The sequence below is a fragment of the Martinezella calliandrae genome (assembly GCF_030272695.1).
GTDB lineage: Bacteria > Pseudomonadota > Alphaproteobacteria > Rhizobiales > Rhizobiaceae > Rhizobium > Rhizobium calliandrae.
The window spans coordinates 1-55,203 of record NZ_JARFYN010000014.1 but is presented as its reverse complement, the minus strand read 5'-3'; the positions used below and the strand labels follow the sequence as shown (position 1 = coordinate 55,203).

Here is a 55,203-nt window from a genome sequence, read left to right as displayed (position 1 = left end):
CACCGCCGCCATGCTGGCCATCGGCGATGAACTGCTCTCCGGCCGCACGAAGGACAAGAATATCGGCCACCTCGCCGATGTACTGTTGCTGGCCGGCATCGACCTCAAGGAAGTTCGCATCGTTGCCGACGATGAGGATGCCATCGTATCGGCGTTGAACGCTTTGCGCGGCCAATATGATTATGTCTTCACATCAGGCGGCATCGGCCCGACCCATGACGACATTACCGCCGATGCCGTCGCCAAGGCTTTCCGCGTACCCTGCGAGCACGATGCCGAAGCGATGCGGCTTATGGGCGAGATGTATGCACGGCGTGAAATGGAGTTCACGGAGGCCCGCCAGCGCATGGCCCGCATGCCCGTCGGCTCCAAGCATATCGCAAATCCGGTCTCGACGGCCCCTGGTTTCAACATCGGCAACGTCTATGTCATGGCCGGCGTGCCGCAGGTTTTCCAGGCGATGCTCGACAATGTCATACCGACGCTCAGAACGGGCACGCCCGTTTTGTCGACCGCTATTTCCTGCCCCTACGGAGAGGGCGAGATCGGCACGCCGCTCGGCCTCATCCAGAAGGCGCATCCGGAAACCAGCATCGGCTCCTACCCGCGCTATGTCGGTCAATTCTTCTCGACAGAGATCGTCGTGAGGGGCCGTTCCGCGGAGCTGGTTGAAAATGTCGCGGCCGAAGTGCGCGCTATGATCGAAACCATTAGGCATGCGAAAGACAAGGGAAATCAGTCCGCTGAAGCATGATGTTCAACGAGTGCATTTAACTCGTCAGGGAACCGCTGTCGTCTCGGCGCATTATTATCAGGCGAAACACTGATATAATGAGGCAATGTGGACCTTTCCGCACGGGAGATCATGTCATGCCCTATAAAACCATACTGGTCATTCTCGATACCCCCGACAATACGCGCGTGGCGGTCGATTTCGCCGCCGCGTTCGCTAAGGAGCACGACGCTCGTATCGTAGGTCTGCATGCTGAAATCGTCTCAGCCGTGCCGCTGGTGGCGCCGATGGAAATCCCCGACCCTGTCGCCGTGCAGGCATTGCAGGACATGGCGCGCAAACGGGCCATCGATATCGAACGGCTGTTCCGCGCTAAAATGGAGCGCGAGGGCATCGCTTACGAATGGCGCGGGATCGCCAGCACCGTCGGCTATGGCTCGCAGCCGTTGATGGAAAGCGCCCGCAGCGCCGACCTGCTGGTCGCCGTGCAGCCCGATCCGGCCAAGTCTTCCGACTCGCAAGTCGATGTCGAAAGCTTCCTGTTCGAGAGCGGCCGTCCGGTCCTGCTCATTCCCTATATCTTCAAGGAGCCGAAGCCAATCCGTCGAGTATTGATCGCCTGGAACGGCTCGAAAGAAGCTGCCCGCGCCACCTTCGATGCCCTGCCCTTCCTGAAGACTGCCGATTCCGTGGAGGTTTTTTCAGTCGACACATCCGATAGTTCGACGCATTCGCCAACGGAGACTGGCGCGGAGATTACCGCGACGCTTGTGCGCCATGGTATTCGCGCCAGACAGGAAACGGCGATGTGCGGCGGCAGGACGCCATCGCAGGTCATCGAAAATCGACTCGCCGACGACAGCATCGATCTGCTCGTCATGGGTGCTTATACACATTCCTGGCTGTGGCAGTTAATCTTCGGCGGCACGACGCGGACGTTGTTGCAGTCGATGACGGCCATGACGCTGCTAGCACGCTGAACTGCTTAGCCCTGCAAGATAAGCGCAGCGGCGGCGGCTCTTGCCTTTTGACCGCAAATCCAGCAGAAAGCAGCGACCGATGAGAGAATTCCCGCCGGGGAACCATTCGCGTGGTCCATGGAGCGTGATCCCAAAGAGCCAAACCGTTTTTTGGATGAGATCATGTTCGATCGGAACGCCAGCGAATTGCGTTTCAGGATTTGGTCCATGGTCCGCGCTCGTCGCGGGGTCTGCTCAGGGTCGCCGGCAGCGCCGGCGCGTCGTTATCCACTGCTTCCCGGAGCTAATGAGCCATGTCCCTCCCCGAAAAAGCCTTTCCCGTATCCTGGGATCAGTTCCATCGCGATGCCCGCGCACTTGCCTGGCGGCTCGCCGGCCTCGATCGCGAGTTCAAGGCGATCGTCTGCATTACCCGCGGCGGCCTGGTCCCGGCCGCCATCATCTCGCGCGAATTGAATATCCGTCTGATCGAGACCGTCTGCATCGCCTCCTACCACGATTATTCGAGCCAAGGCGAAATGAACCTGCTCAAGGGAATAGCGCCGGAACTCTCCATCGACGGCGGCGAAGGCGTGCTAGTGATCGACGACCTGACGGACACCGGCAAAACGGCGGTCGAAGTGCGCACAATGCTGCCGAAGGCGCATTTCGCCTGCGTCTACGCCAAGCCGAAGGGCGTGCCGACCATCGACACCTTCATTACTGAGGTCAGCCAGGACACCTGGATCTATTTCCCCTGGGACATGGGCTTTACCTATCAGGAGCCGATCGCCAAGGGTCATCGCGGCTGAGGCTTATGGGGACTCCCGCGAATCAGTGGTGATTCGATGTCATGTGCCAAAACCGGACGCAGACACAGCAATAGAGATGGGCGCTTCGGCGCCCACTATATTTAGTAGTCACCGAGATACCAGGATTACGTGGGATTCAATGCCTTCCCCGCGAATCATGAGGGGTTGCTGCATGCTTTTGCCCCTCTGCCAATGGCTTCAGGGTCACGGTCACAATATTGTCGTTTTTATTTCCTTCTTCGGTGGCATTCAACGCGCAGGCCGTCGCGCAAAGAGCGAACAATTTCCGCCAAGCGTTTGAATCTTTGGGACTCCTGGCGTTTCCCCAATTTCCACAGGCAAGCCCACAAGATATTGTGGTTAAAAATCCGCCCCAAACCACCCCTTGACGGAATCGTGTCTTTCAAAGTTAATGGCTGACGTTGCGGCGGCGACTGGACCGGGCGAATTATTGGGGGCTGGTTCCTAACTCGAAATCGGATTTGTATTCAGGGCGATGCACCCATGACTGGTGGCGCCGTGAGGATTTTTTTGCCGATATCGATTCTGCCAAAAAAAGACATGCGGGGACTGGCGGCAATAAGCTGTTAATACTATATTTAGTGTTTACAGCCACCATCACCACAAGATACAGGAAAGACATCTCCGGATGGCACCTCCTGTCAGAGGACAGAGTGAACACTGGCTGCGCGCTTGAAATCGTGATGCCGGACAAAGATTTTTGCGCCCTGTTACGAGGCAGGCGCGCGTCAACGAATGAGGTTATGAGATCATGCGTATCGAACGTCGTTTTACGAAGGCAGGCCAGTCACCCTATGCGGAGATCGAATTCCGCAAGGCGACGAGCGAGATCAAGAACCCTGACGGTTCGATCGTCTTCCGCCTCGAAAACATCGACGTGCCCGCGCAGTTCTCGCAGGTTGCTGCCGACATTCTGGCGCAGAAGTATTTCCGCAAGGCCGGGGTGCCCGCCAAGCTGAAGAAGGTCGAGGAAAACGATGTTCCGTCCTTCCTGTGGCGCTCCGTGCCCGATGATGCGGCCCTGAAGATTCTGCCGAAGGAAAACCAGACTGGTTCCGAGACCGATGCGCGCCAGGTTTTCGACCGTCTTGCGGGCACCTGGACCTATTGGGGCTGGAAGGGCGGCTATTTCTCCTCTGAAGAAGATGCTTCCGCTTTCTGCGACGAGCTTGCCTATATGCTCGCAACCCAGCGCGTCGCGCCGAACTCGCCGCAGTGGTTCAACACCGGCATGCATTGGGCCTATGGCATCGACGGCCCCGGCCAGGGCCATTTCTATGTCGACCCCTTCACCGGCAAGCTCACCAAGTCCAAGTCGGCCTATGAACATCCGCAGCCGCACGCCTGCTTCATCCAGTCGGTCGAGGACGATCTCGTCAACGAAGGCGGCATCATGGACCTCTGGGTTCGTGAAGCGCGTCTCTTCAAATATGGTTCCGGCACCGGCTCCAATTTCTCGCTGCTGCGCGGCGAAGGCGAAAAGCTCTCTGGCGGCGGTCGTTCCTCCGGACTGATGAGCTTCCTTAAGATCGGCGACCGCGCTGCCGGCGCCATCAAGTCGGGCGGCACGACGCGCCGCGCCGCGAAGATGGTCGTCGTCGACATCGACCATCCGGATATCGAGGAATATATCAACTGGAAGGTGAAGGAAGAGCAGAAGGTCGCTGCCCTCGTCACCGGCTCCAAGATCGTCGCCAAGCACCTGAAGGCGATCATGAAGGCTGCCGTCAATTGCGAAGGCGACAATGACGATTGCTTCGACCCGGCCAAGAACCCTGCCTTGAAGCGCGAGATCCGTGCCGCCAAGAAGGACCAGGTTCCAGAAAACTATGTCCAGCGCGTCATCCAGTTTGCGCGTCAGGGCTACAAGGACCTCGAGTTCAAGACCTATGACACCGACTGGGACTCGGAAGCCTATCTCACTGTTTCCGGCCAGAATTCCAACAATTCCGTCTCGATCAAGGACGACTTCCTGCGTGCCGTCGAGAATGATGCCGACTGGCACCTGACCGCCCGCAAGGACGGCAAGGTCGTCAAGACGCTAAAGGCACGCGACCTCTGGGAATCGATCTCCTACGCCGCCTGGGCGTCGGCCGATCCCGGTCTGCACTTCAATACGACGATGAACGACTGGCACACAAGCCCGGCCGCCGGCCCGATCCGCGCGTCCAATCCGTGCTCGGAATATATGTTCCTCGACGATACGGCCTGCAATCTTGCATCGCTGAACCTGATGACCTTCAAAGACGCCGCCACCAAGCGCATCAACATCGGCGACTACGAGCACGCCGTCCGCCTCTGGACTGTCGTCCTCGAAATCTCGGTCATGATGGCGCAGTTCCCGTCGCGCCGCATTGCCGAACTCTCTTACGAATACCGCACGCTCGGCCTCGGCTATGCCAATATCGGTGGCCTGCTAATGTCGTCGGGCATTCCGTATGACTCAGACGAAGCCCGTGCCATCGCCGGCTCGCTGACTGCTATCATGACCGGCATCGCCTATGCGACCTCGGCCGAAATGGCCTCTGAGCTCGGGACGTTCCCGATGTTCAAGCCGAACCGCGAGCATATGCTGCGGGTCATTCGCAACCACCGCCGCGCCGCCTATGGCGAGACCTCGGGCTATGAGAGCCTGTCGGTCAATCCGGTGGCGCTGATCCACAGCCACAATCCTGATCAGGACCTCGTTGCCCATGCCAAGGCTGCCTGGGACAAGGCCCTAAGCCTTGGCGAACAACACGGCTACCGCAACGCCCAGGCGACCGTCATCGCGCCGACCGGCACGATCGGCCTCGTCATGGATTGCGACACCACCGGCATCGAGCCCGACTTCGCGCTCGTGAAGTTCAAGAAGCTGGCCGGCGGCGGTTACTTCAAGATCATCAACCGCGCCGTTCCGGACGCGCTGCGCGCGCTCGGCTATAGCGAAAGCCAGATCGCCGAGATCGAGGCCTATGCCGTCGGCCACGGCAACCTGAACCAGGCGCCTTCCATCAACCCTTCGACGCTGAGGGCCAAGGGCTTCACCGACGAGAAGGTGGAAGCCGTGAATGCCGCGCTGAAGAGCGCCTTCGACATCAAGTTCGTCTTCAACCAGTGGACGCTCGGCGCCGACTTTCTGAAGGGCACGCTGAAGGTTTCCGACGAGCAGCTGACCGACATCAGCTTCAACCTGCTCGACCATCTCGGCTTCTCCAAGAAGGAGATCGAGGCCGCCAACATCCATGTCTGCGGTGCGATGACGCTGGAAGGCGCGCCGTTTCTCAAGAACGAGCATCTTGCCGTCTTCGATTGCGCCAATCCCTGCGGCAAGATCGGCAAGCGCTATCTCTCCGTCGAAAGCCATATCCGCATGATGGCTGCCGCCCAGCCCTTCATTTCGGGTGCCATTTCCAAGACGATCAATATGGCCAACGAAGCGACTGTCGAGGATTGCAAGAACGCCTACATGCTCTCCTGGAAGCTCGGCCTGAAGGCAAACGCGCTTTATCGAGACGGCTCCAAGCTTAGCCAGCCGCTGAACGCCTCGCTGATCGACGACGAGAGTGACGAGGATGCGGTGGAAGAACTGCTGCAGGCTCCGGCTGCCGCACAGGCCGTGACCGTCACCGAAAAGATCATCGAACGCGTCATCGAAAAGGTTGTCCGCAGCCAGGAAAAACTCCCCGGTCGCCGCAAGGGCTACACCCAGAAGGCCAAGATCGGCGGACACACCATCTTCCTGCGCACCGGCGAATATGACGACGGCCGTCTCGGCGAAATCTTCCTCGACATGAACAAGGAAGGTTCGGCGCTGCGCGCCTTCATCAACAACTTCGCCATCTCCGTCTCGCTCGGCCTGCAATACGGCGTGCCGCTCGAGGAGTATGTCGACGCGTTCACCTTCACCAAGTTCGAGCCGGCCGGCATCGTCACCGGCAACGACGCGATCAAGAACGCCACGTCGATCCTCGACTATGTATTCCGTGAGCTCGCCATCTCCTATCTCGGCCGCCACGACCTCGCTCATGTCGATACGTCGGACTTCAACAATACAGCGCTTGGACGCGGCGTGTCGGAAGGCAAGGCGGATGTCGTCTCCAAGGGCCTGACCCGCGGCTACAAGCCGACGCTGGTGCCGACCTCGGGTGAACGCCAGGCAGCCGATGTCAAAGGTTCGGCCACGTCCGCCCCTGCTCGTGCCTCTTCGGGTGCGACGATTACCGCTTTCGCCGGCAATGCCGTGCGCAAGCTCGAACCGGCCAGCGCCATCTCGACCTCGGAAGTCGTCGCCTTCAAGCGTGACTATGAGGAACGCGCCAAGGAACTGGCCGAAGAGATCGCCGAGGAACTGGCAGCCGAAACCGCCGACGCCCCCACCGCCCTCTTCACCGATAAGGCAGCAGATGACGCAGCAACGGCCAAGACGGAAGCCAAGAAACTGGAATCCGAACGCCGCGCCCGCTCAATCATGCAGGGCTACACCGGCAACATGTGCACAGAGTGCCAGAATTTCACGATGGTCCGAAACGGCACCTGCGAGAAGTGCGACACCTGCGGTGCCACGAGCGGCTGCTCTTGATCGATGCGGGAGGTGCGGCGTCTAGTCAGCCATTGATTTTGACGCACAGCCACTGAAATGACGCAGCATCCGATATGGCCGCCTCCCCGAGGCGGCCATATCGCAGTCTTGGGGTATAAATATTTTGGGCTCGCAGCCCGAGATCGTGTTCGATACACCGCCTATTGCAACTGCAACCAACGCAGGCGACTGATCAGCCGAACCGTGACCAGGAATGCCGCAGCGTAGACCAACGCGCCGGCACAGATCTGGAGGACGACCACCGCTTGCCAGGGTAATTCTCCGGCAAGATGTTGCCGGGTAAAAAACACCGTCACAACCATCAGCAGATTCGCAGGCACGATCAGCAGTATCACGCCTTTCCCGATCTTGAACCAATCCACGCCGGCAAACTTCGACTGCAATCTGATGGAGGTCGCCAGCGCGAAGGCTGCCGTGAAACACTGAGCGACGGCCAGCTGCCAAAGCCCAAACCGGGCAACCGCGATGGTAACAGCGAGCGAGACGCCGACGTTCAACAGTGTAATAGGAAGCCGACGTCCGATGTGTCCAACGATGGATAGTGACGCCTCGTTGATATAGCCCGGCGAGAGCAATAGCTGCCGCAGGCACAGGAAAGGTATTATCGAAGCCGCGGGCATCCATACGTCGCCGAGGACCAGCCGTACAGCAACGTCGGATATCTGTGCAAGCCCCAGGTACATTGGCGCGGCTACTGCAAGAAGGACGAGCAGGAAACGGACACCGGCACGGCCAGCCGATGGCCCCGATGCGCCAGGTTGCCGGTGAGCTTTCCGAAAGGCTACCCAGCTTAAAGATCGTGCGGGCTCTCCCAGAAGTTCAGAAACCGCGGCAACGATACGCTCAGCTGCACGGTAGAAACCGGCATCCGCAATTCCAAGGAAGCTTCCGACTACCAGCGTGCCCGAATACGAACCGACAAAAACGACCAACCGATTGCCGACGATCTGCCAGGAAAACGCGATGACGTCGGCCAGCATGGACCTTGTCAAACGCAAGCGCGGCAACCGCATCGCAACAAGGATCGAGCCACTGAGCAGCACGATCTGGCAAACGATCTTGCTCGTCGCCAGTGCCGATGCATCTCCATGAAGTTTGAGCAGCGCTACCGCTGCACCCAGTCCCACTAACTCAGCGAGGATTCTAACGATCGCCCGCTGGCGCAAGCGGCCGCGAACGACCAGCACGCCATCGAAAGTCACTGTCAGAGCGGCGGGCAGCATCCAGCAACTGAACAATGCAAGCAGAGCGCTTTGCGCTAAATTGCCCGTAAGGGCGTAGAACGCGACGGCTGCGATCACGCCGGCCGCCGTGAAGAGACAGCCGCTAAGAAGGGATATAGTGGCGACCTGATTGAAGCTTTCCTCGTCGTCGCCATTTTTCATTATGAATTCCGCCCACCCCCCTTCCGCGACCACCACCATTAGGACGGCAATGGCGGAAACGAAGGCAAAGAGCCCGAACTCTCCCGGGCTCAGCACGCGCGCCGCGAGGAAGAATGTCGCGATTTGGGAAATCTGCGAAACAACCTTCGCGATAACGATCCAGATCCCATCGGTCATCATCGCCGGTATGAAACGGACCCTCCCCGCCACGATAGATTGCGGCCGGTTTCGACCATCTTCGGCATTCATGTCTTCGACAGGTGACAGCATCGTCCACGATCCATATTGGTGGGTCGTCGGCTGCGATCTAGCGGCCGGACCCGGTCACTGGTGGCTATTGATCTCCGCAGCGGAAGATGACGGAATATCGCCAAGTCCAATCGGGCTCGCTGCGATCCAGAGGCTCCCGCGCCCAACGTAGCCACGGCCAACCCTTCTTCGCCGCCTCAGTCGCCCATATCTCGTCCTGGCCCGCCAGCACGGGCCGGAAGCCCGATGCCTTCAAAATCTTTGTCTTGATGTCCAGATCGATCCCGTCGACGATCAGATACCCACCGGGAGCAACGAGCTTCGTCATGTTGCGGAGACACCGTTCCGCCAACGGATCCTCCATCGGCCCCATGAAATTGTTCGCGAGCAGGAAATCCTGCCGCCCGATCAGCTCCAACAGCCTGCCGTCCGTGGCGTCAGCCGTGAGCCAAGTGACGCCTTGCCTGAGCTGGTCCCTTACGCGCAGCGATCCGTCCGGGAGAGGCTCTAGGATTTCGATGAGCGAGGGCACATCGGAACTTTCGACTTCTGGCCTTCCCGCCGCGTAAAAACTGCCCTCGGCCGACGGAATATCCGGGCGGTAAACACCTCTCTTTGCTACCTCGACAACCGCGCTCGATATGTCCGCTCCACACGCTATGAGGTTCAGATCGCCTCTTTCTTTTTTGATGGCATGGAGCGCCGAATACAGTTCTGCTCCGGTGCTACATCCGATCGATGCGATCTTGATACCGCCTTCGCCAGGATATTTCGACGCGAGTGCTCCAATGACCGCCAAGAGGGGCGGATTCCGCATGAATTGCGTGTAGTGCGTTTGAACACGCTCGCTATTCCGGCTGAACCTGCGATAGATGTATCTTCCGGCGCGGAACATCAGTGGGGTTCTCCGTATGCGGCTCGGGATAGTCTCCCAGAATGCGCGGAAAACGCGACGTGGCGCCTGGCGAAGCGTGTTGAAACCATTGATGGCGGTCGGCATCTAAAACTCCTTCAAACGTGCCGCCGATTCCCATGGAGATCAGGCCGGCAACCAACTTGAGTGGATTGGGGACGAGAATTCGCAATCAGCCAGTCTGGTTTGCCCTGCAGTCGACGGTATGCTGGAAACTTGTGCAAACCAGCCTCGCTGAGCCAGGTTAAATCCCGCTGCGGAGGTGGTGCACGTGAGCACCGGTTTCGGGTTTCATGTGCGATCGGAGGAAAAAGCGGTCCTGCCGAAACGCCTGTCGACGGCCGAAAAAGCCTGGCTGTCTCAGGCAAGGCGTTTTGGCGGACGCTGAAGGTCTTGCGGGTCGGCGGGAGAAAGCGTGGGCCACCGTGGCACAGAGAATATCCGAACGATGCCTGGCGCCGGAATGACGAGCGGCGAACTAATGGCGCCGAAGACAGAACAGCCGGCGCGACAACATCTGTGATGGTGTTTGTGACTGTGTTTGTGACCGTCGGTCAGCTGCGGCTTCTGTTTGATGCCGGCGTCCAGGTCAATCTGGGCGCAATTGTCTGAAACGCCCGGCAACGCGCCCGATGCGATTATCGCATTCAGTTCATGATATCCGGCTCCGGATGGAACGTCCGGGACGTGCATGGCAAGCGCCATGACCGCTAGAAATGCGGCCAGCATCATCAGCTTCTTAGCCATGGCGATCCGGAGAGTCTTCATATTTGGATTTTAGACTCCACCACCCCTCGGCTCAATTCGACAAACAAGGTCAGCACCACGGACCAAAGGGAGTAATTGCCTACCAAAGACGGCGGCATGACTTGTGCTTCGTTCGTCGTCCAGCCCCCGGACAATTTGCAGCCTATACCCTTCACCTATAGTCTCGATTGCCGATATCGATTTTCGAGAGTGTCTCTGTTGATGGGCGTGAATGGAATATCAGAAGGCCAGGGAGCTGTTTCGTGAAGTCGTCGGAAGCTGTTCATGAAGAAGCGGTCGCCCATGGAAATGGAACGCCCGGCGAGGTCTTCTCCGCCTTCCTCAAGCTCGGCCTGACATCTTTCGGCGGGCCGATCGCCCATCTCGGCTATTTCCGGGACGAACTGGTCGCACGCCGCAAATGGCTTGACGAGGACGGCTTTGCCGACCTTGTGGCGCTCTGCCAGTTTCTCCCAGGCCCGGCATCGAGCCAGCTTGGCTTCGCGCTCGGACTTCTCCGCGGCGGGCCGCTTGGGGCCCTCGCCGCCTGGACGGCCTTCACCCTTCCGTCCGCCCTGCTGCTGGTGGTCTTCGCAATGGCGGCGACAGCGTTCGACGGCCCCATCGGAGCGGGTCTGCTGCATGGGCTGAAGATCGTTGCCGTCGCCGTGGTCGCACGGGCAGTATGGGGCATGGCGAGGAACCTGACCCCGGACCGGGAACGTGCGAGTATTGCGCTCTTAGCAGTCCTTATCGTCGTCTTTGCTCCGGGATCGGTCGGACAGGTCGCGGCTATCGCATTTGGCTCGCTCAGCGGCTTCATTCTGTCCCGCAGCGGTTCCGTCACGAACTCCACGTACTTTGCCTTCCGCGTTTCGCGCCACGTCGGCATAACAAGCCTTGCCGCATTCTTCCTGTTGCTTGGCCTTTTGCCGATCATTGCCTCTGCGACGGCATCCCAGGGCTTGTCGATGTTCGACGCCTTCTACCGCTCCGGCTCTCTCGTCTTCGGGGGCGGACACGTCGTGCTGCCGTTGCTTCAGGCGGAGGTCGTCAAACCCGGCTGGGTGACGAACGACGCCTTCCTTGCCGGCTATGGCGCGGCCCAAGCGGTTCCCGGACCGCTCTTCACCTTCGCCGCCTATCTCGGTGCTGTCATGGGACCAACCCCGAACGGCATCCTTGGCGCCGCCATCTGCCTCGTCGGTATCTTCCTGCCCGGTTTCTTGCTGCTCATCGGCGCCCTGCCCTTCTGGGACAGCTTCCGCAAACGTCCCCTGGCGCAGGCAGCGATGCGAGGCGCGAATGCGGCAGTCGTTGGCATTCTCGGGGCCGCGCTTTATAGCCCGGTCTGGACGAGCGCCATCCTCAATCCTTACGATTTCGCGTTGGCGTTGATCGGCTTCGTCCTCCTCACCGTCTGGAAGGCACCGCCATGGGTGGTCGTCGTCCTGCTCGCGGCAGCCGGTACTCTGCTGCATCTCATGTGAGTTCGGGTTCTGGGTCGGCGAGAACATCCGTCCCGCCATGATCATGATGCGCAGTCGATCGTGGCCTTCCAGCCAGGCGAGCTCATCCTCGGACAGCTCGGAAAACCTGGGGAGCGGCACCTTGGCCGTTCTAGCGCGTTATCTCCGCATCCTTTGCCTTCCACAATCCGCAAAAAGGAAGCGGCAATGAGTGAGATCGACAGCAAGGATTTCGTTCTTGCAGGCGTCGTCATGAAATGCCTGTCATTCGGAGGGCAAACCGCAGGGCAATTTTGCCTCTTGGAGAATAAAAGCAGCGGAAACACAAGGACGCCGATCGAAGTCCACGCCAAGGACGACGAGACAGTCTACATCATCGAAGGCGAGATGACCGCGGTGCTCGACGGCAAGCCTTGGCGCCTGGCTGCCGGCGACGGCATCTTCCTGCCGCGCGGCATTGCATTCCGCACCAGCTTATGAACACGTGCAGCAATCCCAGCAAATACGTCTTGATCGGGACCCCTGCTCTATTCGACCGGTTTCTGGAGCTAGATGGCCACGAGCTTCAGCCGGACGAAGTCGCCGGACCACCGATGCCGGAGGAGATCGAGCATCTCCGCGAGGCCGCGCCAAAGTTCGGCCATCACGTCGCTCCCGGATTGGCCACCGCCCAAATGAGGCGGTAGTCATCGGCGGTGAGAAGCCTCTCATCGGCTGTTAGAAGAGGCGCGGCCAGGCGGCGTTGGATCAATGGTGCGGATGCATGCACTGCCCGTGATCGGCGAGGACCTCGATCACCCGGCATCGGTCGACACGGCCATGACCGCAACCTTCGACCATCACCTCCAATTCGGTCCTTAGTGCCGTCAGGCTGCGAATTCGCTGCTCGACTTCGATCAGCCGCGCCTTGGCTATCGCGTCGGCGGAGGCACACGATTGATTGGGATCGTCCTGCAGAGCCAGAAGCGTGCGAATCGCCTCGACTTCGAAGCCGAGTTCGCGGGCATGACGTATGAAAGCCAGCCGGTGTAGATGCGACGGCTCGTAGGAGCGCTGATTGCCCTCGCTGCGCTCCGGTTCTGCCAGAAGCCCAATACTCTCATAATAGCGGATCGTCGGCACTTTCACGCCGCTTCGCCGCGCCGCTTCGCCAATCGTGATCTTTTTCATGATTATCCTCTTGCACCTCTAGTCGCTAGAGGATGTAGGGAAGATGCCTCGGTTTGACAAGGAAACGGATCATGGCAGCGGCGACACAGACGCGATATCGAGTTGGCGGCATGGATTGCGCGTCATGCGCGGCCAAGATCGATACGGCCGTGAGGCGCATGCCAGGCGTCGAAGATGTGTCCGTTTCGGTAACGGCCGGAACTATGACCGTGCACCATGACGAGACTACCAGCAGCCTCACGGCGATCGAAAAGAGGGTGATCGGCCTCGGCTACTCCGTAGCACCGCTGGCCGGCAAGACTGAGCCGACGCCCACCGAACATCGGCACGGCGATTATCGTCATGAGCACTATCACGATCATAGCGCCCACGATCATTCGACGCACGATCATGCCCATCATGATCATCACCAGCATACCGAAAAAGAAATCGAGGGGCTGCACGGTCATGACCGTGCGCCCATAAATGGCCCTTGGTGGGCCAGCAAGAAAGGCCGGCTGACGATCATGTCGGGCGCAGCAATGGTCGCCGCCTATGCCGCCGGCCATCTCGTGCCCTCGATCGCACCTTATGCCTTCATCGTCGCCATGCTAGTCGGTCTCGTGCCGATCGCGCAGCGCGCCGTCATGGCGGCATTGGCGGGCACGCCGTTCTCCATCGAGACGCTGATGACAATCGCCGCCGTGGGCGCGGTCATCATCAATGCGGGCGAAGAGGCGGCGACAGTTGTCTTTCTCTTCCTCGTCGGCGAGCTGTTGGAAGCCGTCGCTGCCGGAAAGGCGCGGGCGAGCATCCAGTCGCTTATGACCCTGGTTCCGAAGACCGCGCTGGTGGAGGAGAATGGCCAGACCCGCGAAGTCCAGGCCGAGAGCCTAGGCGTAGGTGCGGTTATTCTTGTGCGTCCTGGTGACCGCATCGCCGCAGACGGTGTGATCGTCGAAGGCGAGAGCTCCATCGACGAGGCGCCAGTCACCGGCGAGAGCACACCCGTGCGCAAGAACGTGGATGCCAAGGTCTTTGCCGGCACCATCAACACCGACGCCGTGTTGCGCGTCAATGTCACCGCCGCTGCGGCCGACAACACGATTGCCCGTGTGGTTAAGCTTGTCGAGGAGGCGCGGGAATCCAAAGCTGCGACGGAACGTTTCATCGACCGTTTCTCGCGCTACTACACGCCGGGCGTTGTCGTCGTCGCAACCCTCGTCGCGGTGACGCCGCCGCTCGCGACAGGGGCAAGCTGGCTGGAATGGATATACAAGGGTCTGGCCATCCTGCTCATCGGCTGCCCGTGCGCCCTGGTGATCTCAACCCCCGCGGCCATCGCGGCGGCTCTGTCCGCCGGTGCTCGCAGCGGTCTGTTGCTGAAGGGCGGCGCCGTTCTGGAAACCATGGGCAAAGTGACGACTGTCGCGTTCGACAAGACCGGGACATTGACAGAAGGTAAGCCGAGAGTGACGGATATCGTTGGCTTCGGCTACTCCGAGGCCCAGGTACTGTCACGAGCGGCCGCGCTGGAAAACGGTTCGAGCCATCCGCTTGCCGTCGCGATCCTGGAACGGGCGAAAGCCGATCGTGTTCCGATGCCGCCTGCGACCGAAGCCAGGGCCTTGCCGGGCAAGGGCGTCAACGGACGGGTTGGTGGCGAGACCATGTCGCTTCTCTCCCCGCAGGCGGCGCGGGAAATCGAACCGTCCTCTTCCGAACAGGATGCCCGGATCGAGGCGATGAACGACGAGGGCAAAAGCGTCTCCGTGCTTGTGATCGAGGGTAAGCTCGCCGGCCTTATCGCCATGCGCGACGAGCCCCGTACCGATGCACGCGCCGGGATCGAGGCGCTGCGGAAGGCTGGTGTCGGTTCCGTCATGCTAACCGGCGACAACGCCCGCACGGCCGATACCATTGCGAAGGGTCTCGGCATTAAGCCGCGCGCGCAGCTCCTGCCGGAGGACAAGCAGCGCATCGTGCGCGAATTGCAGGCGCAAAAGCAGATAGTCGCCAAGGTCGGCGATGGAATTAACGACGCGCCCGCGCTGGCGGCCGCCGACGTCGGCATTGCCATGGGCGGTGGCACTGACGTGGCGCTGGAAACGGCGGATGCGGCGGCTCTCCACGGACGCGTGATCGATGTCGCCAACATGGTCGTCCTGTCCCGAACGACGATGAACAACATCCGCCAGAACGTCAGCATGGCGCTTGGCCTGAAAGCGGTGTTCCTGGTGACCACGATCGCAGGCATCACCGGCCTTTGGCCGGCGATCCTGGCCGATACCGGCGCTACCGTGCTAGTCACCGCGAATGCAATGCGACTGCTGAGGTGGAAAGGCGTGTTCAGCGCACGATAAGTGGCGGCCGGACGGGGGTAACGGCTTTCTCCGCAACCTCTTCTTAAGCTCCCAACGAGATGGGCCAAGGCTCAGATATCCGGAATTTGGCAGCAACTGCCACCAATCGTAGGTTCTCCCCCATGGCGCCTTCGCGTCAACAGTAGCTATACTGTGATTTTGAATCCATCTCCGTAGACGCCGCCTGTTTGGTTCGCAACAAGCGACTGACGCGCTCGCTCTCACAGGTGCTTCACTACCGCTGACCCAAGCTACAGACGAGCTCCTCCGGTTGCGTCGATCACTTGTCCCGTCGTCCAGCGCGCCTCATTAGAGGCCAGGAAGGCTATGATGTCGGCAACATCATTCGGTTGGCCGACGCGCGCGAACACCGAAAGTGCTTCCGCTTGAGCCCGCGCTTCCGGGATTGTGAGCTACGATGCGTTCATTGCGGTGTCGGTAACGCCGGGCATGACAGTGTTCACCGTGATGCCGCGGCGACCAAATTCAGGCGCGAGCGCCAAGATCAGAGTTTCGACCGCGCCCTTCGATGCAGCATAGGCTGGATGAGTCGGGGCCGCGACGCGCGTGTAGCCCATTGAGATGTTGATGATACGTCCGTTATCGCGAATATGATCGGCAGCCGCCTGAATGAGAAAGAAAGGCGCCTTTATGTTGACGGCCATGATCTCATCGAACACAGATTCACTTGTTTCCATCAAGGAGGCCGCAGGCGCAATGCCTGCATTATTGACAAGTATATCCAGGGAAGGTTCGCCAGTGGCGGCAATTGCGGCTGCCTTGAACTGTTCCCAAAGACTGTGGAGCATGTACGGAGAAACTGAAGCGCTTGGTCGATCTCGCTTTGCGGGCTTGGCCTGGAGACAATACGGATCGCAAGTCTAGGTGAAGATCGTTATGAACCAGCTCTGAACGCCTAAGGCGAATGCCTCCTTTGGGCGGAAAGCTGACACTAGCGTTTGTTACATAGGATCGGAGATGTCGGTATCGACGACGATTTTCAGCGGGAAATACGGCTGAAAAGCTGCGACAGCGCTTGCGACACATGGCATAAGGGCCTCGAAACTTTTCGGGCCCGCGTAAAAAAACATGATTCGTATTGAAAATATCAGCAAGCAGAACAGCCACCGTATCCTTTTCATCGAGGCGTCCGCGGCGCTCAACAGAGGCGAAAGCGTCGGGCTCGTCGGTCCAAATGGGGCCGGCAAGACGACGCTTTTCCGGATGATCACGGGACAAGAGCAGCCCGATGAAGGGCAAGTGTCCATCGATAAGGGCGTCACCATCGGCTACTTCAACCAGGATGTCGGCGAGATGGAAGGCCGAAGCGCCGTCTCCGAGGTCATGGAGGGCGCCGGACCTGTGAGTGTCGTTGCCGCCCAACTACGAGAGCTCGAAGCGGCCATGGTCGATCCCGACCAGGCCGACGACATGGACAAGATCATAGAACGCTACGGCGAAGTGCAGGCGCGTTACGAGGAGCTGGACGGCTATGCGCTCGAAGGACGCGCCCGCGAGGTCCTGGCTGGCCTGAGCTTCAGCCAGGAGATGATGGACGGCGACGTCGGCGCGCTGTCGGGCGGGTGGAAGATGCGCGTCGCGCTCGCCCGTATTCTCCTCATGCGCCCCGACGTCATGCTTCTCGACGAGCCGAGCAACCATCTCGATCTGGAAAGCCTCATCTGGCTGGAAGAATTTCTGAAGGGCTACGAGGGCGCATTGCTGATGACCTCGCACGACCGTGAGTTCATGAACCGCATCGTCACCAAGATCATCGAGATCGACGGCGGTTCATTGAACAGCTATTCGGGCGATTATGCATTCTACGAGCAGCAGCGGGCGCAAAACGAAAAGCAGCAGCAGGCCCAGTTCGAGCGGCAGCAGGCGATGCTTGCCAAGGAAATCAAATTCATCGAACGCTTCAAGGCGCGCGCCTCGCATGCCTCGCAGGTGCAGAGCCGCGTGAAGAAGCTGGAAAAGATCGACCGGGTGGAACCGCCGAAACGTCGTCAGACGGTCGCCTTCGAATTCCAGCCGGCGCCGCGCTCGGGCGAAGACGTAGTCAGCCTGAAGAGCGTTCACAAGAAATACGGCAGTCGCGTCATTTATGAAGGGCTCGACTTCATGGTGCGGCGTAGGGAGCGTTGGTGCATTATGGGCATCAACGGTGCAGGCAAGTCCACCCTTCTGAAGCTGGTCGCGGGCTCGACGCAGCCGGACGATGGCAGTGTTAGCCTCGGCGCCAGCGTCAAAATGGGGTATTTCGCCCAGCACGCCATGGATTTGCTGGACGGCGAGCGCACCGTCTTCCAGCAGCTCGAACACGAGTTCCCTCAGGCGGGGCAAGGCTCATTGCGCGCGCTTTCGGGGTGCTTCGGTTTCTCCGGCGAAGACGTCGAGAAGAAGTGCCGGGTGCTGTCGGGCGGCGAGAAGGCGCGGCTGGTAATGGCGATGATGCTCTTCAACCCACCGAATCTCCTTGTGCTGGACGAGCCCACGAACCACCTGGACCTCGACACGAAGGAAATGCTCATCCAGGCTCTGTCGCAATATGACGGCACCATGCTATTCGTTTCGCACGACCGGCATTTCCTGGCGGCGTTGTCCAACCGCGTGCTGGAATTAACGCCAGAGGGCATTCACCAATATGGCGGCGGCTATACCGAATATGTAGCACGCACCGGCCATGAGGCTCCGGGCCTACGGAGTTAAGCCGCTTGCGCGGCACGATCTCGCTCAGAAGGCAAGTTAGCGTACGCTGACGGGAAGCGCCGTTGCGTCATTGATCACGGCAACGGGCGCCGTCCTGCCGCGCACGCGGATTTCGATGCGTCGCCGGGATTCGACGGAACCCGCCTGCCCTGTTGTAACCCTGTCGCCGGGCAGGATCAGTTGGGCGGCAGACATCGGCAGGATGGTGACGTTCTTCAGCTTCGGATTGGCTTTGAGAACATTGGCGACGGCGATTGCGCGCGCCAGACCCAGCCCGGCATTGTCGGCAGGCTCGACGGCCGATATCGGCACCTTGCCATCCATCGCCCCGATTAGAGTATCGTCGAGGTTCGAGCTTTCCCGCGATACGCGTTGTTCGTCCGTGTGGCCGATCACTTCGACAATGTCGGCGTCATAGAGGCTGAGATTGCTGGCGATCTCATTCGAGATCGTGGTGTCGAGCATGCGTTCAAATGTCTTGGTCAATTCAGCGCTGCCCGATTGAAAATAATTCTTCTTGGCGTCGTCGAGATTGATGATCGGCGGCCAATCATGGGCACCCTTTCCGCCACCCTCCCCCGTCAGAAGCTTGGCGACCTCATCGGGCGCCTTGGCGAGATCGACGCCATGCTGTTTCAGCACTTCCGCGACCTTGGCAAGCTCCTGCAAGTCACCCGGCTTGGTGCCGTCCGCGCCCAAGCTGTCCAGCGTCTGACGCGCGAGCACCAGTTCGCGCCATTCCTTTTCCAGCGTCGCGCGGTCCGCCGCCGAAAGGTCACCGGAAATCAATTTCGATTGCAGTTGCACGATAAGTGACGTCTGCTCGGCTTGCTTCTTTTCGAGGAGCGCAAGCCGTTGCTCAGCCTCATATCGGCGATTCCTCTCCGTGGAAATCATGGCGGCAGCGACCAGCAATAGGCAGAAGACCAGCAGCAGCATGGATTCGGCCATGGTCAGGCCGAGGATGAGGCCACGATTGTAACCCTTGTGTTCCAGCTTCGGCGTGGTGTCCGAGACGCGCATCACCATGGACGCCACCAACGTTTGCGCCGCGTCGTATCGACCTGCGGTTCGTCGTTTTTGGCGGATGTGGCTGCAATCTGCTCCGAAGCCGCCTCGATGTCCTTGGGTGCGACCGGATCGGCGGATCGTTCCTCCGCCTGCGGCACCCAAAGAGGATCGATCAGTTTGGTTTCGGACGAAGACGATCGACCCGGCAAATCCGCCATGTGACTGAGAGTCTGTTCGATATTCTTCAGGGGCTGCAGTTGCGCCTCCGCCATCTCCTTGATGGCGGCGATGGCCGGCGCCAACTCGGCACGGACGACGTCTTCGGGTGAGCGGATCCCCTCGAGTTTCTTGCCCACGGTTTCGACGGCTGTGCCGAATTTGCCGATGATCTCGGACAGTTGCGTTGTCGTCTCAGACAGTTGCGCTGCCGTCTCGTTGATGGGTTTGACCGCCTGCTTGGCCAACACCTCGAGGATCTTTTGAATTTCCTCGCCGTTGCGCTCCGCCTGACGCGCGATCTCTTCAAAACCTTCCGACAGCATCTGGTTACTGACACGCCGGTAGTGAGAGAATTCGCGCGACGACGAGTCCAGTTCTGTGCGAACCCGCCGGGTCATCTCGGCCAATTCATGGCGCACGCTACGCTCGATGTCGATCGGATCTCGCCGCATTTGGTTGAAGAGAATGCGGAGCGTCACGCCAGCGATGGTGGAAGTGACGGCGATGCCGAAATTGCGAACGATCGTCTCGATAGATGTCTCGCCAGCAAAGAGGTAGAGAGACACGCCGAGGCTTGATAGGGTGAACAGAAAACCCATGTAGTAGAGATTGTCGCCTGCCTGCTCGTTGTGCAGGCGAAAACCGGCAAACGCCAGCGAGATCAAGAAGTAGATCGCCATCAACAGCAGCGGCACGCCGGTGACGATCAGCAACGGCCACTCGAGAAGCTTAGACGTCCAGATGAAGATCATGCCGCCGACGGTAACCAGCGCAAACAGGGCCATCGGCCCGTAGTCGCGTATGGCTAGCCTCGTCTCAACGTCGGCCATCAGCGTATCCCTTCCAAGCGGACGAAGCCGTCGAAATCGCCATTATTGCTCTTGATCCATTGCGCCCAGAAATTTGCAAGATCCTCCATACTGAACTTCATGTTCGGCCTTTGAAAGGCGAGGATCTTAATCATGACACCATCCAGTGACGTCCGGAATTTATTGCGCGCCGGGCTCTGCTGGAATTTCTGGTAGGAGGCGCCGTCGCGATAGTTCGAGAAGGCCTCGGTGTGCTCGATCATGTCGGAGGCGATGTAGAGATGCTTCGGTATGGCGCCGGCAGCGTTCGCGAACACCTCCAAATTGATCTTCTGGATGCCAGCCATAATCGGCGATAGCTTGCCCGCCTCGCCGACGCTCAGCTTGCCGGCAATATCCTGGAGGGGCTTTTCGAAGCCTTTTTCCCAGCGAGCCTGCGCTAGGCGCGGATTGCTGGTCCATTCATTGACATTGGCGCCGCTGCCCGGATTGCAGCCGTGGAAGGTCTGGATAAGCTCGCCCTCCTTCTCCGTCAGGGCATAAATGTCGATTGCTCCGCCAACCGGCACATCGGCGACGATCTTCTGGAACTGGTTGCGCAGGTCGAGCGCGGTCGTGTCCGAGATCGGATCGGTGACATCGAGCAGGATCGCCGTTTCCGCCTTTGGGCCGTCCACGGGGCAGAGCGATGCCTGATCGATCACGACGTTGCCGCTCGCCTTGTAGCGAAGCCAGCCAAAGGCGCCGACGATGCCGAGGGACAGAACGGCAAGGCAAACCGTCGCGATGATAAGGCTAGCCGAGCTGCCGCCCCGGCTACGCCGCTTGCGTCGTGCCAATTGTGCTCTCCGGGAAAAGATTGTCGAGCTGGTGATATTTCTCGATGGCGCTTTCGAACTCGTCGCCGATCCGCTTGATCTGCTGAGTCAACTCGGCCTGCGCGCTCTGAATGCGCTCGCCGAGCACCTTGTCATCCCATTCCTCGTCGGTGTGCAGAACGGGCGTCAGGCGCTCAAGCTGATAGTGGGATGCGAAGTAAGGCGGCTCCGGCTCCGTGCGCGCGCTTCTGTTTGCCTCGCGATAGATGGTCAGAAGCGTGTTGGCGGTGCGTTCGAGATGATTTTGATGTTCGGCGAAGAGGCCGGCCGTCCTGGCGCGATGAGCGATGATGGCGGCGGTCTCCTGCCGACGCATACTGAGATCGCGAATGATCTCTTCGATCTTGCCATTGTGTTCGTCGCGGATATCCCGGAGATCGTCGATCAGATCGAGCTTGCGGTCGATGTAATTGCTTCTCGCCGCATCGAGCCGCTTTTGCACGCCGGCGAAACCCGGATGGGGATCGGTCAGGTAACAGCCGTCGATGAAGGCAAAGAGCGAGAACATGAGGCCGACGGCAAACAACATCCAGGAATTCAGCTCCTGCAGCCCCAGCGGCGCGGTCTTCAGCCGCTGCATTACCTCGGCTCCCGCACCGGTGAGAATGGTTGCCGACACTTCGCGGTAATGCGCAAGCGCGATATTGATCGCGAGCGCCACGGCGACGTAGGCGACCAAGCCGAGGAGACCGAGCAGCTTCAGGAAAAACGAGCGGTGCACGAGGAAGCGGACACAGAAAAAGGAAAACATCAGTGCGGTGCCGATGTTCAGGAAGGCGAATGCCGCGGCTTCAGTCACGCCGCCGACAATCCCCTGCTCGCTGCCTTTGGCAAGAAAGCTGCCGTTCATCACCATCTCGATGAGGACGAGGAAGACGATCAGCGCGACCTTGAAGCCCCAGGCCGCCTTGCTGGAGACCTTCGCCGCGCGCTGCAGCTTGTGTCGGGACTTGAAGTTCACCATCTCGTCCTCGGCGGTCTTCAGATTGCGGCGCAGGCCATGCAGCTCGTCGACGCCGCTCGCAACCTCCGCCTTAAAATCCGAAACGCTGGACGCATTCGCCTGCCGGATCAGCCCGAACTGACCTTCGAAATCGAGGTTGCGCAGGCGGCTGTCGAAGGTCTGGAACTGGTCTTCGAGGATCTGATAGGAGCCCTTTTTTTCTGCCTCGACCCAGGCGATGACGCGCTGCTCGATCTCATCGAAGGACTGGGCGCTTTGCCCAGGACGGTTGAGCCCGCCGTTGGTCGCGCCCTTCTCCTTCAGGCCGAGCGTCGTGCTCAGCTTCTCGACATCGACAACGGGAAACACGTCGGTAGAGGCCCGATAATCATGGCTAGTCTCCCGAACGGTCTCCCAGAGACGGTTTAAGGCTTCGAAACGCAACGATCTTCCTCGGCGACACGATCAACTTTAAAGGACCATCCACAAACCGATACCGCACTGGTTGTTTCTGGTCCAGCATAGCCGCCGAGGTTAAAATGTGATTGTGGTAAAGAATAGCCCGAGCGGACGATGCCGGGCTTGAGCGTGATACTTGTTTGAAAAAGGGCAAGTGCCCATTGATGGGCGCTTCTGATCTTGCGTTCTTCAGCCGTCGAGATGACCCGAAAACGCTGAATCCGCCGCCTTGACCGTCACGGCCAGATTGACGCCCTTGGTGATGAAAGCACCACCCGCTCTGAGGTCGGCAACGGCCTTGAGCGTGCCAGCCTTGGGTGGATGGAGGGGTGCAACGCTCCTCGCACCGAGATCCACCACCCACAGGCCTTCTTCACCTTCAATGCCGATAACAACAACCTTTGTCATGCCGATATCCCCTTCGTTACGGTTTGACTTGAAAATTCTTTCCTAAAACCCTGCTTTCTTTAGGCCTTCACGATATATGTCTTTCTGCCATTGCTCTTTTAACGGTACGGCGGCCAACCACCTGTCGACGTTGAAGTCAGGATTGGTCTCGCGGACTCTGCGCACGAAGAAACTGGCTTTCTCTCCATTGCCAAGCATCGCCCAGCTTGCCGCCGAAAGCCTGTCCACCAGACTGGGATCCGCCATTTTGTCTATATATCCGAGCGCATCTTCAAAATTGCTGAGGCAATAGCTGGCACCCGAGGCCGTCCACAAATAAGAGTCCGGACTTAAGGGATTGAGTTCGATGGCGCGTTCGATCTTTTGTAACGCTAGATCGGGACGAGAGAAATGCACTAGCGTATCGGCGTGGTCGGCGATGACATCGGCATAGTGCGGGCTCAGCGTTTCGGCCAGTTCCAGCGCCTCCAGGCTCTCGTCGATAGCCCCTTGCAGCACCTTCGCGACACCGAGTTCGCGATAGCCGTCAGCCATGTTGTGCCGCGCCGCAATTGCCTGCATCGCAAATTCTTCAGCCGATTTCAGCAGGTTAATATCGCCACGTGCGGTCAGTAGCCACTCTTTCGAATAGGTTCGGGCGATCGAACTCAACGCCAGGGCGAAATTTGCGCTTTCTTCGAGGGAGGCTCTCAGCTCCGTGCGCGCCCGCCGCAGGTTCGGCAGCGTCAGACGTCCGAGATATTGCCGCCCCATCAGATAGCGGTGATACGCCGTTGGTTTTTCCTCGAAATGGGACCGCATCATTTCGTGGCGCTCGATCTGGCTCGCTACGGAGAGCGCGATGCGCCGGGAGATATCGCGTCTTTGCCGCACGAGTGACGACAGCTCCAGACTGAAGCGCTCCGCCCAAACGATTTCACTGCTGGCAAATTCTATAAGCTGTGAAAACAGAGAAATCTCGCTGTCTTGTCTGCTTAATCTCGTGTCCAGAATATAGGCGATGTCATGCCGCTCGAAAGTCACGAACGGATCCTCGTCTTTTTGCCGGCTGATCTGAACGGCGGTGTAGGGGGCGATCACCTGCAGGCTGTTCAGTGCGCAGAAGCCGATGGTGATATCTTCGATGAGAGACTCAGCAATCATCGCCGTGTCGCCATCACGGCCGTCGTTGCTAGGCGGCAGCAGGATGAGGCGTGGTATTTTCACCTTCGGCGGCGTCTCGGCCTCTGCAATGGACGCCGGCACTGACCCCGACATTCGAACCTGCTCCAAAACCGGAGAGGTTTTGGCCCTCAGCGGTGACCACGAAGCCAGAAGTTCGCCACGTCCCTCAAATATCTGTCGAAAATACTCCACCTCCCCGGCTGCATTGAAGATATCCAACAGCATCCGGTGGATATCCACATCCTCGGGATCGGCGCTGAAGATCAGCAGGGCGGTCTCCTTCACAAGTGCAATCTCTTCCTTCGCAACCGCCTGCGCGGCTGCGATGGTCAAGGTCTCCTTCAGAAGGCCGGCATGCCGGCTTTTCTGCGCCCGGAGCCAGCGGCGGAAGGCCTTGCTTTGGCAATTGGCTCCCGCCAGGAACTCGGTTTCGAGCGTCTCTACCAGCCGTGCCAGCTTTGAAAACGGAGAAGCGTTGCCGTCCATGAACGACATATCCGAAGCGAGCGACGACGGTTCAAGTTCGATCATGGTTTCGGTGAAGCGGAGGAATTGCACGTCCAATTCGGCCTGACGGTTCTTTATCCTCGAAACCAGCTTGCGAAGGTTCACCTGCGCACTGCCATTATTGTCATGTCCCCAAAGGAAAAGCGCAATTGTGCTGCGAGGTTCCCGCTCCAGTGAACCCGCCAGCAGATAGCCGAGGATCAACAGACCCTTCTCCGGAAAAGCGACATCATGACCGTCGCTGTCCAGAAGCTTCAAACCGCCGAATGTGCGCAACGAAAACGTCATCGAGCTCGCGAAATCCGTAGAAGCGGGGTCCATATGCAACTCGACCGGCTTCAGTGCCGGAATAGGCGCATTGGGGCTTAAACTCGGTCATGAAATAAGCTGAAAGTCCTCGTGCCAATCAATGTGAACGAAGGCCGGGCCGATTTCAACTCAAACTGCAATCCACGGATCCAATTGTTCAATTTTAATACACGATAAAGTGGCGAGCGCTCATCACGGTATTTGACATAGAGCGGGAATCCTGATTTGGCCCCTTTTGCCGGCTGGGCTGCGCTGAGACAAAGGCGGCAGGTTTTTTTCGATTACCTCAATAAACTGCTCGCTAAACCATGAAGACGACCTAACTTGCTCCGATCACGACCGACCCGGAGATCAAGCCATGGCATCAATCAAAACTATCTGCATCTACGGCGCAGGCGCGCTTGGCGGCGCCATTGCAGCGAAACTGGCTTTGGGGCTGAGGGAGCAGGCAACCGTTTCGGTTGTCGCGCGGGGGACGCATCTGGAAGGCATTCGCACGCAGGGCATGCGCGTTTGGGAGGCCGGGGCAGCCAGTCCGTTGGTGGCACGGGTGACCGCAACCGACAATGCGGCGGAGCTGCCGCCACAGGACTTGGTGATAACAGGGCTGAAGGGCCACCAGCTCGGTGCGGCAGTGGCCGGTCTTGCGAAGCTCCTTCATGCCGGCACGCGTGTGGTGATGGTGCTGAATGGCATACCCTGGTGGTATTTTCATCGGGATGAGCAAAGCGGCCATGCCGAACGCCAGATGGAGGAACTCGATCCGAATGGCGATCTCTGGCGGTTGGTCGGGCCCGAGCGTGTTATCGGCTGCGTCGCTTATCAGGGCGCCGAAGTCGTCAATCCCGGTGAGATCAAGCTCAGCAACAACGGCCATTTCGTCCTCGGCGAACCCTCCGGCCAGGCGACCAGCGATATCGAAGCGATTGCGGCTCTGCTGAAGCAGGCCGGAATCAACATCCAGAACTCGCCGCGCATTCGCGACGAGATCTGGAGCAAGCTGATGGGCAATGCCGCCTTCAATCCGATCAGTGCGCTGACTCGAGCACTGATGTCCGACATTATGGGCAACCCTGCCCTGTCGGCGATGGTCGCTCAGGTGATGAATGAGGTGAAAGCGGTTGCGGAAAGCCTGGGCGCGCGTATGGCGATTTCCGTCGAGGAGCGCCTCGAACGCTCCCGCCAGATCGGCCCGGTGCGCACCTCGATGCTGCAGGATCTGCTGGCCGGCAAGGCGCTGGAAATCACGCCGCTAGTCGGCATGGTCGTCTCGCTCGGCAAGCTCACTGGCGTCGCAACGCCGACCTCGGCGACGATCCTGGCACTGGTGACCCAGTTGGACCGAGAGAACTTGCGAGTGACGGGATAAGTCGACCACCTGGTTCCAAAGATGCTCCCCCGGCATTTTCAACGGCATGATCGCCCCTCCCTACCCACTCTTTTCCAGTTCGGTACGCTGCTCACGCCTGTAGAAGCGGCGCAGGAACCTTGACGTCTATCTCTTTATATCTCGCCTATTTCTTCGCCTTCCGCCTCGAATGGATTTCCTATGCCGTCCGGCACTACCGTGGGGATCGAATGCAGAGGTAGATGCCATGCTTGACACACATTCCCCTAATCTCACCAAGTCCATCCGTTTCCTTGTGCGAGACACCGACCAAAGACACCATCGCAACCCCGCTTCTGCCCCATCCGGCGGAGTCCATCGGAAACGCCGGCTTCGCAACCGGAAAATCCGCGAAAGGCGCACCTTCTATGCGATGTTCGCCTTTGGGCTGGTGCTCGGTGGCCTCGAGCTTTTCATCGTGCTGCACTATCTCTGAGCGGCTGCAAGATCATGATGAGAGCGGCATTGCAGAGGCGCGTTAATGGCGCGATCACTGCGCTTATCACGCCGTTTCGCGACGACACGATCGATACCGTCGGCCTTATGACACATGTGGAATGGCAGTTGCTGAGCGGCGTCGATGGGTTGCTGGCCTGCTCTTTGACCGATGAAGGACCGGTCCTCACGGAGCCTGAACGGTCGCGGATCATCGATATCTGCGTCGAGTTGGCGGAGGGCCAGGTCCCCGTTATCGTCGCCACCGGCACCAACGACACGGCAACGACGATCGCGCAGACGCGGCAGGCCCGGAAGCTCGGCGCCGCCGCCGCCTTCGTCACCCTTCCCTATTATTCAAAGCCAAGCCAGAAAGGTCTGGTCCATCATTTCGAGCAGCTGGCCGACAACACCGATCTGCCGCTGATCATCCATAATCTGCCTGCCCATACCGCCATCGACCTTGCGTCGGCGACCATCGCGCGGCTGGCGGAGATCCCGACCATCATCGGCATTGCCGACGGCAGCGGCGATATCGCCCGTATCGGCACCTGGCGTCCCCTGCTGCCGGAACGGATCGGGCTTTACTCGACGCATGATGCATCTGCACTTGCCTTCATCATCGCCGGCGGACGGGGTTCGTTTTCGAGCGCCGCCAATATCGTACCGCGGCTTTTTCACTCCATGCAGCTATCGGCCGGATGCGACCATCTGGCTGCGGCACGATTGATCGACGACCGGCTGAGGCCACTGTTCAAGGCGCTTGCACGTGAACCGGGGCCGGCAACGGTAAAGCATGCCTTGTCTCTCATGACGGGCATGAGTTGCGAAGTCCGTCTGCCGCTAACCGGGGTTGAGGCTGAGACGGATTCAGCGATCCAGACGGCGGTCGCCTCGCTGCAACCGGATTGCCATAGCCACGCGCTTTCGCCTTCGACCTTCGGACTGGGATTATGAAAGCTCTCTATCCCTATGAGATTTTTATATTTTAGCCTTTCCTACCAAATGGAAAATATACCGCATCACTCATAGATTTATCTGCGTGTCGCTCACATCGATTCAAATCGAAAGCGCTAGTGACACTTGGAAAGGAACTTTGATGTCACGCTACATGCATTTTGGCGTTTCCGCCGACCCGCTCCAACGTCCTCGGGCTGCCGCCAGCGCAAAGGCTAAGCGGCCGATCTCCTCGAATGCGCTGCAAAACAGCCTCCTCGCGATCGCGCCGCGCCTGGCGCTTGTCATTCTTGCCGCCGGCGTCATCCAGGTGCTGATGCACTTGGCCGGCAACTAAGCGTGTCGAAGCGATCCACGAGGGAAAAACATGGCAAACGCACAGCGTCTCCAACGCCGCACGGCTCATCTTGCGGCCTCGCCGGCACCTGCCCGCTTCATAGTCGGCCGTGACCGGCGCGGCACCTGGATCGTCCAGGACCGGCAGGGTCTGGTCGGCGGCTTGTTCGCCAACGAAGAAGCGGCGCTGCATTTCGCAGCGGAAGAGTGCAACTATAACCCCGCCGATATATGTCGCGCCCCTGAGGGGTCGGTGCTCGACCTAGACGGCTTCGCAATGCCGTCCTCAAATCTGCATTAAGACGCAGCAAATCGAAACACCCTTCGACCGTCTCACGCACCCGGCCCAACGCTTCTTTAACCCGCCTTTGGGTAAAGTTACGGTCGGGTGCCACTAGAGTCCAAGAGCAATGTCGAAGCCTGCTTTCCGTTATAGCCACTACGATCTCAGCGAGCAGCGCGCTGGCACGATAATCGAGATCACACTATCGGCCATCGCCAATGTCCGGTTGATGAACAGCTCGAATTTCGAACGCTTTACGGAAACCCTGAAGCACCAGTTCGTCGGCGGCGTCGCTAAGAAATCGCCGATCCGGCTAAGCATTCCCGAGTCCGGCCACTGGCATCTCGTGGTGGACATGGAAGGCCACCAAGGCCTTGCTGAATCCAGCGTCAAAATGATCGACAAGGCGTCCGCACCGCGCATGCAGAAGGCTGCGGTGTAAAATACCACCAGCCGGTGACATCAGCTTACCGCTCACCGCGCTCCTTGCGCAGTTTCGACCACCAGTCCAGCCGTTTGCGGATTTCACGCTCGAAGCCCCGCTCCGGCGGATCGTAAAAGGTCTGGCGGCCCATCTTCTCCGGAAAGTAATTCTGGCCCGAAAAGGCATCCGGCTCATCGTGATCATAGCGGTAGCCGTCGCCGTAACCCTCGGTGCGCATCAGCTTCGTCGGCGCATTTAGGATATGCTTGGGCGGCAACAGCGAGCCATTCTGTTTGGCTGCCTGCGTCGCAGCCTTGAAGGCAGTGTAGACGGCATTCGACTTCGGGGCGGTGGCGAGATAGACGCAAGCCTCGGCCAGCGCCAACTCACCTTCCGGTGACCCCAGATAGTCATAGGCGTCCTTTGCGGCATTGCAGATGACCAGCGCCTGCGGATCGGCAAGGCCGATATCCTCCACCGCCATGCGCACCAGCCGTCGTCCGAGATAAAGCGGGTCTTCGCCGGCATCAAACATGCGAGCAAGATAGTAGAGCGCCGCATCGGGATCGGAGCCGCGTACCGATTTATGCAGAGCCGAAATCAGATTGTAATGACCGTCCTGCGCCTTGTCGTAGACCGGCGCGCGGCGCTGCACGATCTTGACCAACGCATCTGGGTCGAAGAGCTCGTCCTTACGCGCGGCGCGCCAGACTTCTTCAGCCAGCGTCAGGACTGAGCGGCCATCGCCATCGGCCATACGGATCAGGCTGGAACGGGCGTCCTCGGTCAGGGGCAACGGCCGGCCCTCCGCCTTTTCGGCGCGGCGCAGCAACTCCTCCAGGCTTTCCTCGTCATGCGAGCGAAACGTAAGGACGCGGGCGCGGGACAGAAGAGCGGCGTTGAGCTCGAAAGATGGGTTCTCGGTGGTGGCGCCGACCAGGATAACGGTGCCGTCTTCCATGACAGGCAGGAAGCTATCCTGCTGGGCGCGGTTGAAGCGATGGATCTCGTCAACGAAAAGCAGGGTCTGTCGACCGTCCATGCGGCGCAGACGTGCGGCTTCAAACACCTTTTTCAGATCGGCGACGCCGGAGAAAATTGCCGAGATCTGTTCGAAGGCCAAACCCGCCTCGCCGGACAGCAGCCGCGCCACCGTCGTCTTGCCAGTACCGGGCGGCCCCCAGAAGATCATCGAGCCGAGCGAACCGGAGTCGATCATTCGCCGCAGTGCGCCGTCGTCGCCGGTCAGATGCGGCTGGCCGGTGACATCGGCCAGGGTTTGAGGCCGCAGACGATCGGCAAGGGGCCGCCTGTTGGCGACCTCCTCCGGTATCCGTGGTGCAAATAGATCATCACTCATCGGAAGAACTGTCGGATGCGCTGACCGTCGCGCTCGATTTCGACGCGCCAGAAGCTCGGATTGCCGGTAACGGCCTGCTGTAGCACGTCCGTCGAGGTGATGGCGACGCCGTTAACGGAAATGATGATGTCTTTCGCCGCAAAACCGAGGCGATCGGCCGGCGAATCCGCCTTCAGGTTCTCCACGACGACGCCGCTGGTATCGGGCGGCAAGTGCAGCTCGTCTGCGACACGTGGCGAGAGGTTGGCGACGGTCGCGCCCGAGAAGGGATTTTCGCCCTGGATCAGCTTCTCGTCCCGCGGCGTGGATTCCGGCGCGGCGGCAAGTGTCAAGCTGTCCTGATGTTCCTTCCCGTTTTCCAGAACGGTCAGAGCAACGGTAGCGCCAAGTCCGGCGGTCGCCAGACGATAACCAAGCGCGTCAGGATGCTCGACCGGGATGTTATTGACGGCAGTGACGACCTCGCCGGCCTTCAGGCCAGCCTTGGCCGCAGGGCCGCCGTCGACCACTTTGGTCACGAGCGCGCCGCGCACCTTGTCGAGCCCCAGCGCCTCCGCAACTTCGGAGGTCACCGGCTCGAAGGAAGCGCCGATATACGGATGCTCGAAGGCTTTGTCACCGCGATCGGCGGCGGCGAGAAAAACCCTGACCAGATTGGCGGGGATGGCAAAGCCGATGCCATTCGAGCCGCCGCCCTGGGAAAAGATTGCCGTGTTGAGGCCGATCAGTTCGCCACTCATGTTCATCAGAGCGCCGCCGGAATTGCCGGGATTGATCGAGGCATCGGTCTGGATGAAGAAGCCGACTTCGTTCTTTACCTGGTTGCGGGCGAGCGCCGAGACGATGCCGCTTGTCACCGTCTGGCCGACTCCGAAAGGATTGCCGATCGCCAGCACGAGATCACCCACTTCGACAGCATCGGAATTGCCGATCGGCAGGATCGGAAAGCTCACGTTCTTGGATTGAATCTTCAGGACCGCGAGATCGACTCGATCATCCTTCAGCACGACCTTGCAGGGGAACTCACGACCGTCCGACAGCGCGATCTTGATGTCGTCAGCGCCGTCGATGACGTGATTGTTGGTGACAACCGTGCCATTGGCTTCGACGATGACGCCGGAACCGAGCGAAGCCTGCTTCTCCGTGCGATTCGGCATGCGCTGGCCGAAGAACTGTTCGAAGAAGGGATCGCCAGCGAAGGGCGACCGCTGCTGCACCTGCCGCTCAGCATAAACATTGACCACAGCGCCGGCCGTCTGCTTGACCAGCGGCGCGAACGAAAGCTGCATTTGCATCTGGCTCTGCGGCACCGACTTTGCGGACTGCGCCTCAGCAGAAAGCGGCATCGTCATGATGAGGGCGATCATCGAAACGGCGGTGCGCTTCAGCAGGACCTGCATGGAATTTTCCTTTTTTAATGCTCTTGAAACAAGGTTGTAGCGCCCGACGCTAGAAAGAAAAGAGGGCGGAACCATGAACCATAAATGGTCGTCTGCGCTCAAGAAAAACAGCCCAGATGAACAAAAACCGTGATCGCGCATTTCGCTTCGGAAACCGGCAGGTGGAGCAAAATCATGCGATCAAACAGCCTTGCGGCAATCTTCCTCCTTACCTCTCTCACGCTCGTCGCTCTTACGGTGCCCAGCACATCCAAGGCGGCGAGCTTCAATTGCGATGCCCGGAACCTCCAGCCGGACGAGAAGACGATCTGCGATCATAGAGCGCTCAATGATGCCGACGTGAAGATGGTGACGACCTTCGACCTGCTCTCCGGTCTGCTGGCCATGGGCTCACGCGGCACATTGCAGGACGAGCAGGCAGTCTGGCTGAAGAAGCGGCAGGCGTGCAATGCGGATGCGGCGTGCATCAAGGCGGCTTATGACGAGCGGCTGAAAGCGCTGGATGGAACCTATAGACGGATCAATCGGCCGCTATAGCGGGCCCTTGGACGATCGCCCCCCTCTCCGCGCACGCGCGGTAAGGGCTAGGGTGAGGTGCTACCGCCAGTCCGGCAAACTTCGCGGTCACGGCTCAATTCGAGAAGGCGCCTCATCGGTCCTCTCACGGTCTCGTTCTGCTCGACCGCTCGAGTTCACCCTCTCCCCGCCCCTTCGACAAGCTCAGGACGGGGAGAGGGAGTTGATTACTTCCCGCCGAGATCTCTAACCGCGCCTCGGTCAGCACTGGTCGCAAAGGCCGCATAGGCCTTCAATGCCGTCGTGACATTGCGCTTGCGCTGTTCTGCCGGGTGCCAACCCTTGGCGCTTTGCACTTCCCGGCGAGCAGCGAGCTCTTTGTCATCGATGCGCAGGCTGATGGTGCGGTTCGGGATGTCGATATCGATTGTGTCGCCTTCACGCACCAGGCCGATCGTGCCGCCGTTTGCCGCTTCCGGCGAGACGTGGCCGATGGAGAGGCCCGAGGTGCCGCCGGAGAAGCGGCCGTCGGTGATCAGCGCGCAGGCTTTGCCGAGGCCCTTCGACTTCAGATAGCTCGTCGGATAGAGCATTTCCTGCATGCCGGGACCGCCCTTCGGGCCTTCATAGCGGATGACGACGACGTCGCCGGCCTTGACCTCATTACTGAGGATGCCCTTGACGGCTGCGTCCTGGCTCTCGAAGACCTTGGCGGGGCCGGAGAATTTCAGGATCGATTCATCGACGCCGGCCGTCTTCACAATGCAGCCGTCCAGCGCCAGATTGCCCTTGAGAACGGCGAGACCGCCATCCTTGGAGAAAGGATGCTCGACGCTGCGGATGACGCCGTTTTGACGGTCGGTGTCGAGTTCTTCCCAACGGGCGTTCTGGCTGAAAGCAACCTGGGTCGGAATGCCGCCGGGTGCGGCACGGAAGAATTCGCGCACGCTCTCGCTGTTAGTGCGGGTGATGTCCCAGCGGTCGATGGCGTCACCGAGCGTCTCTGCGTGAACGGTCGGGCAATCGCGATTGATCAGGCCGCCCTTGTCGAGCTCGCCGAGGATCGACATGATGCCGCCGGCGCGATGCACATCTTCCATATGCACGTCGCTCTTGGCGGGTGCAACTTTCGACAGGCAAGGCACGCGGCGCGATAGCGCGTCGATGTCAGCCATTGTGAAATCGATCTCGCCTTCATGCGCGGCCGCCAGAATGTGCAGAACAGTGTTTGTCGATCCGCCCATAGCGATATCCAGCGCCATTGCGTTTTCGAAGGCCGGCTTCGAGGCGATCGAGCGCGGCAGGACGGAAGCGTCCTCCTGCTCGTAATAGCGGCGAGCAAGATCAACGATCAAATGGCCGGCCTCGACAAAAAGGCGCTTACGGTCACCATGCGTCGCGAGCGTCGAGCCGTTGCCCGGCAATGACAGGCCAAGCGCTTCGGTCAAGCAATTCATCGAATTTGCGGTGAACATGCCGGAACAGGAACCGCAAGTCGGACAGGCCGAACGTTCGATGGTCTGCACGTCCTCGTCGCTGATCTTGTCATCGGCAGCGGCCACCATGGCGTCGACCAGATCGAGGGCGACCTTCTTGCCCTGCAGAACCACCTTGCCGGCTTCCATAGGTCCGCCGGAGACGAAGACGGTCGGGATGTTGAGGCGCAGCGAGGCCATCAGCATGCCGGGAGTGATCTTGTCGCAATTGGAGATGCAGACCATGGCGTCAGCGCAATGGGCGTTGACCATGTATTCAACGCTGTCGGCGATCAGTTCGCGCGAGGGCAACGAATAGAGCATGCCATCATGGCCCATGGCGATACCGTCATCGACGGCGATCGTGTTGAATTCCTTGGCGACACCGCCGGCAGCTTCGATTTCGCGCGCCACGAGCTGGCCGAGATCCTTGAGGTGGACATGGCCGGGCACGAACTGGGTGAAGGAGTTGACCACCGCAATAATGGGCTTGCCAAAATCGCTGTCCTTCATACCCGTCGCGCGCCAAAGGCCGCGTGCGCCTGCCATATTGCGGCCGTGGGTCGTGGTTCTGGAACGATAAGCTGGCATGGTGTCTTCCTCGTCGTCTTGGAAATTGTAAGGCGCCGGCCGGCCTGGGCATTGCGCCCGAGGGAGCGCCGGCATTCCTGCTTTTTGGAATTGTCGTAATCCAATCGCACCGGACTGTCACTATCACCTAGATCGAATCCGGTACGCCGCAAGGGCAACGTGGTCTCCGGCCCGCTCATCAGCCAAATGACATATACAATGCGGGAGGCCGCTTATTCCGTCACGAACGCACACAAAAAATTGGTTTCCGCCAAAAAGAAATAACATCGTAAGAGGGTAACAAATCGTGCTTCTCCTGCGTAGAGGTCGTTACATCTCTACAATCGTCGAAAGGAATACCGGAATGCCGTCCTATCGCCCGCCGAAGATCGCCTCGTCCGAGATCACGCCACGCTCGGTCTATCTGAAGCGCCGGGAATTCCTGGTGGCTGCGGCTAGCGCCGGTATTGCAATCGCCGGCGGGAAAAGCGCTGTTGCCGATACGTTGAACGCCACGAAGAGCAACTACACCGTCAACGAGAAGCTGACGCCGATCAAGGATGTCACCACCTATAACAATTTCTACGAATTCGGTCTCGACAAGGCCGATCCGGCGAAACTTTCGGGCGACTTCAAACCTCGCCCCTGGACCGTCAAGGTCGATGGCATGGTCGGCAAACCCGGCACATTCGATATCGATGCGCTGATCAAGGAATTTCCCCCGGAGGAGCGCGTCTACCGCATGCGCTGCGTCGAAGCGTGGTCGATGGTCATCCCATGGGACGGCTTTCCCCTCGCCGCGCTGCTCGACAAGGTAGAGCCGCTTGGCAGCGCCAAATTCGTTGCCTTCGAGACGGTCGTGCGGCCAGAAGAGATGCCTGGGCAGTCAGGCGTTTTCCAGTCCCTGAACTGGCCCTATGTCGAGGGCCTGCGGCTTGACGAAGCACGCAACCCGCTGACGCTTTTGGCCGTCGGTCTCTACGGCGAAACATTGCCGAACGCGAACGGCGCGCCGATCCGCCTCGTCGTGCCGTGGAAATACGGCTTCAAAGGCATCAAGTCTATCGTGCGAATCACGCTCACCGACAAGCAGCCGCTGAACACCTGGCAGGCGACCAACAGCCAGGAATACGGCTTCTATGCCAACGTCAATCCGGCGGTCGACCATCCGCGCTGGAGCCAGGCGACGGAGCGCCGCATCGGCGAAGGCGGTTTCTTCGGTGCGAACCGCCATCCCACCCTGCCCTTCAATGGCTATGCCGATCAGGTCGCAAGCCTTTATGCCGGCATGGACTTGAGGGCGAATTTCTGATGGCCCTTTCCCTTGCTCTGCCCAAGCGTTGGCAGCCGGCTTCAGTCTGGGCGCTCTATGTCGTCGGCCTGGTGCCGGCGGCATGGGAATTCTATCTCGGCGCCACCGACCAGCTGGGCGCCGACGCGGTCAAGACCTTCGAGCTCTTCCTCGGACTCTGGGCGATCCGGTTCCTACTCCTGACGCTTGCCGTTACCCCGGCGCGCGATCTCTTCGGCTGGAACTATCTGCGCTACCGCCGGGCACTTGGCCTGCTTTGCTTCTACTACGCACTGATGCATCTGACAGTCTACATGGTCCTCGATCAGGCTCTCGACGTGCAGGCTGTCATCGACGATGTGCTGAAACGGCCCTTCATCATGTTCGGCATGGCCGGCCTGGTCACGCTGCTGGCCCTGGCTTTAACCTCCAACAACTTTTCGATCAAACGTCTCGGCAAGAAATGGATCTGGCTGCACCGGCTGATCTATATCATCGTCGCCTGCGGCGCGCTGCATTTTGCGCTGTCGACGAAGGTTCTGTCGACGGAGCAATACATCTATATCGGCCTCCTGATCGCCATGATCCTCTATCGGTCGTATCGGCCGATCATGATGGAAAAACGCAGAGCGGCGCGCAAACCCGCCGCGGTTTCCCGCTCCAAAGCAGCTTAGGATTGGAGTTGAAGCCCGGATGGCCGGCGGCGGCCATCTCGGGCTTCAATTCACTATTCGACGGCTGCTCCGAGAGCGACTTTGGCTTGCTGCCGCTCCGAAACTTCAACGGTTGCGGTCAGACCGGCGATCAGCTTCGTGCCGTCGGGTACCTTGTCGAGAGCAATGCGCACGGGCACGCGCTGCGCCAGACGAACCCAGCTGAAAGTCGGGGTGATATTGGCGAGCAAGCTGCCTGAGGTGCGCTCGCGGTCTTCGATGCCAGTGGCGATGCTCTCCACATGGCCCGTCAGCTTTTCCGGCTGCCCCATCAGATGGATCGACACTTCATCGCCGATCTGGATGCGTGGCAGCTTGGTTTCCTCGAAATAGCCCTCCACCCGCAGAGAGTCAGCGTCGATGAGTGCGACCTTCGCTGTGCCCGCGGTGACATAGTCGCCCGGGCGGAGACCGAAATTAGAAACGCTGCCGTTTACGGTCGCCTTGACCTCGGAGCGGTCTAGGTTGAGCTGGGCGAGAGCGCGATTGGCCGTGGCCTGCCCAAGGGCAGCCTGGGCCTGGTCCATGGCGGTTCGCGCCTGCTCCTTCTGCTGGGCCGAGCCGGCATCGCCAAGACGCTGCTGCCGCTCGTTTTCGCGGCGCGCCTGGTCGAGCGCCGCTTGGGCGCCCTGGATTGCAGCATCGGCCTGTGCCAAGGCTATTGTGAAGCGGTCGCGATCGACCCGGAACAAGACATCGCCCTTCTTGACGATCTGATTATCCTTTACCAGGACTTCACTGACCGGGCCGGAAACATCGGGCGCGATGCCGACGACATCGGCGCGCAGCCGGGCGTCACGCGTCCACGGCTCCTCCATATAGTGGCCCCAAAGCTGACGGCCGACATAGACGGCGGCAACGACAAAGAGAACAGTGACCGCTACGCGGCCGATGAGTTTTAACGTGTTCATGTGAAATACCAACGAGAGACAGAGGAGACGGCGCCGAGTAGCAGGACGTAAAGCGCGAGATCGAACAGACCGCGATGCCAGACCAGAGTGTAGGCTCCGATCCATGCCAACAGGCGTCGAAGAATGATGGCGGCAAACAGCGTCACGAGCATGAGAACGAGAAGGCGCGGGATATAGACGCCATAAAGATCGAATTCTGCGGGCATGATATTACTCCGCTGCCATGGGAAGGGGTTGAGTGGTATCCGATAGAGGCGGCCGCCAGCTCGCCGGTGGCTCGGCATGGGGGAAGAGCGCCCGGCGAAGACCAACGAGTGCATCGAGGCTTGCTCGGCCGGCGTGCCGCTTTTCCTGAGCGACCGCTTCGAGGCTATGGTCGATCGACACACGCAATTCGTCGGAAGGTTCCAATGCGCGCTTGGCCTTCAGCTTCGAACGATAGAAATCTGATACGCCGATCAGGACTTGGCTGACAGATGCTGCCGCAGCTGGCATCAGTTGGCTACGCTCCTTCTGCAGCATCAGCACGTTGAAGCCGAGACGGACATCGGCAAAACCGTCGACCTTCTTCAGTTCGCGGTCTTGGATGCCCGCGAGGCGGGGCACGAGCTGGCCCAGGCGATCCAGGATGCGACCGGACAGGCGCTCATGATCGGCATGGCGGATGCCGGCTGCGGTCTCGGCAAGATCGACCCAGCCGGCCCGCACCAACCGCCAAGCGGCCAATTCCGCGCCGAACGGACGGGTAAGCAATGTCCAAACCAGCGCGAAGCCCACGCCAGCCAGAGCCGCGATCGCACTATTTGTGAAACTGGCAAAATCAGCCGTATAGCGATCCTGCAACGCGATGAAGCTTGCGCCATTTACGGCCAGCAGCATGGCGAGCATATTGGTCTGCGGCCGCGGGATCAACAGGCCCATCACCAGGAAGGGCGGCGCAAAGACCAGCACCAGCATCTCGAAGTCAGAGATGAACGGCAATATGCCGAAGATATAGACGCAGGCGATGACCAGGCTCACGGCGCACCAGATGAACATCGAGGTAATGAAGGGTGCGGGCCGATCAAGCGCGGCGAAAAACGAGCAGGCGACCGCTGCCATCGAGACGAACCCTGCACCGTCCATCCATCCAGAATTAATCCAGAAGAAGCAGGCAACCGCGATCCCGACGACGGCTGTACCAGCCGAGAAGGCAAGCAGCCCATAATCATAGTGCCTGATGTGACCGACTACGTCGCGGTGACGGAAAGCGGGGCGCCAGGTGCCGACTTGCTGACCGGAAATGATCTGGTCACGCAGCGTCAGGCAATCCTGCCAGAGATCGACGATTTCCTTCAGGCGATCCAGCGCACTTGAGCGGACGAGATCATCCCAGCCGAGATCAATGTCATTGTGCTGCAACTCCTCGATCTTCTCGGAAAGGGTGTCGGCGCCATCGTCAGCCTTGCTGCGACCGCCCTGACCGATCCAGTCGGCCACATCATTCAGCACTGCGACCAGCTCCTGCGGCAGTGGCTTTCCGCCAGCTGTCAGCGCGTGCAGACGATCGGCAAGAGACGAGAAGAGCGGCAGTAGCATCAACAGGCGGCCGCGCAGCTCACGGGAATGGCGGACAATGTCACGGCTGCCCGCATCATATCTGAGCTGGCTGATAACAAGATCGAGGCCGGTGACGTCGGAAGCCAGCTTCTGCCGCTTCAATGGAGTTGCCGGGGTGGCGCCCTCGCCGCGCAGGATCTCGTCTGCCCAGGTGCCGGCGTCATCGAGCCAGGAGCCGATGCGACTACCCAGCACGGTACCGACGCTACTCGGGAAAACAATGGCGCTGACGACGCTTGCACACGTGATGCCGATGATAATCTCCTCGGAGCGGGCAAGCGCCACATCGAATATGGTCTCAGGCGAGCCGACGGTCGGCAGCGCGATCAGCGGCAGCGTATAACCGGCCAACATAAAGACATAGCTGCGCGAGGTGCGGTCGAGCATCGAGATGAACAGCAGCGTCCCGGTCCAGAGCGCGACGACGACGGAAAGCAATTCCGGCGCATTGACGAAGAGAGGGATGAGAACGACCGATGCAGAAGCGCCGACAAACGTGCCAAGAGCGCGGTAGAGCCCCTTGGAGCTGGTTGCGCCTGCGAGAGGATTGGCTACCACATAGACGGCCGCCATTGCCCAGTAGGGACGCGGCAGGTCCAAGGACAGCGCTATAAACAGCGCCATGATAGCCGCAATGAAGGCTTTGACCGAAAACAACCAGTCGCGCCAGGATGGGATGCTCATGAGACCTTCTCCCGTTCCTCCGCGGCGCCAGCCGCCTTCGGCGCCTCGAAATCCTCGAAGGCCTTCAGCACGCGGATGGCAGCTTCGATATCCGCCTGTTCGACGTTGGCGAGGATATTGCCGCGCAGCGCGTCAAGCGCGTCCTCCATGCGCGAGGCGAGCACCTCGCCTTCGGCCGTCAGCCACAAGCCCTTCGCGCGCCGATCCGTCGGATCATCCTTGCGTGTGACGAGATCCATGCTTTCCAGCTGATCGAGCAGGCGAACCAAAGACGGGCCTTCGATGCCGACATGGGTGGCGAGAACCACCTGTCGGACGCCTCCCCCTAGACGGCCGATCCAAAGCAGCGGCGCGGCCGCGGCTTCAGATAGGCCATAGGAACTCAGTGTGAGATCAACAACCCGACGCCATTGGCGGCCGGTCGTCAGTAAGTTGGCGGTAAAGATGCGTTGCAGGGCGTTTAGCGTTTTCATGAGAATCTAAGTAGTACTAAACTAATTAGGATTCAAATTATTTCGATCAAAACTGTTAATCAAATTGCGAAATACAGCCATGCATTTAGCGGGTGGCCCTGCAAAACGGCAGCCAACGCGAACAGTCGAGTATGTTTCTGCTTGCCCGGAACGTCCTATTGATCGACGCTAGTTGCTCTACTCGTTGAGCTTTTCAGGCTTTGGCATATGGTACGATCAGCCCCACCATAGTGATCCTGAAACGCCGCGCCCGCGCAAAGATCGTTGCCAGGAGCCAATAGACCATCGCTCCCCATAATAACGATCCGCCATATTTGACGACCATAAAAGGCAGATGCATCGCATAGCCATATCGCCGGAGCGCAAGGCCACTGGCTATGGTCAGCAGCAGCGCCAGGGACAAAAACAATCTTCCGCGTGTCAATTTTCGCTGCATGCCCCGGCAACGCTCCCACAGCCAGATGCGCATAAGTCGGCCGGCGACTCGGCAACCGAGCGTCGATATTCCATCGAAACCATGGAGAATGAAAGTTCGATCAGCGCGGACCGCAAACGACAAAAAGGCCGGATGATCGCTCATCCGGCCTTTTTGATCTTATATTCGAAGCTGGCCTTAAGCGGCTGCGGCTTCTTCTTCGGCAGCAACGCGAGCCTTGTCGGCTGCGCCCTTGGCGAAGGTGTCGCGGTCGACGAATTCGACGACGGCGAGAGCAGCATTGTCGCCCTGGCGGAAGCCAGCCTTCATGATGCGCAGGTAGCCACCGTTGCGGGTGGCGTATCGCGCTGCGATCGCGTCGAAGAGCTTCGAAACGACGGCGGCGTCGCGGATCTGCGAGATGGCCTGACGACGAGCGTGCAGGTCGCCGCGCTTGCCAAGGGTAACCAGCTTCTCGACGATCGGACGGATTTCCTTAGCCTTCGGTAGGGTAGTGACAATCTGCTCATGGGTGATGAGCGAAGCCGCCATGTTGGCGAACATCGCCTTACGGTGGCTAGCGGTTCTATTCAGCTTGCGGCCGGCTTTACCGTGGCGCATGGCTATTCTCCTTCACTTGCAGGCATCCGCCTGCCGTTTGAAACGTTAGTATTGGTCTTCGTAGCGCTTGGCGAGATCTTCGATGTTCTCGGGCGGCCATGCCGGCACTTCCATGCCGAGGTGTAAGCCCATGGAAGCGAGAACTTCCTTGATTTCGTTTAGCGACTTGCGACCAAAATTCGGCGTGCGGAGCATTTCTGCTTCGGTCTTCTGAATGAGGTCGCCGATATAGACGATGTTGTCGTTCTTCAGGCAGTTTGCCGAGCGAACAGACAGTTCCAGTTCGTCCACCTTCTTGAGGAGCGCCGGATTGAAAGCAAGTTCGGTGACTGCTTCTTCTTCGGCTTCCTTCTGCGGTTCGTCGAAGTTGACGAAGACGCCAAGCTGATCCTGGAGGATGCGAGCCGCGAAAGCGACAGCATCTTCGCCGGTGATCGAGCCATCAGTTTCGATCGACATGCTCAGCTTGTCGTAGTCGAGAACCTGTCCTTCACGGGTATTTTCAACCTTGTAGGACACCTTCTTGACCGGCGAATAAAGGCTGTCGACCGGGATGAGCCCGATCGGAGCATCTTCCGCACGATTGCGCTCGGCCGGGACATAGCCCTTGCCGTTGTTGACAGTGAATTCCATTCGGATTTCGGCGCCCTCGTCGAGCGTGCAGATAACATGCTCGGGGTTGAGGATTTCAATGTCGCCCACCGTCTGGATGTCACCAGCCGTAACCACACCGGGGCCCTGCTTGCGAACCACCATGCGCTTGCTGTCATCGCCATCCATCTTGATGGCGATTTCCTTGATGTTCAGCACGATGTCCGTCACGTCTTCCCGGACGCCCGGGATAGAGGAGAACTCATGCAGCACGCCATCGATCTGAACGGCCGTCACAGCGGCGCCGCGCAGAGACGACAGCAGAACGCGACGCAGCGCGTTGCCGAGAGTGAGACCGAAACCACGCTCCAGCGGTTCAGCTACGAGCGTGGCCTTGGTGCGGCCGCTCGAGGAGAACTCGACCTTGTTCGGTTTGATCAGTTCCTGCCAGTTTTTCTGAATCATGTTCTTGCCTTCCGTTCGTTGCCACCATCCAATCGTGACAACCGAGCTTGAGAAGCACCGAGCCGCTCACATATGTGACGGCTGGTGTCGTGATTGGCGATGATCAGACGCGGCGCTTCTTGCGCGGGCGGCAACCATTGTGCGGGATCGGGGTCACGTCGCGGATAGACGTGATCATGAAACCGGCAGCCTGGAGCGCGCGCAGAGCGGATTCACGACCGGAGCCCGGACCGCAAACTTCGACTTCCAGCGACTTCATGCCATGTTCCTGGGCCTTCTTGGCGCAGTCTTCAGCAGCGATCTGAGCAGCGAACGGGGTCGACTTGCGCGAACCCTTGAAGCCCTTGGCACCGGCGGACGACCAGGCAATGGCGTTGCCCTGCGCGTCGGTGATGGTGATCATAGTGTTGTTGAAGGTCGAATTAACGTGCGCAACGCCCGAGGTAATATTCTTGCGCTCGCGACGGCGAACGCGGACGGCTTCCTTGGCCATGTTAGTCCTTTCTTGGATCTCTTCACCGCCGTAATACCAGCGGCTACACCGGAGCGACGCCTATATGGCCCCGCTCCAAACTCAAAAGAGGCCGGCGCAGACCGCCAGCCTCCCACATCCGGTTTCCCGGAAATTACTTCTTCTTACCAGCAATAGCCTTTGCCGGACCCTTGCGGGTGCGGGCATTGGTGTGGGTGCGCTGGCCGCGAACCGGCAAGCCGCGACGATGACGCAGACCACGGTAGCTGCCGAGGTCCATCAGGCGCTTGATGTTCATCGCGGTTTCGCGACGAAGATCACCTTCGACCTGATAGTCGCGGTCGATGGTTTCACGAATCTGCAGAACTTCGGCATCCGTCAGCTGATTGACGCGACGCTCGGCCGGAATACCGACCTTCTCGCAGATTTCCTGTGCAAACTTCGGTCCGATCCCGTGAATGTAACGAAGCGCAATAACTACGCGCTTTGCAGTCGGGATGTTGACGCCAGCGATACGAGCCACGCCTGTTCTCCTTGCATTCCTTTTGCCTGAGCAAAGGGCTTTGTTATGCAGCCCTGGAGCTGCTTGTTCAATTTGGGTCCGCAACACGTCAAAACGACCGTGCTCGGACCTCCCTACGGAAATCCGCGCCGATCGCATGGTATGTCGCGAGTTGGCGCGGTGTTTAGCGGAATCAGCGCAAAAAAGCAACCGCCCCCGACAAGTTTATTTTTAGCTATCTAGAGCTTAGAAAGGATGGCCTCGATATTGGCCGTCACATGCTGGATATCGGCCATGCCGTCGACTGACTGAAGCTTGCCCTTGGCATAGTAGTAACCAATGAGCGGCGAGGTTTCCTTGTAGTAGACCTGCAGACGCTCGACGACTGTCTCTCTGTTGTCGTCGGCGCGACGCTTGAAATGCGTAGAACCGCACCGATCGCACACACCCTCCACTTTCGGCTTCAGGTTTTCGTCGTGATAACCGGCGCCGCAGTTGGCGCAGGTATAACGGCCCGAGATGCGATCGGCGAGTACGCCGTCGTCCACTTTGATCTCGATCACGACTGAAAGGTCGAGACCTTTTTCCTTCAGCATCGTTTCCGTCGCATCAGCCTGAACCAGCGTGCGCGGATAACCGTCAAGAATAAAGCCCTTGGCGCAATCTGGCTGATCGATGCGATCGGACACAATGGCGTTGACGATTTCATCGGAAACAAGCTTGCCGGCGTCCATAACGGCCTTGGCACGCTTGCCTACTTCAGTCCCGGCTGCCACCGCGGCCCTCAGCATATCACCGGTGGAAAGCTGCGGAATGCCGTACTTTTCCACAATACGCTGGGCCTGGGTCCCCTTACCTGCTCCCGGCGGCCCCAAAAGTATCAATCTCATCGCCCCCTCTTTCCTCCACGCAACTTCGATTTCTTGATCAGGCCTTCATATTGCTGTGCGATCAGGTGACCCTGAATCTGCGCCACCGTATCCAGCGTTACGCTAACCACGATCAGAAGCGAAGTGCCACCCAGAGACAACGGAATACCGGTCTGGGACACGAGAATTTCGGGCAGAATGCAGACGAAGACGAGATAGATCGCGCCGATAACCGTGATTCGGGTCAGCACATAGTCAATATATTCGGCGGTGCGCTCGCCCGGACGGATGCCCGGAATGAAGCCGCCATGCTTCTTCAGATTGTCGGCCGTGTCCTTCGGATTGAAGACGAGCGCAGTGTAGAAGAACGCGAAGAACGCGATCAGGGCGGCGTAGAGCACCATGTAGATGGGCTGGCCATGACCGAGGGCAGCGACGATCGAGGTGACCCAGGTCGGCAGGGCCGTGTTGTTGCCGAGACCGGCAACGGTTGCCGGCAGCAGCAGCAACGACGATGCGAAGATCGCCGGGATAACACCTGACGTGTTGAGCTTGAGCGGCAGGTGCGAGGTATCGCCCTGGAACATACGGGTGCCGACCTGGCGCTTCGGATACTGGATCAGCAAGCGGCGCTGGGCACGCTCGACGAAGACGATCAACCCGATGACCAGGACAGCTACGACAAGCACTGCAAGAATGAGACCGGTCGACAGAGCACCGGTGCGACCAAGTTCGAGCGTACCGGCAAGCGCTGTCGGCAAACCGGCTGCGATCCCCGCGAAGATGATCAGCGAAATACCGTTCCCGATACCGCGCGAGGTAACTTGCTCACCGAGCCACATCAGGAACATCGTGCCGCCAAGCAGCGTGACGACGGTGGAAAGGCGGAAGAACCAGCCCGGATCAAGGACGACGCCGTTTCCGTGCTCAAGGCCGATCGCGATGCCGTAGGCCTGCAAAGCCCCGAGCAGCACCGTGCCGTAGCGGGTGTACTGGTTGATGATCTTGCGGCCCTGCTCGCCTTCCTTCTTCAGGTTCTCGAGCGCGGGCACGACCGATGTCATGAGCTGCACGATGATCGAAGCGGAGATATAGGGCATGATGCCGAGCGCAAAAATCGCCATGCGTTGCACGGCGCCGCCGGAAAACATGTTGAAAAGGCCGAGAATGCCGCCGGACTGATTCTGGAAGGCCTGGGCGTAGGCCGCCGGATTGAGCCCCGGAAGCGGGATGTGGGTACCCAGACGGTAGACGAGGAGAGCACCGAGCGTGAACCACAGGCGCTTCTTGAGATCCTCGGCTTTGGCAAAGGTCGCAAAATTGAGATTGGATGCCAATTGTTCCGCTGCAGAAGCCATGCAAATCTCCGCATTACCAATTCCGGCATAATCGGCCGGGTCCGGAATCAGTCTTTAATTGTTTAAAAGCCGGGCTTTGGACGGATTGCGCTGCAATCGGATGCCTCACCCTAGGTTCCCGTTATTCCCCGGAAAGACACTGCTGCATCATTCAGGTTCGTGAGGCTCACATATGGGAGCAAAATCGCCCGGTGTGAAGCACCCCGGGCGATTTATTGATAAGATTATTCTGCGACAGAAGCGAGCAGCTTGATGGAACCGCCTGCCTTTTCGATCTTTTCGACCGCCGGCTTGGAGGCACCTGCAACTTCCAGCGAAAGCTTTGCCGTCAGTTCGCCGTCCGAGAGAACGCGAACGCCGTCCTTGACGCGGCGAATCACGCCAGCCGCCTTGAGAGCAGCAGCATCGACGGTTGCCTTGGCATCGAGCTTGCCGGCATCGACGGCAGCCTGGATGCGAGCGAGCGACACGACAACATAGTCGGCAGCGAAGATATTGGTGAAGCCGCGCTTCGGCAGACGACGGTAAATGGGCATTTGACCGCCTTCGAAGCCGTTGATGGCAACGCCCGAACGGGACTTCTGACCCTTAACACCACGGCCACCAGTCTTGCCGGAGCCGGAGCCAATGCCGCGGCCGAGGCGCTTGCGGCTGTGGGTCGAACCTTCGTTATCCTTGATCTCATTCAGTTTCATAGCAAATACCTCCGGCTCACTTCTCGTCGACAACGCGAACGAGATGCTGGACAGCACGGATCATGCCACGAACGGCCGGCGTATCTTCCAGCGTGCGGCGACGGTGCATCTTGTTCAATCCGAGACCGATCAGCGTCTTCTGCTGAACATCCGGACGGCGGATGGGGCTGCCAATCTGCTCGACCGTAACGGTCGTCTTGGCTTCAGCCTTCTTGGTCGTCTTGGCCATAGGTCAAACTCCCTTATTCTTCGGAGGCGTTGCCCGAGGACGTACGGCGAGCCTGCAGGGTGGCATACTTGATGCCGCGCTGAGCTGCGATGTCCTTCGGGTGAACCTGGTGCTTCAGGGCGTCGAACGTAGCGCGAACCATGTTGTACGGGTTCGACGAACCGGTCGACTTGGCAACGACGTCATGAACGCCGAGCGTTTCGAAAACGGCGCGCATCGGGCCGCCGGCGATGATACCGGTACCGACCTTGGCCGAGCGCAGCAGAACCTTACCGGCGCCATGACGGCCATGAACGTCGTGATGCAGCGTACGGCCGTCACGCAGCGGTACGAAGATCATGTCGCGCTTGGCGCTTTCGGTTGCCTTGCGGATCGCTTCCGGCACTTCGCGTGCCTTGCCGTGACCGAAGCCGACGCGGCCCTTCTGGTCACCGACGACGACCAGAGCGGCAAAGCCGAAGCGACGGCCGCCCTTTACAACCTTGGCGACGCGGTTGATCGCGACCAGCTTGTCGACGAATTCGCTATCGCGCTCGTCACGGCTCTGGCGGTCTTCCCGCGGAGCCCTCTTTTCCTGTGCCATTGTCCTCTTCCTTTTTCTTTTCCGGGTGCAATCGGCAAACAAAACGAAGACCGCATCGACCTCCCGAAGGAGATCAGCGGTCCGGTGATATCCGGCCGGCGCTCGAAGCTTCCGGCCGGAAACTTCATCAGAAGGTCAGACCACCTTCACGGGCTGCATCGGCCAGAGCCTTGATGCGGCCGTGATAGATGAAAGCGCCACGGTCAAACACGACCTCCTTGACGCCGGCCTTGGAGGCGCGCTCAGCAACGAGCTTGCCAACGAGGGCTGCGGCTGCGGTGTCGGCACCGGTCTTCAGAGAACCGCGCAGATCCTTGTCGAGGGTGGAGGCAGACGCGAGCGTCTTGCCGGCCACATCATCGATGACCTGGGCGTAGATGTTCTTCGACGAGCGATGAACCGACAGGCGCGGACGGCCATTGGCCACCGACTTGAGTTGACGACGCACGCGGTTGGCACGACGTGCAAGTGCTTCTTTCCTGCTAGCCATTTCGCGTGATCCTTACTTCTTCTTGCCTTCTTTGCGGACGATCCGCTCGTCGGCATACTTGACGCCCTTGCCCTTGTAAGGCTCGGGACCGCGATATTCGCGGATTTCAGCGGCAACCTGTCCGACCTGCTGCTTGTTGATGCCGGTGACGACGATTTCCGTCGGCTTCGGCACAGCAATCGTGATGCCCTGCGGCGGCTCGTAGATCACGTCGTGGCTGAAACCGAGCGCGAGCTGCAGGTTCTTGCCCTGCATAGCGGCACGGTAGCCGACGCCGTTGATTTCGAGCTTGCGCTCGTAACCGTCCTTAACACCCTTCAGGATGTTCTCGATCATCGTGCGGGACATGCCCCACTTTGCGCGAGCATCCTTGGAGTTGCTGAGCGGCGTTACGACAATTGCATTGTTTTCCAGTTTGAGACCGATTTCGTCGTTAGCGACGAAAAACAGCTCGCCCTTGGGGCCCTTAGCAGTCACTTTCTGGCCATCAACCGAGGCCGTGATTCCTGCAGGCACCTGAACGGGCTTTTTACCGATACGAGACATTTTTCAAACCTGTCTGTTTCGAAGGAGATCCCTGTCCGATCTTAGAAGACCGAGCAGAGAACCTCGCCACCAACATTCTGTTCGCGAGCCTGGTGATCGGCCATCACACCCTTCGGGGTCGAAAGGATGGTGATGCCGAGGCCGTTCGCGACCTGCGGAATGGACTTGACCGAGACATAAACTCGGCGGCCCGGCTTGGACACACGGCCGATCTCGCGGATCACCGATGCGCCTTCATAGTACTTGAGCTCGATGTTGAGCTCAGACTTGCCGTTGCCGAAATCGACGACGGAGTAGCCACGAATGTAGCCTTCAGCCTGCAGAACATCGAGAACACGCGCACGAAGCTTGGACGCAGGCGTCGAAACCGACGACTTGCGGCGTGAAGCACCGTTGCGGATACGGGTGAGCATATCGCCCAAAGGATCAGTCATAGTCATCTAATCTGCTCCTTACCAGCTCGACTTGACGACGCCCGGCACTTTGCCGAGGTTGCCGAGTTCACGCAGCGCGATACGCGACATGCGCAGTTTGCGGTAATAGGCGCGCGGGCGGCCCGATACTTCGCAACGGTTGCGAATGCGGGTCTTGGATCCATCGCGCGGGAGCGATGCCAGCTTCAGAGTAGCCTTGAACCGCTCTTCGATCGGAAGAGACTGGTTCATGATGATTGCCTTCAGGGCAGCCCGCTTCGCAGACTGGTTGGCAACCGTATTGCGGCGGCGCTTGTTCTTTTCGACTGCGCTTGTCTTCGCCATATCAGGGTTCCTTTTCTACGCTCGTCGTTACGGTTATTGACGGAACGGGAAGTTGAACTCTTTCAGAAGAGCCCGAGCTTCGTCGTCGGTCGTCGCCGTCGTGCAAACGATGATGTCCATGCCCCACATCTGATCAACCTTGTCGTAGTTGATCTCAGGGAACACAATGTGCTCCTTGATGCCCATGGCGAAGTTGCCACGACCGTCAAAGCTTTTCGGGTTCAGGCCGCGGAAGTCGCGAACGCGCGGGAGCGCGATGTTGACCAGACGATCCAGGAACTCATACATGCGGGCGCCGCGTAGCGTGACCTTGGCGCCGATCGGCATGTTTTCACGGACCTTGAAGCCCGCGATAGAGTTGCGTGCGCGAGTGATGACCGGCTTCTGGCCGGCGATCGCTGCAAGGTCGGCAGCTGCAACAGTCGGCTTCTTCGAATCAGCCGTTGCTTCGCCCACACCCATGTTGATCACGATCTTGTCCAGCTTCGGGATCTGCATCTCGTTGGCATAGGAGAACTTCTCCTGCATCGCTGCGCGAATGCGGGCGACATATTCCTTCTTGAGCCGCGGCTCGTACTTTGCCTCAGCCATCGATCACTTCTCCCGAGGTCTTGGCCACACGGACCTTCTTGCCATCTACAACCTTGAAACCGACGCGGGTCGGCTTGCCGTCCTTGTCGACGATCGCAATGTTGGACAGGTGAAGCGGGGCTTCCTTGCTGATGATGCCGGCTTCCTGGGTCTGCGTCTGGCGCTGGTGGCGCTTGATGACGTTGACGCCCCGGACGACCGCACGGTCTTCCTTCGGTAGCACTTGAATAACTTCGCCGGTGCGGCCCTTGTCCTTGCCGGCCAATACGACGACCTTGTCGCCTTTACGGATCTTTTGCATCGCTCCGCTCCTTAAAGTACTTCTGGAGCCAGCGAGATGATCTTCATGTGGTTCTTGGCGCGAAGTTCGCGCGGAACCGGTCCGAAGATACGGGTGCCGATCGGCTCTTTCTTGTTGTCGATGAGGACTGCTGCATTGGTATCGAAGCGGATGACGCTGCCATCCGGACGACGGATGTCCTTGGCGGTACGAACAACAACCGCCTTCATCACGTCACCCTTCTTCACACGGCCGCGCGGAATGGCTTCCTTGATCGAAACGACGATAACGTCGCCGATCGAGGCATACTTGCGCTTCGAGCCGCCCAGCACCTTGATGCACATGACACGACGTGCGCCGGAATTATCCGCCACGTCGAGGTTTGTTTGCATCTGAATCATGTCAGGTCGCCTTCTTGTTGTTACCGGAATGGTTGGGCTTAACAGCCCCCTACCCCGGCTTATGGACTAGTGTCTTGTCTGATTTCTCCAGCGCTCGGCACCACCTGGGTCACCTTCGCCGGCCATCAATAAAGCAAAAGAACGCCCGTTCTCGAGCGTCCTGCTTCCAAGCTCGTGCTTCATACAGATATTTCGCCCAAGCGCAAGGGCCTGAGCGAAATTCTGTTACTTGGTCTGGGCGGAAACGACCGTCCAGGTCTTATCCTTGGAGATCGGTGCGCATTCCTCGATGGAAACGACGTCGCCGACCTTGTACTGATTGTTTTCGTCGTGAGCCTTGTACTTCTTGGAACGACGAACGGTCTTCTGGAGCAGCGGATGAGCGAAACGACGCTCAACGCGGACAACTACCGTCTTCTCGTTCTTGTCGCTGACCACGACGCCCTGCAGAATGCGCTTCGGCATGTTATTCTTCCTTTAAGCCTTTGCTTCTGCCGCCTTCTGGCGGGCAATGGTTTTCACGCGGGCGATGTCCTTGCGGACTTCGTTAATGCGCGAGGACTTTTCAAGCTGGCCGGTAGCCTTCTGAAAGCGCAGGTTGAACTGCTCCTTCTTCAGCTTGGCAAGCTCGTCCTTGAGTTGGTCGGCGCTCAGGGCGCGAACATCTGCGGCTTTCATGAGCTTCTTCCTTACTCTGCAATGCGCTGCACGAAGCGCGTCTTGACCGAGAGCTTGGCGGCGCCGAGGCGCAAGGCCTCGCGAGCGATTTCTTCGCTCACACCATCGATCTCGAACATCATACGGCCGGGTTTGACCTTGCATGCCCAATATTCGACAGAGCCCTTACCTTTACCCATGCGGACTTCGGTCGGCTTTGCGGTTACCGGAACATCCGGGAACACGCGGATCCATACACGGCCGGCGCGCTTCATGTAACGCGTGATCGCGCGGCGAGCCGCTTCGATCTCACGAGCGTTGACGCGGTTGGGCTCCTGCGACTTCAGACCGAATTCGCCGAATGCGAGGTCAGAACCACCCTTGGCAACGCCCTTGATGCGGCCCTTAAATTGCTTGCGGTACTTCGTACGCTTTGGCTGCAACATTTTCTTATTCTCCGAACTTATCTGCCACGAACGCTATCAAGCGTTTTCGCGGCGGCGGTCTCTATCGCGATCGCGGCTAGCCGGACCTTGGGCGTCGCCTTCCAGCGCGCGGCGTTCGGAGGCCATCGGATCGTGTTCGAGGATTTCGCCCTTGAAGATCCAGACCTTGATGCCGCAGATGCCGAATGCGGTTTCTGCTTCAGCCGTGCCATAGTCGATGTCAGCGCGCAGCGTATGCAGCGGCACACGACCTTCGCGGTACCATTCAGTACGAGCGATTTCCGCACCGCCGAGACGGCCGGCGCAGGTGATCTTGATGCCTTCGGCGCCAAGACGCATCGCGGACTGAACGGCGCGCTTCATGGCGCGACGGAAAGCAACACGGCGCTCGAGCTGCTGAGCGATCGACTGGGCGACTAGCGTCGCGTCGATTTCCGGCTTGCGCACTTCAACGATGTTGAGGTGCGTTTCGGAATTCGTCATGTCCGACAGCTTCTTGCGGAGCTTGTCGATGTCAGCGCCCTTCTTGCCGATGATCAGGCCCGGACGAGCCGAGTGGATCGTCACGCGGCACTTCTTGTGCGGGCGCTCGATGACCACCTTGGAGATACCGGCTTGCTTCAGTTCGTTCATGACGAACTTGCGCATCTTCAGGTCTTCGTGGAGGAGTTGGCCATACTCGGCATTGTCCGCAAACCAGCGGCTATCCCAGGTACGGTTGATGCCAAGACGAAAACCGATTGGATTGATTTTCTGACCCATTATGCGGCCTCCCCTTGAGCTTCCACTTCACGAACGACGATCGTCAGATGCGCGAACGGACGCTCGATACGAGACGCGCGGCCACGGCCACGAGCGTGGAAACGCTTCATGACGATCGACTTGCCGACGTAGGCTTCCGCCACGACCAGCGAGTCAACGTCGAGATCGTGGTTGTTTTCTGCATTGGCGATCGCAGATTCGAGCGTCTTCTTCACGGCGCCAGCAATACGCTTGCGCGAGAATTCCAGCTCTGCGAGCGCGCGATCAACCTTCTTGCCGCGGATCGAAGCCGCGACCAGGTTAAGCTTTTGCGGGCTGACGCGGAGCGTGCGCGCAACTGCCTGCGCCTCGTTGTCCTTCAGCCGGCGTTCGGTTTTTGCCTTGCCCATTGTTACTTCCTCTTCGCCTTCTTGTCCGCACCGTGACCATAATAGGTACGGGTCGGGGCGAACTCGCCGAACTTGTGTCCGACCATGTCTTCGTTGACGCTGACCGGAATGTGCTTGCTGCCGTTGTAGACACCGAAGGTGAGGCCTACGAACTGCGGCATGATGGTGGAGCGGCGGCTCCACATCTTGATCACTTCGCTACGTCCGCCTTCACGCACCTTCTCAGCCTTCTTGAGAAGATAGCCGTCAACAAACGGACCTTTCCATACTGAACGAGCCACTTGAGACTTCCTCTCTTACTTCTTGCGCTGATGGCGCGAGCGCATAATGAACTTGTCAGTCGACTTATTCGACCGCGTACGCTTGCCCTTGGTCGGCTTGCCCCAGGGAGTCACCGGATGGCGACCACCGGAGGTGCGGCCTTCACCACCGCCGTGCGGATGGTCGACCGGGTTCATGACAACGCCGCGGTTATGCGGACGCTTGCCGCGCCAACGGGAACGACCGGCCTTGCCGTCGTTGATGTTACCGTGATCCGGGTTCGAAACGGCGCCGATCGTTGCGAGGCACGAGCCATGCACGAGGCGCTGTTCGCCGGAGTTCAGGCGAAGGATCGCCATGCCCTGGTCACGACCGACAAGCTGCGCGTAGGAACCGGCGGAGCGAGCGATCTGACCGCCCTTGCCCGGCTTCATTTCCACGTTGTGGATGATGGAGCCCACCGGGATGAACTGAAGCGGCATGGTGTTGCCAGGCTTCACGTCCACAGCCTTGTCCGAAGCGATGACCCTGTCGCCGGAAGCGAGGCGCTGCGGAGCGAGAATGTAGGCCAGTTCGCCGTCCGTGTACTTCACCAGAGCGATGTAAGCGGTACGGTTCGGATCGTATTCGATGCGCTCGACAGTCGCCTCAACATCGAACTTGCGACGCTTGAAGTCGACCAGACGGTAGCTACGCTTGTGACCACCGCCCTGGAAGCGCACGGTGATGCGGCCGAGGTTGTTGCGGCCACCCTTGGAGGTCAGGCCTTCGGTCAGGGTCTTGACCGGCTTGCCCTTGTAGAGCGAGGACCGGTCGACGATGACCAGCTGACGCTGGCTCGGGGTCGTCGGATTGAATGTTTTCAATGCCATTTTCTTATTCCTCAGAGACCGGTGGAGACGTCGATCGACTGGCCTTCGGCGAGCGTCACAACAGCCTTCTTCACGTCCTTCTGCTTGCCGACCAGGCCGCGGAACCGCTTGACCTTGCCCTTGCGCAGCAGAGTGTTGACGGCCGTAACCTTGACGCCGAACAGCGCCTCGACGGCAGCCTTGATCTCAGGCTTCGTCGCGGTCTTGGCAACGTTGAAAACAACCTGGTTGTTATCCGAAACCAGCGTGGACTTTTCGGTGATCGCAGGAGAAACGATCACATCGTAATGGCGAAGATCCGTCACTTGAACCGCTCCTCTAGAGCTTCAACCGCAGCCTTGGAAAGCACGAGCTTGCCGCGACGCAGGATGTCGTAAACGTTGATGCCCTGAACCGGCAGAACATCGATATTCGGGATGTTCTGGGCTGCGAGCTTGAAGTTGTTGTCGAGCTCGGCGCCACCGATGAAGAGCGCGTTGGTCAGGCCGAGCGTCTCGAAAGCGCCGGCGAGAGCCTTGGTCTTGGCATCGGCTGCGATCAAGTTGTCGAGGACGATGACGTCTTCGGCCTTGATCTTGGCGGACAGAGCATGACGCAGGCCGAGGGCGCGAACCTTCTTCGGCAGATCGTGCTCGTGGCTGCGAGCGACCGGGCCGTGAGCCTTACCACCGCCGCGGAACTGCGGAGCGCGAGCCGAATGGTGGCGAGCGCGGCCCGTACCCTTCTGCTTGTACATCTTGGCACCAGTGCGCGCTACGTCTGCGCGGCCCTTTGCCTGATGCGTGCCCTGCTGCTTCTTGGCGAGTTGCCAGCGAATGACGCGTGCGAGGATGTCCTCACGCGGCTCGAGGCCGAAAATCGCATCAGAAAGGGAAACCTTCCCAGCGTCTTTTCCCTCGAGGGTCTTGACGTTCAATTCCATTGGTTTGGCTCCCTTACTTCGCAGCCGACTTGACGGCATCGCGCACGATGATCCAGGCACCCTTGGAGCCGGGAACTGCGCCTTTGACGAGGATCAGACCGCGATCTTCGTCGGTCGATACCACTTCGAGGTTCTGCGTCGTGACGCGCGTCTGGCCCATGTGACCAGCCATCTTCTTGTTCTTGAACACCTTGCCCGGGTCCTGGCGCGAACCGGTCGAACCGTGCGAGCGGTGCGAAACCGACACACCGTGGGTGGCTCGCAGACCGCCGAAGCCGTGGCGCTTGATGGCGCCAGCAAAGCCCTTACCAATCGTCGTGCCGGTCACGTCGACGAGCTGACCAGCCGTGAAGTGACCTGCGTTGAGCTCTGTGCCGACTTCAAGCAGGTTGTCGTCCGTAACACGGAATTCGACGAGCTTGGCCTTCGGCTCAACGCTGGCAACGGCGAAGTGACCGCGCAGGGCCTTCGTCGTGTTCTTGACTTTCGACTGGCCGGCACCGAGCTGAACTGCGGTGTAGCCATTCTTTTCAACGGTGCGCTGGGCCACGACCTGGCAGCCATCCAAACGCAATACGGTTACCGGGACATGCTCGCCGGCGTCGTTATAGACGCGGGTCATTCCCACCTTCTGTGCAATCACACCTGAACGCATCGGTTCAATCCTTCTCACTCAGCTCGAGGACCAGAGGTCTCAGAGCTTGATCTCAACATCGACACCGGCGGCGAGATCGAGCTTCATCAGCGCGTCTACCGTCTGCGGGGTCGGGTCAACGATGTCGAGAAGGCGCTTATGCGTGCGCATCTCGAACTGCTCGCGGCTCTTCTTGTCGATGTGCGGGGACCGGTTTACCGTGAACTTCTCGATACGAGTCGGAAGCGGAACGGGGCCCCGGACGCTAGCACCGGTGCGCTTCGCCGTCGACACGATCTCGCGCGTGGAAGCATCGAGAATCCGGTGATCGAACGCCTTCAGGCGAATGCGGATATTTTGGCCGTTCATTCGACGTTATCCTTGTGTTTTGTTATCTCGCGTGCCGCTCAAAAGGGGGCACGGATTGTTCTATTTCCTAAGGCGGACCACCGGTATCAAAGATCGAGAGGGACGCCGCCTACGGCATCCCCATCCACTTCTTTAGACCTTTCGGCCCACCTTATCGTTAATCTCATTGACCGCTTCGGTGTTCGAAGCAGGGCGCAAATCGCGCTCGCGCGCCATTTGCAACATTTCCACGTCATAAGCAAGCGACTACTGCCGCTTGCATCACATTATTATCATCGAATCGGCCGCTCGGATGGAGCGGCCGATTTTGAATTACTCGACGATGCTAGCGACGATGCCGGCGCCGACGGTGCGGCCGCCTTCGCGGATAGCAAAGCGCAACTTTTCTTCCATTGCGATCGGAACGATCA

Annotated in this window: 63 protein-coding genes and 1 pseudogene (1 of these 64 only partly in view); 17 read left to right on the top strand and 47 right to left on the bottom strand. The window is 59.4% G+C overall.

Going from position 1 to position 55,203, the window contains the following annotated elements:
- The 4 genes from PY650_RS13065 to PY650_RS13050 form a co-directional block, all read left to right on the top strand.
- Nucleotides 1–754 carry the 3' portion of a competence/damage-inducible protein A gene (locus PY650_RS13065; RefSeq protein ID WP_285879679.1) on the top strand. 20 nt of this gene lie to the left of the window's left edge, so only the last 754 of its 774 coding nucleotides appear in the window; its start codon lies off the left edge, out of view; its stop codon occupies nt 752–754.
- A 116-nt stretch (nt 755–870) separates the two neighbouring features.
- Nucleotides 871–1,713: a universal stress protein gene (locus PY650_RS13060; RefSeq protein WP_285879678.1), complete on the top strand. Its 843-nt coding sequence runs from the start codon at nt 871–873 to the stop codon at nt 1,711–1,713.
- A gap of 293 nt (nt 1,714–2,006) precedes the next feature.
- Nucleotides 2,007–2,504, top strand: a complete 498-nt coding sequence (gpt, locus tag PY650_RS13055) for a xanthine phosphoribosyltransferase (RefSeq protein ID WP_285879677.1) — start codon at nt 2,007–2,009, stop codon at nt 2,502–2,504.
- Nucleotides 2,505–3,276: 772 nt separating this feature from the next.
- Nucleotides 3,277–7,086 (top strand): vitamin B12-dependent ribonucleotide reductase, encoded by a 3,810-nt coding sequence (locus tag PY650_RS13050; RefSeq protein ID WP_285879676.1) that lies wholly within the window; start codon nt 3,277–3,279, stop codon nt 7,084–7,086.
- Nucleotides 7,087–7,247: 161 nt separating this feature from the next.
- Here the strand turns inward: PY650_RS13050 and PY650_RS13045 are convergent, their stop codons facing one another.
- The 3 genes from PY650_RS13045 to PY650_RS13035 all read right to left on the bottom strand — a co-directional run bounded on the left by PY650_RS13045 (nt 7,248) and on the right by PY650_RS13035 (nt 10,386).
- Nucleotides 7,248–8,762 (bottom strand): oligosaccharide flippase family protein, encoded by a 1,515-nt coding sequence (locus tag PY650_RS13045; protein WP_285879675.1) that lies wholly within the window; start codon nt 8,760–8,762, stop codon nt 7,248–7,250.
- A 64-nt stretch (nt 8,763–8,826) separates the two neighbouring features.
- Nucleotides 8,827–9,741, bottom strand: a complete 915-nt coding sequence (locus tag PY650_RS13040; protein ID WP_285879674.1) for a CheR family methyltransferase — start codon at nt 9,739–9,741, stop codon at nt 8,827–8,829.
- A 273-nt stretch (nt 9,742–10,014) separates the two neighbouring features.
- A complete protein-coding gene (locus PY650_RS13035; RefSeq protein ID WP_285879673.1) occupies nt 10,015–10,386 on the bottom strand; it encodes a hypothetical protein in 372 nt (123 codons plus the stop codon).
- A 278-nt stretch (nt 10,387–10,664) separates the two neighbouring features.
- On the opposite strand from PY650_RS13035, the gene chrA reads away from it, so the two are divergent.
- Both chrA and PY650_RS13025 read left to right on the top strand, forming a co-directional pair.
- Entirely contained in the window at nt 10,665–11,891 is a 1,227-nt protein-coding gene (gene chrA, locus PY650_RS13030) for a chromate efflux transporter (RefSeq protein WP_285879672.1), read from the top strand.
- Between the two features lie 186 nt (nt 11,892–12,077).
- Complete coding sequence (locus PY650_RS13025) at nt 12,078–12,350, top strand: cupin domain-containing protein (protein WP_285879671.1); 273 nt, start codon at nt 12,078–12,080, stop codon at nt 12,348–12,350.
- A gap of 267 nt (nt 12,351–12,617) precedes the next feature.
- On the opposite strand, the gene PY650_RS13020 is transcribed toward PY650_RS13025, so the two are convergent.
- On the bottom strand, nt 12,618–13,040 hold the full coding sequence (locus PY650_RS13020; RefSeq protein ID WP_285879670.1) for a MerR family transcriptional regulator: 423 nt from the start codon (nt 13,038–13,040) through the stop codon (nt 12,618–12,620).
- 71 nt (nt 13,041–13,111) lie between these two features.
- Between PY650_RS13020 and PY650_RS13015 the strand changes: the two genes are divergently transcribed.
- Nucleotides 13,112–15,382 (top strand): heavy metal translocating P-type ATPase, encoded by a 2,271-nt coding sequence (locus tag PY650_RS13015; RefSeq protein ID WP_285879669.1) that lies wholly within the window; start codon nt 13,112–13,114, stop codon nt 15,380–15,382.
- 251 nt (nt 15,383–15,633) lie between these two features.
- On the opposite strand, the pseudogene PY650_RS13010 reads toward PY650_RS13015, so the two are convergent.
- A pseudogene (locus PY650_RS13010) lies at nt 15,634–16,182 on the bottom strand (SDR family oxidoreductase); the annotation flags it as partial.
- A 289-nt stretch (nt 16,183–16,471) separates the two neighbouring features.
- Between PY650_RS13010 and PY650_RS13005 the strand changes: the two are divergent.
- Entirely contained in the window at nt 16,472–18,094 is a 1,623-nt protein-coding gene (locus PY650_RS13005) for an ABC-F family ATP-binding cassette domain-containing protein (RefSeq protein WP_285879668.1), read from the top strand.
- A 36-nt stretch (nt 18,095–18,130) separates the two neighbouring features.
- Here PY650_RS13005 and PY650_RS13000 read toward each other — a convergent pair whose 3' ends face one another.
- From PY650_RS13000 to PY650_RS12975, 6 genes are all read right to left on the bottom strand, one after another.
- A complete protein-coding gene (locus PY650_RS13000) occupies nt 18,131–19,123 on the bottom strand; it encodes an OmpA family protein (protein ID WP_285879667.1) in 993 nt (330 codons plus the stop codon).
- Nucleotides 19,117–20,154: a hypothetical protein gene (locus PY650_RS12995; RefSeq protein WP_285879666.1), complete on the bottom strand. Its 1,038-nt coding sequence runs from the start codon at nt 20,152–20,154 to the stop codon at nt 19,117–19,119. Before PY650_RS12995 ends, PY650_RS13000 begins: the two co-directional genes overlap by 7 nt.
- Nucleotides 20,154–20,972, bottom strand: coding sequence for a hypothetical protein (locus PY650_RS12990; RefSeq protein ID WP_285879665.1), 819 nt, complete (start codon nt 20,970–20,972; stop codon nt 20,154–20,156). The genes PY650_RS12995 and PY650_RS12990 overlap by 1 nt, the downstream gene beginning before the upstream one ends.
- Nucleotides 20,950–22,398, bottom strand: a complete 1,449-nt coding sequence (locus PY650_RS12985) for a hypothetical protein (protein WP_285879664.1) — start codon at nt 22,396–22,398, stop codon at nt 20,950–20,952. Before PY650_RS12985 ends, PY650_RS12990 begins: the two co-directional genes overlap by 23 nt.
- A 204-nt stretch (nt 22,399–22,602) precedes the next feature.
- Nucleotides 22,603–22,821, bottom strand: a complete 219-nt coding sequence (locus PY650_RS12980) for a hypothetical protein (protein WP_285879663.1) — start codon at nt 22,819–22,821, stop codon at nt 22,603–22,605.
- Between the two features lie 42 nt (nt 22,822–22,863).
- Nucleotides 22,864–24,780 carry a hypothetical protein gene (locus tag PY650_RS12975; RefSeq protein ID WP_285879776.1) on the bottom strand — a complete coding sequence of 639 codons (1,917 nt, stop codon included), beginning with the start codon at nt 24,778–24,780 and terminating at the stop codon, nt 22,864–22,866.
- 379 nt (nt 24,781–25,159) lie between these two features.
- On the opposite strand from PY650_RS12975, the gene PY650_RS12970 reads away from it, so the two are divergent.
- The 6 genes from PY650_RS12970 (at nt 25,160) to PY650_RS12945 (ending at nt 28,641) form a co-directional block, all read left to right on the top strand.
- Nucleotides 25,160–26,170, top strand: a complete 1,011-nt coding sequence (locus tag PY650_RS12970) for a ketopantoate reductase family protein (protein ID WP_285879662.1) — start codon at nt 25,160–25,162, stop codon at nt 26,168–26,170.
- A gap of 226 nt (nt 26,171–26,396) precedes the next feature.
- Nucleotides 26,397–26,624 (top strand): hypothetical protein, encoded by a 228-nt coding sequence (locus tag PY650_RS12965; protein ID WP_285879661.1) that lies wholly within the window; start codon nt 26,397–26,399, stop codon nt 26,622–26,624.
- A 14-nt stretch (nt 26,625–26,638) separates the two neighbouring features.
- A complete protein-coding gene (gene dapA / locus PY650_RS12960) occupies nt 26,639–27,580 on the top strand; it encodes a 4-hydroxy-tetrahydrodipicolinate synthase (protein WP_432761524.1) in 942 nt (313 codons plus the stop codon).
- Between the two features lie 142 nt (nt 27,581–27,722).
- Complete coding sequence (locus PY650_RS12955; RefSeq protein ID WP_285879659.1) at nt 27,723–27,917, top strand: hypothetical protein; 195 nt, start codon at nt 27,723–27,725, stop codon at nt 27,915–27,917.
- Between the two features lie 30 nt (nt 27,918–27,947).
- Nucleotides 27,948–28,217: a hypothetical protein gene (locus tag PY650_RS12950; protein ID WP_285879658.1), complete on the top strand. Its 270-nt coding sequence runs from the start codon at nt 27,948–27,950 to the stop codon at nt 28,215–28,217.
- A 109-nt stretch (nt 28,218–28,326) separates the two neighbouring features.
- Complete coding sequence (locus tag PY650_RS12945; RefSeq protein WP_285879656.1) at nt 28,327–28,641, top strand: DUF1883 domain-containing protein; 315 nt, start codon at nt 28,327–28,329, stop codon at nt 28,639–28,641.
- Nucleotides 28,642–28,666: 25 nt separating this feature from the next.
- Here PY650_RS12945 and PY650_RS12940 read toward each other — a convergent pair whose 3' ends face one another.
- Both PY650_RS12940 and PY650_RS12935 read right to left on the bottom strand, forming a co-directional pair.
- Entirely contained in the window at nt 28,667–29,983 is a 1,317-nt protein-coding gene (locus PY650_RS12940; RefSeq protein ID WP_285879655.1) for a replication-associated recombination protein A, read from the bottom strand.
- Nucleotides 29,980–31,383 carry a DegQ family serine endoprotease gene (locus PY650_RS12935; RefSeq protein ID WP_285879654.1) on the bottom strand — a complete coding sequence of 468 codons (1,404 nt, stop codon included), beginning with the start codon at nt 31,381–31,383 and terminating at the stop codon, nt 29,980–29,982. The genes PY650_RS12940 and PY650_RS12935 overlap by 4 nt, the downstream gene beginning before the upstream one ends.
- A 174-nt stretch (nt 31,384–31,557) precedes the next feature.
- On the opposite strand from PY650_RS12935, the gene PY650_RS12930 reads away from it, so the two are divergent.
- Complete coding sequence (locus PY650_RS12930; RefSeq protein WP_285879653.1) at nt 31,558–31,920, top strand: lysozyme inhibitor LprI family protein; 363 nt, start codon at nt 31,558–31,560, stop codon at nt 31,918–31,920.
- Nucleotides 31,921–32,126: 206 nt separating this feature from the next.
- Here the strand turns inward: PY650_RS12930 and ilvD are convergent, their stop codons facing one another.
- Entirely contained in the window at nt 32,127–33,965 is a 1,839-nt protein-coding gene (ilvD, locus tag PY650_RS12925; RefSeq protein ID WP_285879652.1) for a dihydroxy-acid dehydratase, read from the bottom strand.
- A gap of 343 nt (nt 33,966–34,308) precedes the next feature.
- On the opposite strand from ilvD, the gene msrP reads away from it, so the two are divergent.
- Both msrP and msrQ read left to right on the top strand, forming a co-directional pair.
- Nucleotides 34,309–35,256: a protein-methionine-sulfoxide reductase catalytic subunit MsrP gene (msrP, locus tag PY650_RS12920; RefSeq protein ID WP_285879651.1), complete on the top strand. Its 948-nt coding sequence runs from the start codon at nt 34,309–34,311 to the stop codon at nt 35,254–35,256.
- Nucleotides 35,256–35,909, top strand: coding sequence for a protein-methionine-sulfoxide reductase heme-binding subunit MsrQ (gene msrQ, locus PY650_RS12915; protein ID WP_432761523.1), 654 nt, complete (start codon nt 35,256–35,258; stop codon nt 35,907–35,909). Before msrP ends, msrQ begins: the two co-directional genes overlap by 1 nt.
- 53 nt (nt 35,910–35,962) lie before the next feature.
- Here msrQ and PY650_RS12910 read toward each other — a convergent pair whose 3' ends face one another.
- The 33 genes from PY650_RS12910 to PY650_RS12750 form a co-directional block, all read right to left on the bottom strand.
- A complete protein-coding gene (locus tag PY650_RS12910) occupies nt 35,963–36,859 on the bottom strand; it encodes an efflux RND transporter periplasmic adaptor subunit (RefSeq protein WP_285879650.1) in 897 nt (298 codons plus the stop codon).
- Complete coding sequence (locus PY650_RS12905; protein ID WP_285879649.1) at nt 36,856–37,065, bottom strand: DUF1656 domain-containing protein; 210 nt, start codon at nt 37,063–37,065, stop codon at nt 36,856–36,858. Before PY650_RS12905 ends, PY650_RS12910 begins: the two co-directional genes overlap by 4 nt.
- Before the next feature lie 4 nt (nt 37,066–37,069).
- A complete protein-coding gene (locus PY650_RS12900) occupies nt 37,070–39,142 on the bottom strand; it encodes an FUSC family protein (RefSeq protein ID WP_285879648.1) in 2,073 nt (690 codons plus the stop codon).
- Nucleotides 39,139–39,615: a MarR family winged helix-turn-helix transcriptional regulator gene (locus PY650_RS12895; protein ID WP_285879647.1), complete on the bottom strand. Its 477-nt coding sequence runs from the start codon at nt 39,613–39,615 to the stop codon at nt 39,139–39,141. The genes PY650_RS12900 and PY650_RS12895 overlap by 4 nt, the downstream gene beginning before the upstream one ends.
- Nucleotides 39,616–39,808: 193 nt before the next feature.
- Nucleotides 39,809–40,051: a hypothetical protein gene (locus PY650_RS12890; protein WP_349644493.1), complete on the bottom strand. Its 243-nt coding sequence runs from the start codon at nt 40,049–40,051 to the stop codon at nt 39,809–39,811.
- Nucleotides 40,052–40,228: 177 nt separating this feature from the next.
- Nucleotides 40,229–40,651, bottom strand: a complete 423-nt coding sequence (gene rplQ, locus PY650_RS12885) for a 50S ribosomal protein L17 (RefSeq protein ID WP_285879646.1) — start codon at nt 40,649–40,651, stop codon at nt 40,229–40,231.
- Between the two features lie 45 nt (nt 40,652–40,696).
- Nucleotides 40,697–41,707, bottom strand: a complete 1,011-nt coding sequence (locus PY650_RS12880; RefSeq protein ID WP_028753958.1) for a DNA-directed RNA polymerase subunit alpha — start codon at nt 41,705–41,707, stop codon at nt 40,697–40,699.
- Between the two features lie 103 nt (nt 41,708–41,810).
- Nucleotides 41,811–42,200 (bottom strand): 30S ribosomal protein S11, encoded by a 390-nt coding sequence (gene rpsK, locus PY650_RS12875; RefSeq protein WP_004118426.1) that lies wholly within the window; start codon nt 42,198–42,200, stop codon nt 41,811–41,813.
- 133 nt (nt 42,201–42,333) lie between these two features.
- A complete protein-coding gene (rpsM, locus tag PY650_RS12870) occupies nt 42,334–42,702 on the bottom strand; it encodes a 30S ribosomal protein S13 (RefSeq protein WP_004118424.1) in 369 nt (122 codons plus the stop codon).
- A gap of 218 nt (nt 42,703–42,920) precedes the next feature.
- Complete coding sequence (locus PY650_RS12865) at nt 42,921–43,571, bottom strand: adenylate kinase (protein ID WP_285879645.1); 651 nt, start codon at nt 43,569–43,571, stop codon at nt 42,921–42,923.
- Entirely contained in the window at nt 43,568–44,908 is a 1,341-nt protein-coding gene (gene secY, locus PY650_RS12860; RefSeq protein WP_285867213.1) for a preprotein translocase subunit SecY, read from the bottom strand. Before secY ends, PY650_RS12865 begins: the two co-directional genes overlap by 4 nt.
- A 224-nt stretch (nt 44,909–45,132) precedes the next feature.
- The gene (gene rplO / locus PY650_RS12855; protein ID WP_285867212.1) at nt 45,133–45,603 is read right to left on the bottom strand and encodes a 50S ribosomal protein L15; all 471 of its coding nucleotides are present in this window, start codon (nt 45,601–45,603) and stop codon (nt 45,133–45,135) included.
- A 16-nt stretch (nt 45,604–45,619) separates the two neighbouring features.
- Nucleotides 45,620–45,832 carry a 50S ribosomal protein L30 gene (gene rpmD, locus PY650_RS12850; RefSeq protein WP_285879644.1) on the bottom strand — a complete coding sequence of 71 codons (213 nt, stop codon included), beginning with the start codon at nt 45,830–45,832 and terminating at the stop codon, nt 45,620–45,622.
- 13 nt (nt 45,833–45,845) lie between these two features.
- Nucleotides 45,846–46,415, bottom strand: coding sequence for a 30S ribosomal protein S5 (rpsE, locus tag PY650_RS12845; protein ID WP_285879643.1), 570 nt, complete (start codon nt 46,413–46,415; stop codon nt 45,846–45,848).
- A 127-nt stretch (nt 46,416–46,542) separates the two neighbouring features.
- A complete protein-coding gene (gene rplR, locus PY650_RS12840) occupies nt 46,543–46,905 on the bottom strand; it encodes a 50S ribosomal protein L18 (protein ID WP_028753963.1) in 363 nt (120 codons plus the stop codon).
- A gap of 12 nt (nt 46,906–46,917) precedes the next feature.
- Nucleotides 46,918–47,451 carry a 50S ribosomal protein L6 gene (gene rplF / locus PY650_RS12835; RefSeq protein ID WP_285879642.1) on the bottom strand — a complete coding sequence of 178 codons (534 nt, stop codon included), beginning with the start codon at nt 47,449–47,451 and terminating at the stop codon, nt 46,918–46,920.
- A gap of 41 nt (nt 47,452–47,492) precedes the next feature.
- The gene (gene rpsH / locus PY650_RS12830) at nt 47,493–47,891 is read right to left on the bottom strand and encodes a 30S ribosomal protein S8 (protein WP_112572299.1); all 399 of its coding nucleotides are present in this window, start codon (nt 47,889–47,891) and stop codon (nt 47,493–47,495) included.
- 12 nt (nt 47,892–47,903) lie between these two features.
- Nucleotides 47,904–48,209, bottom strand: coding sequence for a 30S ribosomal protein S14 (gene rpsN / locus PY650_RS12825; RefSeq protein WP_285879641.1), 306 nt, complete (start codon nt 48,207–48,209; stop codon nt 47,904–47,906).
- Nucleotides 48,210–48,242: 33 nt separating this feature from the next.
- On the bottom strand, nt 48,243–48,800 hold the full coding sequence (gene rplE / locus PY650_RS12820) for a 50S ribosomal protein L5 (RefSeq protein ID WP_004118404.1): 558 nt from the start codon (nt 48,798–48,800) through the stop codon (nt 48,243–48,245).
- A complete protein-coding gene (rplX, locus tag PY650_RS12815) occupies nt 48,793–49,101 on the bottom strand; it encodes a 50S ribosomal protein L24 (protein ID WP_104822787.1) in 309 nt (102 codons plus the stop codon). Before rplX ends, rplE begins: the two co-directional genes overlap by 8 nt.
- 11 nt (nt 49,102–49,112) lie before the next feature.
- Complete coding sequence (rplN, locus tag PY650_RS12810; RefSeq protein ID WP_003573790.1) at nt 49,113–49,481, bottom strand: 50S ribosomal protein L14; 369 nt, start codon at nt 49,479–49,481, stop codon at nt 49,113–49,115.
- Nucleotides 49,482–49,706: 225 nt separating this feature from the next.
- Nucleotides 49,707–49,946 carry a 30S ribosomal protein S17 gene (gene rpsQ / locus PY650_RS12805; protein WP_120703921.1) on the bottom strand — a complete coding sequence of 80 codons (240 nt, stop codon included), beginning with the start codon at nt 49,944–49,946 and terminating at the stop codon, nt 49,707–49,709.
- A gap of 12 nt (nt 49,947–49,958) precedes the next feature.
- Nucleotides 49,959–50,159, bottom strand: a complete 201-nt coding sequence (gene rpmC, locus PY650_RS12800; protein ID WP_007690763.1) for a 50S ribosomal protein L29 — start codon at nt 50,157–50,159, stop codon at nt 49,959–49,961.
- A gap of 11 nt (nt 50,160–50,170) precedes the next feature.
- The gene (gene rplP / locus PY650_RS12795; RefSeq protein WP_004118395.1) at nt 50,171–50,584 is read right to left on the bottom strand and encodes a 50S ribosomal protein L16; all 414 of its coding nucleotides are present in this window, start codon (nt 50,582–50,584) and stop codon (nt 50,171–50,173) included.
- 36 nt (nt 50,585–50,620) lie between these two features.
- Nucleotides 50,621–51,346, bottom strand: a complete 726-nt coding sequence (gene rpsC, locus PY650_RS12790) for a 30S ribosomal protein S3 (protein WP_104822786.1) — start codon at nt 51,344–51,346, stop codon at nt 50,621–50,623.
- Nucleotides 51,346–51,735, bottom strand: a complete 390-nt coding sequence (gene rplV, locus PY650_RS12785; protein WP_004118391.1) for a 50S ribosomal protein L22 — start codon at nt 51,733–51,735, stop codon at nt 51,346–51,348. Before rplV ends, rpsC begins: the two co-directional genes overlap by 1 nt.
- A 2-nt stretch (nt 51,736–51,737) precedes the next feature.
- A complete protein-coding gene (rpsS, locus tag PY650_RS12780) occupies nt 51,738–52,016 on the bottom strand; it encodes a 30S ribosomal protein S19 (protein ID WP_004118389.1) in 279 nt (92 codons plus the stop codon).
- A gap of 15 nt (nt 52,017–52,031) precedes the next feature.
- Nucleotides 52,032–52,868, bottom strand: coding sequence for a 50S ribosomal protein L2 (gene rplB, locus PY650_RS12775; RefSeq protein ID WP_285879640.1), 837 nt, complete (start codon nt 52,866–52,868; stop codon nt 52,032–52,034).
- Between the two features lie 11 nt (nt 52,869–52,879).
- Nucleotides 52,880–53,173, bottom strand: a complete 294-nt coding sequence (locus PY650_RS12770) for a 50S ribosomal protein L23 (protein ID WP_285867207.1) — start codon at nt 53,171–53,173, stop codon at nt 52,880–52,882.
- The gene (rplD, locus tag PY650_RS12765; protein ID WP_285879638.1) at nt 53,170–53,790 is read right to left on the bottom strand and encodes a 50S ribosomal protein L4; all 621 of its coding nucleotides are present in this window, start codon (nt 53,788–53,790) and stop codon (nt 53,170–53,172) included. The genes PY650_RS12770 and rplD overlap by 4 nt, the downstream gene beginning before the upstream one ends.
- A gap of 13 nt (nt 53,791–53,803) precedes the next feature.
- Entirely contained in the window at nt 53,804–54,445 is a 642-nt protein-coding gene (gene rplC / locus PY650_RS12760) for a 50S ribosomal protein L3 (protein ID WP_285879636.1), read from the bottom strand.
- A gap of 39 nt (nt 54,446–54,484) precedes the next feature.
- Complete coding sequence (rpsJ, locus tag PY650_RS12755; RefSeq protein ID WP_003547547.1) at nt 54,485–54,793, bottom strand: 30S ribosomal protein S10; 309 nt, start codon at nt 54,791–54,793, stop codon at nt 54,485–54,487.
- A gap of 312 nt (nt 54,794–55,105) precedes the next feature.
- Nucleotides 55,106–55,203, bottom strand: a 98-nt coding sequence (locus PY650_RS12750; RefSeq protein ID WP_131614796.1) for an EF-Tu C-terminal domain-related protein, incomplete at its 5' end; no start/stop codon positions are given.

Excerpts from the sequence above, each read along its gene's own strand:
- PY650_RS13060 (WP_285879678.1), top strand. The coding sequence starts at position 871 with ATGCCCTATAAAACCATACTGGTCATTCTCGATACCCCCGACAATACG.
- gpt (WP_285879677.1), top strand. The coding sequence starts at position 2,007 with ATGTCCCTCCCCGAAAAAGCCTTTCCCGTATCCTGGGATCAGTTCCAT.
- PY650_RS13050 (WP_285879676.1), top strand. The coding sequence starts at position 3,277 with ATGCGTATCGAACGTCGTTTTACGAAGGCAGGCCAGTCACCCTATGCG.
- PY650_RS13045 (WP_285879675.1), bottom strand. The coding sequence starts at position 8,762 with ATGCTGTCACCTGTCGAAGACATGAATGCCGAAGATGGTCGAAACCGG.
- PY650_RS13040 (WP_285879674.1), bottom strand. The coding sequence starts at position 9,741 with ATGCCGACCGCCATCAATGGTTTCAACACGCTTCGCCAGGCGCCACGT.
- PY650_RS13035 (WP_285879673.1), bottom strand. The coding sequence starts at position 10,386 with ATGATGCTGGCCGCATTTCTAGCGGTCATGGCGCTTGCCATGCACGTC.
- PY650_RS13025 (WP_285879671.1), top strand. The coding sequence starts at position 12,078 with ATGAGTGAGATCGACAGCAAGGATTTCGTTCTTGCAGGCGTCGTCATG.
- PY650_RS13020 (WP_285879670.1), bottom strand. The coding sequence starts at position 13,040 with ATGAAAAAGATCACGATTGGCGAAGCGGCGCGGCGAAGCGGCGTGAAA.
- PY650_RS13015 (WP_285879669.1), top strand. The coding sequence starts at position 13,112 with ATGGCAGCGGCGACACAGACGCGATATCGAGTTGGCGGCATGGATTGC.
- PY650_RS13005 (WP_285879668.1), top strand. The coding sequence starts at position 16,472 with ATGATTCGTATTGAAAATATCAGCAAGCAGAACAGCCACCGTATCCTT.
- PY650_RS13000 (WP_285879667.1), bottom strand. The coding sequence starts at position 19,123 with ATGGTGATGCGCGTCTCGGACACCACGCCGAAGCTGGAACACAAGGGT.
- PY650_RS12995 (WP_285879666.1), bottom strand. The coding sequence starts at position 20,154 with ATGGCCGACGTTGAGACGAGGCTAGCCATACGCGACTACGGGCCGATG.
- PY650_RS12980 (WP_285879663.1), bottom strand. The coding sequence starts at position 22,821 with ATGACAAAGGTTGTTGTTATCGGCATTGAAGGTGAAGAAGGCCTGTGG.
- PY650_RS12975 (WP_285879776.1), bottom strand. The coding sequence starts at position 24,780 with ATGACGTTTTCGTTGCGCACATTCGGCGGTTTGAAGCTTCTGGACAGC.
- PY650_RS12970 (WP_285879662.1), top strand. The coding sequence starts at position 25,160 with ATGGCATCAATCAAAACTATCTGCATCTACGGCGCAGGCGCGCTTGGC.
- PY650_RS12965 (WP_285879661.1), top strand. The coding sequence starts at position 26,397 with ATGCTTGACACACATTCCCCTAATCTCACCAAGTCCATCCGTTTCCTT.
- dapA (WP_432761524.1), top strand. The coding sequence starts at position 26,639 with ATGATGAGAGCGGCATTGCAGAGGCGCGTTAATGGCGCGATCACTGCG.
- PY650_RS12955 (WP_285879659.1), top strand. The coding sequence starts at position 27,723 with ATGTCACGCTACATGCATTTTGGCGTTTCCGCCGACCCGCTCCAACGT.
- PY650_RS12950 (WP_285879658.1), top strand. The coding sequence starts at position 27,948 with ATGGCAAACGCACAGCGTCTCCAACGCCGCACGGCTCATCTTGCGGCC.
- PY650_RS12945 (WP_285879656.1), top strand. The coding sequence starts at position 28,327 with ATGTCGAAGCCTGCTTTCCGTTATAGCCACTACGATCTCAGCGAGCAG.
- PY650_RS12940 (WP_285879655.1), bottom strand. The coding sequence starts at position 29,983 with ATGAGTGATGATCTATTTGCACCACGGATACCGGAGGAGGTCGCCAAC.
- PY650_RS12935 (WP_285879654.1), bottom strand. The coding sequence starts at position 31,383 with ATGCAGGTCCTGCTGAAGCGCACCGCCGTTTCGATGATCGCCCTCATC.
- PY650_RS12930 (WP_285879653.1), top strand. The coding sequence starts at position 31,558 with ATGCGATCAAACAGCCTTGCGGCAATCTTCCTCCTTACCTCTCTCACG.
- ilvD (WP_285879652.1), bottom strand. The coding sequence starts at position 33,965 with ATGCCAGCTTATCGTTCCAGAACCACGACCCACGGCCGCAATATGGCA.
- msrP (WP_285879651.1), top strand. The coding sequence starts at position 34,309 with ATGCCGTCCTATCGCCCGCCGAAGATCGCCTCGTCCGAGATCACGCCA.
- msrQ (WP_432761523.1), top strand. The coding sequence starts at position 35,256 with ATGGCCCTTTCCCTTGCTCTGCCCAAGCGTTGGCAGCCGGCTTCAGTC.
- PY650_RS12910 (WP_285879650.1), bottom strand. The coding sequence starts at position 36,859 with ATGAACACGTTAAAACTCATCGGCCGCGTAGCGGTCACTGTTCTCTTT.
- PY650_RS12905 (WP_285879649.1), bottom strand. The coding sequence starts at position 37,065 with ATGCCCGCAGAATTCGATCTTTATGGCGTCTATATCCCGCGCCTTCTC.
- PY650_RS12900 (WP_285879648.1), bottom strand. The coding sequence starts at position 39,142 with ATGAGCATCCCATCCTGGCGCGACTGGTTGTTTTCGGTCAAAGCCTTC.
- PY650_RS12895 (WP_285879647.1), bottom strand. The coding sequence starts at position 39,615 with ATGAAAACGCTAAACGCCCTGCAACGCATCTTTACCGCCAACTTACTG.
- PY650_RS12890 (WP_349644493.1), bottom strand. The coding sequence starts at position 40,051 with ATGCAGCGAAAATTGACACGCGGAAGATTGTTTTTGTCCCTGGCGCTG.
- rplQ (WP_285879646.1), bottom strand. The coding sequence starts at position 40,651 with ATGCGCCACGGTAAAGCCGGCCGCAAGCTGAATAGAACCGCTAGCCAC.
- PY650_RS12880 (WP_028753958.1), bottom strand. The coding sequence starts at position 41,707 with ATGATTCAGAAAAACTGGCAGGAACTGATCAAACCGAACAAGGTCGAG.
- rpsK (WP_004118426.1), bottom strand. The coding sequence starts at position 42,200 with ATGGCCAAGGAAGCCGTCCGCGTTCGCCGTCGCGAGCGCAAGAATATT.
- PY650_RS12865 (WP_285879645.1), bottom strand. The coding sequence starts at position 43,571 with ATGAGATTGATACTTTTGGGGCCGCCGGGAGCAGGTAAGGGGACCCAG.
- secY (WP_285867213.1), bottom strand. The coding sequence starts at position 44,908 with ATGGCTTCTGCAGCGGAACAATTGGCATCCAATCTCAATTTTGCGACC.
- rplO (WP_285867212.1), bottom strand. The coding sequence starts at position 45,603 with ATGAAACTGAATGAGATCAAGGATAACGAAGGTTCGACCCACAGCCGC.
- rpmD (WP_285879644.1), bottom strand. The coding sequence starts at position 45,832 with ATGGCCAAGACGACCAAGAAGGCTGAAGCCAAGACGACCGTTACGGTC.
- rpsE (WP_285879643.1), bottom strand. The coding sequence starts at position 46,415 with ATGGCACAGGAAAAGAGGGCTCCGCGGGAAGACCGCCAGAGCCGTGAC.
- rplR (WP_028753963.1), bottom strand. The coding sequence starts at position 46,905 with ATGGCTAGCAGGAAAGAAGCACTTGCACGTCGTGCCAACCGCGTGCGT.
- rplF (WP_285879642.1), bottom strand. The coding sequence starts at position 47,451 with ATGTCTCGTATCGGTAAAAAGCCCGTTCAGGTGCCTGCAGGAATCACG.
- rpsH (WP_112572299.1), bottom strand. The coding sequence starts at position 47,891 with ATGACTATGACTGATCCTTTGGGCGATATGCTCACCCGTATCCGCAAC.
- rpsN (WP_285879641.1), bottom strand. The coding sequence starts at position 48,209 with ATGGCGAAGACAAGCGCAGTCGAAAAGAACAAGCGCCGCCGCAATACG.
- rplE (WP_004118404.1), bottom strand. The coding sequence starts at position 48,800 with ATGGCTGAGGCAAAGTACGAGCCGCGGCTCAAGAAGGAATATGTCGCC.
- rplX (WP_104822787.1), bottom strand. The coding sequence starts at position 49,101 with ATGCAAAAGATCCGTAAAGGCGACAAGGTCGTCGTATTGGCCGGCAAG.
- rplN (WP_003573790.1), bottom strand. The coding sequence starts at position 49,481 with ATGATTCAGATGCAAACAAACCTCGACGTGGCGGATAATTCCGGCGCA.
- rpsQ (WP_120703921.1), bottom strand. The coding sequence starts at position 49,946 with ATGCCGAAGCGCATTCTGCAGGGCGTCGTGGTCAGCGACAAGAACGAG.
- rpmC (WP_007690763.1), bottom strand. The coding sequence starts at position 50,159 with ATGAAAGCCGCAGATGTTCGCGCCCTGAGCGCCGACCAACTCAAGGAC.
- rplP (WP_004118395.1), bottom strand. The coding sequence starts at position 50,584 with ATGTTGCAGCCAAAGCGTACGAAGTACCGCAAGCAATTTAAGGGCCGC.
- rpsC (WP_104822786.1), bottom strand. The coding sequence starts at position 51,346 with ATGGGTCAGAAAATCAATCCAATCGGTTTTCGTCTTGGCATCAACCGT.
- rplV (WP_004118391.1), bottom strand. The coding sequence starts at position 51,735 with ATGGGCAAGGCAAAAACCGAACGCCGGCTGAAGGACAACGAGGCGCAG.
- rplB (WP_285879640.1), bottom strand. The coding sequence starts at position 52,868 with ATGGCATTGAAAACATTCAATCCGACGACCCCGAGCCAGCGTCAGCTG.
- rplD (WP_285879638.1), bottom strand. The coding sequence starts at position 53,790 with ATGGAATTGAACGTCAAGACCCTCGAGGGAAAAGACGCTGGGAAGGTT.
- rplC (WP_285879636.1), bottom strand. The coding sequence starts at position 54,445 with ATGCGTTCAGGTGTGATTGCACAGAAGGTGGGAATGACCCGCGTCTAT.
- rpsJ (WP_003547547.1), bottom strand. The coding sequence starts at position 54,793 with ATGAACGGCCAAAATATCCGCATTCGCCTGAAGGCGTTCGATCACCGG.